Source organism: Pseudonocardia humida (genome assembly GCF_023898865.1).
GTDB lineage: Bacteria > Actinomycetota > Actinomycetes > Mycobacteriales > Pseudonocardiaceae > Pseudonocardia > Pseudonocardia humida.
The window spans coordinates 1-48250 of sequence record NZ_JAGSOV010000047.1 but is presented as its reverse complement, the minus strand read 5'-3'; the positions used below and the strand labels follow the sequence as shown (position 1 = coordinate 48250).

At 73.0% G+C, this 48250-nt stretch carries 43 protein-coding genes and 1 tRNA gene; 26 read left to right on the top strand and 18 right to left on the bottom strand.

Features of this window, described 5'->3' with window-relative positions; all coding sequences use genetic code 11:
• Window positions 1–67 precede the first annotated feature (67 nt).
• Window positions 68–709, top strand: coding sequence for a hypothetical protein (locus tag KDL28_RS23070; protein WP_252441562.1), 642 nt, complete (start codon window positions 68–70; stop codon window positions 707–709).
• 39 nt (window positions 710–748) lie between these two features.
• Here KDL28_RS23070 and KDL28_RS23065 read toward each other — a convergent pair whose 3' ends face one another.
• Window positions 749–2671, bottom strand: a complete 1923-nt coding sequence (locus KDL28_RS23065; protein WP_252441561.1) for a glycosyltransferase — start codon at window positions 2669–2671, stop codon at window positions 749–751.
• Between the two features lie 123 nt (window positions 2672–2794).
• A complete protein-coding gene (locus KDL28_RS23060) occupies window positions 2795–5827 on the bottom strand; it encodes an arabinosyltransferase domain-containing protein (protein ID WP_252441560.1) in 3033 nt (1010 codons plus the stop codon).
• Between the two features lie 204 nt (window positions 5828–6031).
• Here KDL28_RS23060 and KDL28_RS23055 point away from each other — a divergent pair, with 204 nt between their 5' ends.
• Together KDL28_RS23055 and KDL28_RS23050 are read left to right on the top strand one after the other, a co-directional pair.
• Window positions 6032–6568 (top strand): helix-turn-helix domain-containing protein, encoded by a 537-nt coding sequence (locus tag KDL28_RS23055; protein WP_252441559.1) that lies wholly within the window; start codon window positions 6032–6034, stop codon window positions 6566–6568.
• A 1-nt stretch (window position 6569) separates the two neighbouring features.
• Window positions 6570–7394: an alpha/beta fold hydrolase gene (locus KDL28_RS23050; RefSeq protein ID WP_252441558.1), complete on the top strand. Its 825-nt coding sequence runs from the start codon at window positions 6570–6572 to the stop codon at window positions 7392–7394.
• Here the strand turns inward: KDL28_RS23050 and KDL28_RS23045 are convergent.
• Window positions 7375–11043 carry an arabinosyltransferase domain-containing protein gene (locus tag KDL28_RS23045; RefSeq protein ID WP_252441557.1) on the bottom strand — a complete coding sequence of 1223 codons (3669 nt, stop codon included), beginning with the start codon at window positions 11041–11043 and terminating at the stop codon, window positions 7375–7377. The genes KDL28_RS23050 and KDL28_RS23045 overlap by 20 nt on opposite strands.
• 14 nt (window positions 11044–11057) lie before the next feature.
• Window positions 11058–12314: an amidase gene (locus KDL28_RS23040; RefSeq protein WP_252441556.1), complete on the bottom strand. Its 1257-nt coding sequence runs from the start codon at window positions 12312–12314 to the stop codon at window positions 11058–11060.
• A 98-nt stretch (window positions 12315–12412) separates the two neighbouring features.
• Between KDL28_RS23040 and KDL28_RS23035 the strand changes: the two genes are divergently transcribed.
• The 4 genes from KDL28_RS23035 to KDL28_RS23020 all read left to right on the top strand — a co-directional run bounded on the left by KDL28_RS23035 (window position 12413) and on the right by KDL28_RS23020 (window position 16423).
• Window positions 12413–13129, top strand: coding sequence for a class I SAM-dependent methyltransferase (locus tag KDL28_RS23035; RefSeq protein ID WP_252441555.1), 717 nt, complete (start codon window positions 12413–12415; stop codon window positions 13127–13129).
• 189 nt (window positions 13130–13318) lie between these two features.
• Entirely contained in the window at window positions 13319–14542 is a 1224-nt protein-coding gene (locus KDL28_RS23030) for a lipopolysaccharide biosynthesis protein (RefSeq protein ID WP_252441554.1), read from the top strand.
• Window positions 14532–15686 carry a glycosyltransferase family 4 protein gene (locus KDL28_RS23025; RefSeq protein WP_252441553.1) on the top strand — a complete coding sequence of 385 codons (1155 nt, stop codon included), beginning with the start codon at window positions 14532–14534 and terminating at the stop codon, window positions 15684–15686. The genes KDL28_RS23030 and KDL28_RS23025 overlap by 11 nt, the downstream gene beginning before the upstream one ends.
• A complete protein-coding gene (locus KDL28_RS23020) occupies window positions 15683–16423 on the top strand; it encodes a class I SAM-dependent methyltransferase (RefSeq protein WP_252441552.1) in 741 nt (246 codons plus the stop codon). Before KDL28_RS23025 ends, KDL28_RS23020 begins: the two co-directional genes overlap by 4 nt.
• Here the strand turns inward: KDL28_RS23020 and KDL28_RS23015 are convergent.
• Window positions 16420–16620 carry a hypothetical protein gene (locus tag KDL28_RS23015; protein WP_252441551.1) on the bottom strand — a complete coding sequence of 67 codons (201 nt, stop codon included), beginning with the start codon at window positions 16618–16620 and terminating at the stop codon, window positions 16420–16422. The two genes, KDL28_RS23020 and KDL28_RS23015, sit on opposite strands and share 4 nt — an antisense overlap.
• Here KDL28_RS23015 and KDL28_RS23010 point away from each other — a divergent pair.
• The 4 genes from KDL28_RS23010 to KDL28_RS22995 all read left to right on the top strand — a co-directional run bounded on the left by KDL28_RS23010 (window position 16610) and on the right by KDL28_RS22995 (window position 21441).
• Window positions 16610–18238: an arabinofuranosyltransferase AftB family protein gene (locus tag KDL28_RS23010; RefSeq protein ID WP_252441550.1), complete on the top strand. Its 1629-nt coding sequence runs from the start codon at window positions 16610–16612 to the stop codon at window positions 18236–18238. The two genes, KDL28_RS23015 and KDL28_RS23010, sit on opposite strands and share 11 nt — an antisense overlap.
• Before the next feature lie 70 nt (window positions 18239–18308).
• Window positions 18309–19166 (top strand): ATP-grasp domain-containing protein, encoded by an 858-nt coding sequence (locus KDL28_RS23005; RefSeq protein WP_252441549.1) that lies wholly within the window; start codon window positions 18309–18311, stop codon window positions 19164–19166.
• Between the two features lie 24 nt (window positions 19167–19190).
• Window positions 19191–19844, top strand: a complete 654-nt coding sequence (locus KDL28_RS23000) for a nitroreductase family protein (RefSeq protein WP_252441548.1) — start codon at window positions 19191–19193, stop codon at window positions 19842–19844.
• 160 nt (window positions 19845–20004) lie between these two features.
• Complete coding sequence (locus KDL28_RS22995; protein WP_252441547.1) at window positions 20005–21441, top strand: acyltransferase family protein; 1437 nt, start codon at window positions 20005–20007, stop codon at window positions 21439–21441.
• Window positions 21442–21584: 143 nt separating this feature from the next.
• On the opposite strand, the gene dprE2 is transcribed toward KDL28_RS22995, so the two are convergent.
• Together dprE2 and dprE1 are read right to left on the bottom strand one after the other, a co-directional pair.
• Window positions 21585–22340 carry a decaprenylphospho-beta-D-erythro-pentofuranosid-2-ulose 2-reductase gene (dprE2, locus tag KDL28_RS22990; protein WP_252441546.1) on the bottom strand — a complete coding sequence of 252 codons (756 nt, stop codon included), beginning with the start codon at window positions 22338–22340 and terminating at the stop codon, window positions 21585–21587.
• A gap of 29 nt (window positions 22341–22369) precedes the next feature.
• Complete coding sequence (gene dprE1, locus KDL28_RS22985) at window positions 22370–23728, bottom strand: decaprenylphosphoryl-beta-D-ribose oxidase (protein WP_252441545.1); 1359 nt, start codon at window positions 23726–23728, stop codon at window positions 22370–22372.
• Window positions 23729–23799: 71 nt separating this feature from the next.
• Here dprE1 and KDL28_RS22980 point away from each other — a divergent pair, with 71 nt between their 5' ends.
• Both KDL28_RS22980 and KDL28_RS22975 read left to right on the top strand, forming a co-directional pair.
• The gene (locus tag KDL28_RS22980) at window positions 23800–24222 is read left to right on the top strand and encodes an uL11 family ribosomal protein (protein ID WP_252441544.1); all 423 of its coding nucleotides are present in this window, start codon (window positions 23800–23802) and stop codon (window positions 24220–24222) included.
• A 121-nt stretch (window positions 24223–24343) separates the two neighbouring features.
• Window positions 24344–24943 carry a DUF1707 SHOCT-like domain-containing protein gene (locus KDL28_RS22975; protein WP_252441543.1) on the top strand — a complete coding sequence of 200 codons (600 nt, stop codon included), beginning with the start codon at window positions 24344–24346 and terminating at the stop codon, window positions 24941–24943.
• Window positions 24944–24980: 37 nt separating this feature from the next.
• Here the strand turns inward: KDL28_RS22975 and KDL28_RS22970 are convergent, their stop codons facing one another.
• Window positions 24981–26657, bottom strand: coding sequence for a DUF885 domain-containing protein (locus tag KDL28_RS22970; protein WP_252441542.1), 1677 nt, complete (start codon window positions 26655–26657; stop codon window positions 24981–24983).
• A gap of 178 nt (window positions 26658–26835) precedes the next feature.
• Here KDL28_RS22970 and KDL28_RS22965 point away from each other — a divergent pair, with 178 nt between their 5' ends.
• From KDL28_RS22965 to KDL28_RS22945, 5 genes are all read left to right on the top strand, one after another.
• The gene (locus tag KDL28_RS22965) at window positions 26836–27219 is read left to right on the top strand and encodes a GtrA family protein (RefSeq protein ID WP_252441565.1); all 384 of its coding nucleotides are present in this window, start codon (window positions 26836–26838) and stop codon (window positions 27217–27219) included.
• 149 nt (window positions 27220–27368) lie between these two features.
• Window positions 27369–28013 (top strand): ABC transporter permease, encoded by a 645-nt coding sequence (locus tag KDL28_RS22960; RefSeq protein WP_252441541.1) that lies wholly within the window; start codon window positions 27369–27371, stop codon window positions 28011–28013.
• Window positions 28010–29221 (top strand): betaine/proline/choline family ABC transporter ATP-binding protein, encoded by a 1212-nt coding sequence (locus tag KDL28_RS22955; protein ID WP_252441540.1) that lies wholly within the window; start codon window positions 28010–28012, stop codon window positions 29219–29221. Before KDL28_RS22960 ends, KDL28_RS22955 begins: the two co-directional genes overlap by 4 nt.
• Window positions 29218–29982, top strand: coding sequence for an ABC transporter permease (locus KDL28_RS22950; protein ID WP_252441539.1), 765 nt, complete (start codon window positions 29218–29220; stop codon window positions 29980–29982). The genes KDL28_RS22955 and KDL28_RS22950 overlap by 4 nt, the downstream gene beginning before the upstream one ends.
• Before the next feature lie 26 nt (window positions 29983–30008).
• Window positions 30009–30992, top strand: coding sequence for a glycine betaine ABC transporter substrate-binding protein (locus KDL28_RS22945; protein ID WP_252441538.1), 984 nt, complete (start codon window positions 30009–30011; stop codon window positions 30990–30992).
• 86 nt (window positions 30993–31078) lie between these two features.
• Here KDL28_RS22945 and glfT1 read toward each other — a convergent pair whose 3' ends face one another.
• The 3 genes from glfT1 to wzm all read right to left on the bottom strand — a co-directional run bounded on the left by glfT1 (window position 31079) and on the right by wzm (window position 33718).
• Window positions 31079–32002: a galactofuranosyltransferase GlfT1 gene (glfT1, locus tag KDL28_RS22940; RefSeq protein WP_252441537.1), complete on the bottom strand. Its 924-nt coding sequence runs from the start codon at window positions 32000–32002 to the stop codon at window positions 31079–31081.
• A 70-nt stretch (window positions 32003–32072) separates the two neighbouring features.
• Window positions 32073–32837, bottom strand: a complete 765-nt coding sequence (gene wzt, locus KDL28_RS22935; RefSeq protein ID WP_252441536.1) for a galactan export ABC transporter ATP-binding subunit Wzt/RfbE — start codon at window positions 32835–32837, stop codon at window positions 32073–32075.
• Window positions 32838–32854: 17 nt separating this feature from the next.
• A complete protein-coding gene (gene wzm / locus KDL28_RS22930) occupies window positions 32855–33718 on the bottom strand; it encodes a galactan export ABC transporter permease subunit Wzm/RfbD (RefSeq protein ID WP_256502491.1) in 864 nt (287 codons plus the stop codon).
• A 209-nt stretch (window positions 33719–33927) separates the two neighbouring features.
• Here wzm and KDL28_RS22925 point away from each other — a divergent pair, with 209 nt between their 5' ends.
• Window positions 33928–35694, top strand: coding sequence for a bifunctional metallophosphatase/5'-nucleotidase (locus tag KDL28_RS22925; RefSeq protein WP_252441534.1), 1767 nt, complete (start codon window positions 33928–33930; stop codon window positions 35692–35694).
• 332 nt (window positions 35695–36026) lie between these two features.
• Here KDL28_RS22925 and KDL28_RS22920 read toward each other — a convergent pair whose 3' ends face one another.
• Both KDL28_RS22920 and KDL28_RS22915 read right to left on the bottom strand, forming a co-directional pair.
• Window positions 36027–36590: a bacterial proteasome activator family protein gene (locus tag KDL28_RS22920; RefSeq protein WP_252441533.1), complete on the bottom strand. Its 564-nt coding sequence runs from the start codon at window positions 36588–36590 to the stop codon at window positions 36027–36029.
• 114 nt (window positions 36591–36704) lie between these two features.
• Entirely contained in the window at window positions 36705–37688 is a 984-nt protein-coding gene (locus tag KDL28_RS22915) for an NAD(P)H-quinone oxidoreductase (protein ID WP_252441532.1), read from the bottom strand.
• A 181-nt stretch (window positions 37689–37869) separates the two neighbouring features.
• Here KDL28_RS22915 and KDL28_RS22910 point away from each other — a divergent pair, with 181 nt between their 5' ends.
• From KDL28_RS22910 to KDL28_RS22900, 3 genes are all read left to right on the top strand, one after another.
• Window positions 37870–38415, top strand: coding sequence for an NfeD C-terminal domain-containing protein (locus KDL28_RS22910; protein ID WP_252441531.1), 546 nt, complete (start codon window positions 37870–37872; stop codon window positions 38413–38415).
• Between the two features lie 42 nt (window positions 38416–38457).
• Window positions 38458–39966: a flotillin family protein gene (locus tag KDL28_RS22905; protein WP_252441530.1), complete on the top strand. Its 1509-nt coding sequence runs from the start codon at window positions 38458–38460 to the stop codon at window positions 39964–39966.
• Between the two features lie 129 nt (window positions 39967–40095).
• Window positions 40096–40740 carry a GNAT family N-acetyltransferase gene (locus KDL28_RS22900; RefSeq protein WP_252441529.1) on the top strand — a complete coding sequence of 215 codons (645 nt, stop codon included), beginning with the start codon at window positions 40096–40098 and terminating at the stop codon, window positions 40738–40740.
• A gap of 5 nt (window positions 40741–40745) precedes the next feature.
• Here the strand turns inward: KDL28_RS22900 and ypfJ are convergent, their stop codons facing one another.
• Window positions 40746–41687: a KPN_02809 family neutral zinc metallopeptidase gene (gene ypfJ, locus KDL28_RS22895; protein WP_252441528.1), complete on the bottom strand. Its 942-nt coding sequence runs from the start codon at window positions 41685–41687 to the stop codon at window positions 40746–40748.
• Window positions 41688–42164: 477 nt separating this feature from the next.
• On the opposite strand from ypfJ, the gene KDL28_RS22890 reads away from it, so the two are divergent.
• Window positions 42165–42249, top strand: a tRNA-Ser gene (locus KDL28_RS22890).
• 1575 nt (window positions 42250–43824) lie between these two features.
• Here KDL28_RS22890 and KDL28_RS22885 read toward each other — a convergent pair.
• On the bottom strand, window positions 43825–44694 hold the full coding sequence (locus KDL28_RS22885; RefSeq protein ID WP_256502486.1) for a helix-turn-helix domain-containing protein: 870 nt from the start codon (window positions 44692–44694) through the stop codon (window positions 43825–43827).
• Window positions 44695–45453: 759 nt separating this feature from the next.
• On the opposite strand from KDL28_RS22885, the gene KDL28_RS22880 reads away from it, so the two are divergent.
• A complete protein-coding gene (locus KDL28_RS22880; protein ID WP_308216046.1) occupies window positions 45454–45678 on the top strand; it encodes a DUF397 domain-containing protein in 225 nt (74 codons plus the stop codon).
• A gap of 191 nt (window positions 45679–45869) precedes the next feature.
• Here KDL28_RS22880 and KDL28_RS41640 read toward each other — a convergent pair whose 3' ends face one another.
• Window positions 45870–46172: a tyrosine-type recombinase/integrase gene (locus KDL28_RS41640; RefSeq protein ID WP_252441527.1), complete on the bottom strand. Its 303-nt coding sequence runs from the start codon at window positions 46170–46172 to the stop codon at window positions 45870–45872.
• Window positions 46173–46231: 59 nt separating this feature from the next.
• Here KDL28_RS41640 and KDL28_RS41635 point away from each other — a divergent pair, with 59 nt between their 5' ends.
• Entirely contained in the window at window positions 46232–46702 is a 471-nt protein-coding gene (locus KDL28_RS41635; protein WP_252441526.1) for a hypothetical protein, read from the top strand.
• 419 nt (window positions 46703–47121) lie between these two features.
• Here KDL28_RS41635 and KDL28_RS22860 read toward each other — a convergent pair whose 3' ends face one another.
• Window positions 47122–47358 carry a helix-turn-helix domain-containing protein gene (locus tag KDL28_RS22860; protein ID WP_252441525.1) on the bottom strand — a complete coding sequence of 79 codons (237 nt, stop codon included), beginning with the start codon at window positions 47356–47358 and terminating at the stop codon, window positions 47122–47124.
• Between the two features lie 63 nt (window positions 47359–47421).
• Here KDL28_RS22860 and KDL28_RS22855 point away from each other — a divergent pair, with 63 nt between their 5' ends.
• Entirely contained in the window at window positions 47422–47799 is a 378-nt protein-coding gene (locus KDL28_RS22855; protein WP_252441524.1) for a hypothetical protein, read from the top strand.
• A 13-nt stretch (window positions 47800–47812) separates the two neighbouring features.
• Here the strand turns inward: KDL28_RS22855 and KDL28_RS22850 are convergent, their stop codons facing one another.
• Window positions 47813–48001, bottom strand: coding sequence for a hypothetical protein (locus KDL28_RS22850; protein WP_252441523.1), 189 nt, complete (start codon window positions 47999–48001; stop codon window positions 47813–47815).
• Window positions 48002–48250: the final 249 nt, after the last annotated feature.

Below are 48250 nucleotides of genomic sequence, written 5' to 3'. Positions count from 1 at the left end.
GGGGTGGGTGCGGGGGGCCCCGGTACCGCACGTACAACCCCCCCCCCCACACCGGCAGGGTGGCCTGATGACCTCCGACTGGGCCGCCTGGCACGCCCACTACGACGATCCCGACAGCTCGTTGTCCCAGCGGCTGGCCGAGGTGCGCAGGCAGATCGCGGTCGCGCTCGATCGGGCGGCCCCGGGGCCGATCTCCCTGCTGTCGCTGTGCGCGGGCGACGGCCGGGACGTGCTGCCGGTGCTGGCCGCCCACCGGCGCGGCCCGGACGTGCACGGCCGCCTGGTCGAACTCGATCCCGCGCTGTCCGCGGCGGCCCGCGCGGCGGCCCCACCGTCGGTCGAGGTCGTACGGGGCGACGCCGGCACCACCGCCGCGGCGGCCGGTGCGGCACCGGCCGACCTGCTGCTGCTCTGCGGGATCTTCGGCAACATCCCGGACGACGACATCGCCCGCACGGTCGCCGCGGTCCCGGCGCTGCTCGCTCCCGGCGGCACGGTGATCTGGACGCGCGGCACGTCCGCCCCGGACATCACGCCGCGGCTGCGCGGCTGGTTCGCCGACGCCGGGGTGGTGGAGACCGCGTTCGTCACCGGGACCCGCACCGGCCGGCCGGTGCGAGTCGGCGGGTGGTCGGTCGGTGCCGGCGTCCTGCGCGGCCCGGCGGCGCCCTTCGTCCCCGACCGACGCCTGTTCGCCTTCGTGTCGTGAGCGGGGATCCGCGACGGGCGCGGACCGCCGCTCACGACCTCACTCGTCGACGCCGTAGAGGCGGGCCCAGTTGGCCCGGCTGGTGAGCCGGCCCATCTCGGCGCGGTAGGCCTGGGCGGCCGCGGGACCCTCGGCGAGGAAGCGGCGGAACACCCGGGCCCCCTCCCGGGCCAGGCCGAGCGCGGTCTCGCGGTCGCGCGTGCGCACCCGGAAGCCCTGCTCGGACATGTCGGTGACGATGGCGCGCTCGAACGTCGACACGTGCCACCAGTGGGCGTCGCCCGCCGGGACGAAGCCCGTCGGGCGGACCGCCTTGCCCAGCGCCAGGTAGGCGGCCCGCTTGAGCCAGGTGAGCCGCTCGCTGCCGGGCTCGTTCGCGGCCAGCACGACGGTGGCCTCGCGGAAGTCCGGCGCGTACTCGGGCAGCTCCGACATCGGGTGCATCACGGTCTCGGCGTAGGCGGCGCGCACCTTGCGGATCTCCGCGGCCGCCGCGGCCGACCCGTCACGCAGCGCGTCGGGCCCCAGCAGGAAGTCCTCGACGGCCTTGATCAGCGTCGCGGCCAGGCCGTAGTTCATCGCCACCAGGTACTGGGCCAGCAGCTGCCCGAGCCGGCGCAGGATCCGCCGGGTCGAGAACCCGGTGTGCAGCGCGGCGGTGATCAGGCCGTTGCGCATGTTGAAGTACCGGTGCCACTCGTCCCAGTCCTTCCAGCCGAAGTCGGCGTGCCAGACGCCGGCGCCGGGCAGGGCGACCGTGGGGATCCCGTGCGCACGGGCCCGGTAGCCGTACTCGATGTCGTCCCACTGGAAGAACAGCGGCAGCGGGTAGCCGATGCGGGCGACGACCTCGGCCGGGATCAGGCACGACCACCAGCCGTTGTACTCGGTGTCGACCCGGCGCTCCTGGTTGGTCGGCAGCATCCGCTCGTCCAGCCCGAGCAGGTACGCCTCCTTGAGCGCGCCCGGCATCGGCATGCCCACCGTGAGCAGCTCGGGGTCGGCGTACTCGGCGGAGATGTGCAGGTGCGCCGGGTGCAGCAGGTTGAGCATCTGGCCGCCGACGATCATCGGCTGGGCGGTGCTCGCGGCGAAGCCGGTCAACCGGACCAGGATCTCCGGCTCCAGCAGCACGTCGTCGTCCATCAGCAGCACGTCGCGGTGCTCGGAGCGCTCACCGGCGGTGGCGTCGAACAGGCCGCGGGTGAAACCGCCCGCCCCGCCCAGGTTGGGCTGGCGCACGTAGCGCAGCCGCTCGCCCAGCGCCGCCGACACCTCGGCGAAGCGCGGGCGGGACTCCAGGGGGTCGCTGCCCTGGTCGACGACCTGGACGGTGCCGATGCGCGAGAGCGCGTCCGGGTCGTCGGCCATGGCCTGCAGCGTGTTCAGGCAGTCGTCGACCCGGTTGAACGTGCAGATGACCAGGTCGGTGCGCGGCACCGGGCGCCCGGTGGCGACGGTCCACCGCACGTCGGATGCGGTGAGCTCGCCCTCCTCGGTGCTCAGCTCGATCCACATGCCGCCGCCGTCGATGAAGCGGTCGATCGGGGCGACCAGCCGCACGGTCGTGCGCTCGCCGTCGATGTCGCGCGCCGCGGCGATCCGCCACACCTTGTTGGTGTCCGAGGCCATCAGCCGGATGCGCCCGGTGCCGCTGAGCACCGCGGTGACCTCCACCTCGGGCACCGTCGTCCAGCGGTGCCAGTAGGTGGCGTGGAAGCGCCCGAAGTAGGTGTTCGTGCTGACCCTGGTGCCCGGCGTCAGGTGCACCCGCTCGCGCTCGCGGCGCGCGATGCCCTGCTCGACCACCGAGTACAGGTCCTCGGGGACCGTGGGCATCGGACCGAAGAACAACCCGCGCTGCACCACCAGCCGCGTCGGTGACCCGGCGGCGGCGACCTCCGGGTGCGGTTCCGCCGCCGAGGACGGGCTGTCCGACGTGGTCTCCGGTGTGCGCAGCATGCGGGGCGACATCCTCCGGTCGGTGGTGTGGGCGTCGCGAGCATTGTGCGGGCTGCGCGAACCGGGCCCGGGGCCGGGGTGCGGCGGTCGAGGCCCGGCGCGTGAGGCGGTGGGGACAGCTGATCAGCCGACCGGGTCGAGCCCCGGCACCCGGGCGTGCCCGTCGCGGTGCCAGCCGCTCACGGTGCGCTCGGTGACGGTCGGGCGCGGCGTCGACAGCTGCTCGATCGGCGTCCACCGGTACACCTGCACGGCGTCGCGCAGCGGGGCGCCGGCCAGGTAGGTCGCCATCCGCTGCTCGGTCACCAGCAGCCGCGGCGCGGCGAACGGGCCGCCGAAGCCGGGCGAGTAGGTGATCCCGGCCGCCGGGTCGGCCGCGGGTGGGCCGACCCGCCACTGCGGCAGCTCCGCCGTGCCGTCGGGCAGCGCGGCCGGCCGCACGCACGGGAACAGGAAGGCCACCGGCCAGTCCAGGACGGCCGGGACGCCGGCGGGCAGCAGGTCGGTCATCGGGGTGAGCCGGGGGACCCGGGGCAGCGACACGACCGCCGGGGTGCGCGGGCCCGCGGTGGGCGCGTCGACCACCAGCCGGACGGCGTCGGCGCCGGGCGGGGCGAGCTCGCGGTGGTCGCGCGGCTCGGCGTCGTCGATGGCGACGCCGCGCCGCTCGACCGCGTCGCCGGTCCGGAACTCCAGGGACAGGCCGTCGCCGGGGCGCGTGGTGCCCGACGTGGTGACCACGACCGGGAGCCGCCCGTCGCGCTGCTGCGGGTCGAGGGTGAACCAGGCCGAGGTCATCCGGCCGGCGACCGTCGTCCCCGGCACGAGCGCGCCGCCGACGTCCACCGGCAGCGTCCGCGGGGCGGGCACGGCGCCGTCCTCGGTGGGCAGCAGCCCGGCCGCGGGGTCGGTCTCCACCGACAGCACCCGCTGCAGGCCGCACGGCTCGCCGCGGACGGTGGCCAGCGCGTCGGAGGCGAGGGTGTAGCTGTCGCGGTGGCCCGCGGCGATCCGGGCGAAGCTGCCGACCTGCAGCGCGAGCACCCCGACCAGGACCAGGACGACGAGCGGCACCGGCCCCGGCGCCCACCGCCCCACGGCGTCCGGGTCGGGCCGATCACGACCGGCCGGGGCGGAGCGCCGCCACGCCGACCGGGCCAGCAGCACCGCGACCAGCAGCCCACCGGCCACCGCCGCGATCGTGGCCAGCGGGACGTCCGCGACCTGCGGCGGGAGGGTGCTGAACGTCGGGGTGAACCAGTCGCCGGCGAACGGCCAGAGGTTGTAGCCGGCCAGCACCAGCGAGCACACGGCGGTGGCCGCGGCGAGCCCTCCGGCCAGGGCGGTGACCCTCGGCCGGACCAGTCGCGCCGACCACGCCGCCGCACCCAGCACCAGCACGGCGGTGCCGTAGCCCGCGACGTCGCCGAAGTGCTGGGTCCACTTCGTCGGGCTGAGCGCCATCACGGCCAGCATCACCAGGAACCCGGCGGCCAGCCTGCCGGCCGGCCCGGCCGCGATCCCGGTGCCCCGGCGGCGCAGCGCCCCCAGCACGCCGACCGCGGCCAGCAGCGTGACCAGCACGGCCGCCCGGCGCCCGATCGAGCCCTGGAACGACGCCGGCTCCAGCAGCGTCGAGTACCGCTCGTACTCCTCGTACCACTCCAGGCCGCCGCCGATGACCGTGCGCACCCGGGTGGCCTCCAGCATCCCGGCCAGGCTCTGGTCGGACACCATCAGCAGCACCGCCGAGGCCGGCGCGGCCACCAGCACGACCAGCAACGGCCATGGCCGCAGGTCCGCGACACGGGCCCGCAGCACCCGCAGCACCGGCACGGCCGCCACCAGGAACGGCACGAACGCCATCAGCCCGCCGGGCGTGACCGCGGTGGTCGCCCCGGCGACGACCAACCCGACGGCCAGCGCCAGCAGCTTGCGCGTGGCGACCGCGCGCTCGACCGCCAGGAACACCCCCAGCGCCCCGACGGCCACCCACGGCTCCGGGCGCAGCCCGACGTTCAGCGGCACCCACCAGCTCAGCAGGCCCAGCGCCGCGGCCCACGGCACCCAGCGGCGGGCGGCGAACCGGCCCAGCCGCGGCAGCACCAGCCGCGACAGCAGCGCCCAGCACAGCAGCCCGAGCAGCACCGACGGCAGCCGCATCCACGCCGTCGACGGCGAGATCAGCGACCAGCCGTGGTAGAGGTCGTAGAACCAGCTGAACGGCGCCTCGGGGGCGTTGAGCCAGCGGTAGACGTTGCCGACGAAGCCGTTGTCGCCGCGCCCGCGCACGATCCCGGCGATGTAGCCGTCGTCCACGGTGATCGCCCCGACCACCCACCAGACGCCCAGCACCGCGGTGACGACCAGGTCGGTCGGCCGCGGGAGCCACCAGCGCCGGGGCAGCAGCCGCACCCGCGGCGTCACCGCCCGGTCGGCGGCGCGCACGGCCACCAGCATCCCGAGCAGCGCCAGCACCGCCACGACCGCCAGCGCCGCCTTGACCGGGGAGATCGTGGTCTGGAACCGGGTGTCGGCGGTGAGCCGCAGCGCGACGCCCTCGGGCAGGTCGCTGAAGGCGCCGGCCACGTCAGGGCGGACGTCGCCGCCGCGGGTGAGCGCGGGCTCGCCGTCGACCAGCACGGCGGTGCGGGTGGGGTCGGAGACGACGCTCAGCGCGCACTCCCCGGCAGGCAGCGCCACCTCGCCCAGCTCGACGCCCGCGCTGCTGACGCGCAGCCCGCCGCCCGCGGCCGGCCCCGTCGGCGGCCGGGCCGGTTCGGACCCCGGCACCGGACCGGTGCCGGTGAGCCGCAGGCCCTGAAGCGGCTCGGCCGCCGGGCCGGGGGTGAGCGGCACGGTCGAGAGCACCGCGCCGTCACCCGCTCCCCGCACCGCTGAGCAGCTCGTGTCGACGGCCAGCTCGACCGGCTGGTAGGGCATCAGCGGGATCGCGGCCGGCCCGTCGCCCGCCGACCACGCGTAGACCACCTCGGGCTGCTGCACCGGCGCGAGCGGGAACGCCACCGACGCCAACGCGGCGACCAGCCCGAGGACGAGCACCAGCCGCCGGGCCCCGCGGGCGGGGCCGCCTGCGGGCGGGACGGACCGGTCGTCCGGCTCGGGACGGGTCGCCGAGCTGGCGGGCGAGAGCACCGCGCCACCCTAAGCGGGCTGGAGCGGGGTCGATCCGCCCCCTCAGCCCTCCTCGCAGAGGCAGTGGGTCCTCGCAGAGGCGGTGGGGTCCTCGCAGAGGCAGTGGGGTCCTCGCAGATGCTGTGCCCCCTGCGACGACACCCCTGGCGCTGCGAGGACCCGGAACCCTGGCTGTACTCCCAAATTTGGGAGTACAGTGGTCTCATGTCTGGGAGTACTTGGGTGGACCTGATGCTGCACCCGGTCCGGCTGCGCATCGTCGGCGAGTTCTCCGGCCGCGAGCGCAGCCCGGGCCAGCTCGCGGCCGCACTGCCCGACGTCCCGCACAGCTCGCTCTACCGCCACATCGCCCAGCTCGTCGGTGGCGGCGTGCTCGAGGTCGTCGCCGAGCGCCCGACCGGGGGGCCCGCCGAGCGGGTGTACCGGGTCGCGGCCGGGGCCGACCGGCTGCCCGCCGAGCACCTCGACGGCCTGTCCGCCGACGAGCAGCGGCGGTACTTCTCCGTCTTCGTCGCGTCCCTGCTCGACAGCCTGAGCGCCTACGCGGCCTCCCCGGGGGCCCGGCCCAGCGCCGACGGGCTGTCCTACAACCGCGCCGTCGTGCACCTGTCCGACGAGGAGCGCGCCCAGTTCAGCGCGCGGCTGGCCGAGGTCGTGGGCGACATGCTCGCCCTCGCCCCCGCCGCGCACCGGCGCCCCTTCCACATCGCGTCCAGCGTTATCCCCGGCCCGAGGAGCTGACATGTCCCTGCACACCACCGAGTCCGGCGACCCGGCGGCGCCCACCGTCGTCCTGCTGCACGGGCTGGGCGTCACCAGCTGGATGTGGGACGACGTCGCGGCCCGGCTGGCCGACCGGTTCCACTGCGTCGCGGTCGACCTCCCGCGGCAGGGGGAGAGCCACGCCGTGCCGTGGGAGTCGATGGCCGGCACCGCCGACCTGGTCGCCGACGTCATCGCCCGGGTCGCGCCCGACGGCCGCGCCGACGTCGTCGGGCTGTCGCAGGGCGGGTACGTGGCGCTCGCGCTGCTGGCCCGGCACCCGGGCGCCGTGCGGTCCGCCGTGGTCAGCGGGGTGGCGACGCGCCGGCTGGTGCGCCCCCGGCTGCAGGGGGCCGTCGTGCGCGCCGCCGTGGTGCTGCTGCGCAGCCGGCTGGTTGCGCGCATCGGCGGTGCGCTGATGGGCCTGCACGGGCCGGAGCGCGCCGCCTACGTCGAGGGCGTGGCCCGGCTGTCCCCGACGACGATCGAGCGCATCTACCGGGAGTTGCTCGACCACCGCCTGCCGGACGGGCTCGACGCGGTGGCCGACCGCCTGCTCGCGGTAGCGGGCGACCGGGAGGCCGGGGCCATCCGGCGCAGCCTGACCGACCTGGCCGCGGCCGGGGCCACGGCGGCCCGGGTCCCGCGGGCGGCGCACGCCTGGGTGGCCCAGCACCCCGAGCTGTTCGCCCGGACGGTCGCCGACTGGGTCGGGCACCGGAGGGTCCCCGCGGAGCTGGAGCCCGTGCCGGCGGTGCGCTCCGCCGCCGGTCCGGACGCGGCCCTCAAGAGCCCTCGGGGCTGAGGTCCGGGATGGCCGCCGACCCGCCCGGGGTCTCCCGGGCCGTGCGCGTCACCGTGTACGCCCGCGGCGCGAGCGGCGTGGCGAAGGTGTACACCTCGATGCGCGGGTCGGTGCCGGGCACCACGGCCAGCTGCTGCACCGACTGCGTCCGCGGGACCTGGGCGAACGCGCCTCCACGTGAGCTCTGCCACGCCCCGTCGCCGAATCCGCTGAGCGCCTCGTCGCCCCAGAGCACGGCGTGCTCCGGCGACTCGGTGATGCCGTCGACCATCGCCGGCTGCGTCACGCACGGGTAGTTGAAGGCGATCGGCCAGGCCAGCGCCACCGGGGAACCGGACGGGATGTACTCGTCGAGCACCTTCGCCCGCGACAGCGCCGGAGCGGAGAAGCCCACCCAGCCGTGGACGCCGCCGGTGCCGTCCACCGCGGCCAGCCGGACCAGCTCGGCGCCCGGCGGCGGGGTCAGCACGAACGTCCGCCATGACGGGTCGCGGGCGGTGTCGGTCAGCTCCTGGCCCGGCCCGTCCTCGACCTCGACGGGGGCGACGGTGGCGCCGTCCGCGCGGGCGTAGAACGCGGTCAGCGAGTTCCCGTCCGCCAGCGTGCCCGCGGCCAGCACGGTGACCGCGCTGTCCGGGGTCGGCGTCGGCGGCAGCGCGTACCAGCCGGTGCTCATCTGCCCGGTGTTGCGTTCGAAGGCGAGCCCGTCGCGGCCCAGCATGCTGCCCCACACCTGGGCGGCGCCCGGCCCCTGCGGCGCGTTGCCCACGTAGTAGCCGCTGTCGGACAGGAAGTACTCGGTGTAGGCCGGGTTCTCCGGGGTCACCGGGGTCGGCTGCGGGGGCGCCGGAGCGCGCCCGGGGGCCCGGGGGGCGGGCGGGGCCGCGGTCGTGGTGGGGCTCTGCGGGGTGGTCGGGGCGGGCGGCGGGGACGCCGCGGCCAGCGGGACCGCGGTGGTCGGGTCGTAGACGCGCACCACGCCGGCCGCGCCGCAGCCGGTCCCGGTGGGATCGGCCCAGCTGCGCGCCCACACCGAGTCGACGGGCACGTCCTCCATCGCGGCCTGGGCGAACGTGGCCACGGTGAACCACGTGGTCCCGGCCAGCGACAGCACGACGACCACCGGCACGGCGCGCAGCCACGCCGACCGGAAGCCGTGCCCCGCCCGCCTGCCGATCCCCCACCCGACGACGGCGACCACCGCGACCACCAGCACCCACAGTGCCGGGGAGTCCAGCGCGATGCCCAGCGCCGTGGACGGGTCGTCCGACCACTGCGCGCCGTCCAACCGGGAGTAGGGCCACCGGTTGGGGCCGTGCCAGGCCAGCGCGATCGCCACCGCGAACGACGTCGTCGCGGCGGCGAGCACGCCGAGCGGCGGCCGGGCGTCGCCGAGCACCCGCAGGGTCAGCGGGACCGCGGTGACCAGCAGCAGGGCCAGGAACACCGGGCCGAACCCGGCCAGCGCGCCGAAGTGGTGGCTCCACTTCGACGGGGTGAGCCAGAGCGAGGCGAAGGCCAGCGCGGTCGTCGATGCGGCGAACCACAGCGCGGTCGGCACGGCGACCCCGCGCACCCGGGCCGCGACGGCCAGCACCGCGAACCAGACCAGCGCCACCAGGCAGACCAGGATCGCCGACCGCTTGGCGAAGTTGCCCATCGGGTTGGCGGTCAGCAGGAAGCCGTAGCGCTGGATCTCGCTCGTCCAGCCCTCCTGCGACTGGATCGACAGGAAGATCGCCTGCCCGCGCAGGAAGTCGCGCAGCGCGCCGTCGGCGAACGCGGTGGCCATCGCGATCATCCCGCCGGACGCGACGGCGAAGGCGCGCAGCGCGGTGCCGAGGTGGTCGCCTGCCACCCGCACGACCGGCCACAGCAGCGGGAGCCCGGCGACCAGCGGGGCGAACAGGGTGAACCCGGTGGGGTGCGTGGTGAACCCGACACCGGCCACGAGGAACGCCAGCCAGGCGAGCCCGAGCCGGTTGCGCCGCCCGGCGGCGAGCACGGCCAGCAGGGTCCACGACCCGGTCAGCGCCACCACCGTCTCCGGGCGCACCCCCATGTCCTGGGGCACCCACCAGACCAGGAACGTGATCGCGAGCAGCGCGTGCGCCAGCACCCGCACCCACCGCCGGTCCGGCGCCCACTCGTGCATCGCCGCCACCGTGAAGCGGCGCAGCGCGTAGAAGGTGAGCACGCCGAACACCAGCGCCGGGATCCGCTGCAGCACCACGGCGTCCCCGACCAGCTGCTGCCACCAGCCCAGTGCCTGGTAGAACCAGGTGAACGGGGTGAAGCTCTGGTCGTAGAGCTGGAAGTAGTTGCCGACGTCCCCGGTGAGCGCGGCGTTGCGGGCCATCGCCGCGTAGTAGCCGTCGTCGTCGGTGGCCGGCGCGATGAACATCCACAGCACCAGCACCGCCGGTACCAGCAGGTCGACCAGTCGCGGCCGGCCCGGCCGCCAGATCGCCGGCACCCGGGGGGTCCGCCGGTCGAGCAGGACCAGCAGCAGCGCGGTGAGCAGCAGCGCGGCCAGCAGCCCGAGCACCAGCGCCTGCTTGGCCGGGGTGGCGGTGCCGGTGAACTCGTCGTCCACCCGCAGCGCGACCGCCAGGCCACCGGCGGGCACCTCGGTCAGCGAGGTGGCCAGCACCTCGACGTCGGGCAGCTGCCGGGCGTCGCGGCGCAGCAGCTCGGCGCCGTCGCGGGCGACCACCAGCCGGGCGTTGTCCGGCCCGGCCAGCGCGCTGAGGTCGGGCGCAGCCGGATCGGTCGGGTCGGGCAGCTCGCCCTGGTAGACCGGCAGGCCCCGGCTCTGCCCGGTGATCCGGTACTCGCACGGCCCGGGGGCCAGCGGCTCGTCGAGCAGCAGCTCGTCCAGGGCCGCGACCCGCAGCCTGCCGTCCCGCGCGGTGACGATGAGCCCGGTGGTGCCGGCGACCGGCGAGTCCGGGGCCGCGGTCGAGACGACCACCCCGCCGCGCTCCTGGGCGAGGGAGGCGGCCTCGCAGCTGAACCGGATGTCCATGACCAGCGGCCGGTGCGCGGCCAGCTGCAGCAGCGTCGACTCCGGCCGGGTCGGCTCCTGCGGCCAGGTCACCGTCGGCTGGTTCACCGAGACCGGCGCGAACGGCAGCAGCGCACCGCACACCACGGCGACCAGCCCGGTCAGCGCGGCCAGGAACACGAGGACCCTGTGGCGCCGGACCGGAGTGGGAGCCACCTGCGGCTCGGCGGGTCCGGGCCGCTCCGGTTCCGGTTCCGGCGCGGCGGCGTCGGGCGCGGTCTGGTCCGGCGCGGTCTGGTCCGGTTCGGCGACGTCGGGCTCGGCGACGTCGGGCTCGGCGAGGTCGGGCTCGGCGAGGTCGGGCTTGGCGACGTCGGGCTCGGCGACGTCGGGCTCGGCGAGGTCGGGCTTGGCGACGTCGGGCTTGGCGACGTCCGGCTCGGCGACCTCCGGCACGTCGGCGTCCGGCTCGGTCTGGCCCGGCTCGTCGACGTCCCGCTCGGACCGGTCCGGTCCGGTGGGGTCCGGCGCGGTGGGGTCCGGCTCGCTCCGGTCCCGCTCGGTCCGGTCCGGCTCGGCGACGCCCGGCTTGACCTGGCCCGGAACGGCTCCGCCCGGCGCGGCGTCGGACACGTCAGTCACGGTCGCCGATGGTGTCAGCCGGTACCGCCGGTCGGCGAAGTGGCCCCGCGCTCGATGATCCGTCCGGCGGCGAGGACCACGTGGTCCTCCCACGGCCGCCCGACCAGCTGGACGGCGAGCGGCAGCCCGGCGGCGTCGGCGCCCACCGGCAGCGCGAGAGCCGGGGAGCCGGACAGGCTCGCCGGCAGCGTGCAGACGAACGCCTCCAGGTCGTCGGGCTCGTCGTGGGGCGGCGCCGTCCGCAGCGCCACCGGCATGACCAGCACGTCGACCCCGGCCATCGCGCGCAGGGCGCGGGTCCGGAAGCGGTCCCAGTCCCACAGCTGGCGCTGCACGTCGGCGCCGGTCAGCCCGGGCCGGCCGGTGGCCCGCGCCCAGTAGCCGCGGGTGATCTCCCATGCGTCGGGCAGCCAGTCCAGCGGCCACGGCACCCGCCGCGCGCCGGCCGCCTCCAGCGTGGCTGCGGCCCGCTCCACCGCGGCCAGCACCTCCGGGGCCGGTCGCCACGCCGCTGAGCCACCGGCCACCGCGACCCGCAGCCCGTCGGGTCGAACGGCGGCCGACCCGGCCAGCGGGACCGGCGGCACCCCGGCGTCGACGCCGTCCGGCCCGGAGATCACCGACAGCGCCAGCTCGAGGGTCGCGACGTCCGCGGCCAGCGGCCCGACCTGGGTGCGGCCGTCGCTCAGCGCGCCGATCCGCGGGAAGTGCCCGGTGCCCGGCACCCGCCCGGTGGTCGGTTTGAGCCCGCACGCCCCGGCCCACGCGGCCGGCAGCCGGATGCTGCCGCCGGAGTCGCTGCCCAGCCCGAGCGGCGAGGCGCCGGCCGCGACGGCGGCGGCCTCGCCGCTGCTGGACCCGCCGACGGTGCGCGCCGGGTCGAGCGGGTGACGCACCCGCCCCCACGGCCGGGTCTTGGCGACCACCACCGCCCCGGCCGCGCGCAGCCGGGCGACCGCGGTGGCGTCGACGCCGGGGTGCCGGTCGGTCCGCCCGGTCAGGCCCGCGCACGGGAAGCCCTCGACGTCGATCCAGTCCTTCACGGTGACCGGCAGCCCGTGCAGCGGTCCGACCGGCCCGGCCGCGGCGAAGGCGCGGTCGAGCCGGGCGGCGTCGGTCAGCGCCCGCTCGTCGGCGAAGGAGGCCACGGCCCCGGTGCCGGCGTGCACCCGGTGCAGCGCGTCCAGCCGCTCGGCGACCGCCTCCGCGGCCGGCACGGCCCCGCTCGCCAACCGGCCCAGCAGCTCGGCCACCTGCGGTTCCGCCGTCACCGGTGCAGCCTGGCCGCGCCTCCGTCGCCAGGCCAGCGGTTTGGCGCCCGGCCGGTACCTGCGGCGTGGAGGCCTGGCTCGACCGTTAGGGTGCACCGGTGAGCAACTCGCTGACCGGTGTGGTGCAGCGGTGGACCCACCTGGGCGACACCGACCCGATGTGGGCCGCGCTCACCGACGCCGGCCGCGGCCGCCGGTGGGACGCCGCGGAGTTCCTGCGCACCGGCCGCCGGGAGATCGAGGCGTTGCTGGCCCTGCTCGGCAGGCGCGGGATCGCCCCGAAGACCGGTACCGCGCTGGACTTCGGCTGCGGTCCGGGCCGGCTCACCGCGGGTCTGGCCGCCGCCGGGTTCAGCCGGGCCATCGGCGTCGACGCCTCCCCGACGATGCTGGCCAAGGCGCGCGAGATCGTCGACGACGAGCGCTGCGAGTTCGTCCACGACGACGGCACCGAGCTGGCCACCGTCGCCGACGACAGCGTCGACCTCGTCTACTCCTGCCGAGTGCTCCAGCACATGCCCCCCGAGCTGTCGCACGGCTACATCCGGCACTTCCTGCGGGTGGCCGCCCCCGGCGGGGTGGTGGCCTTCCAGCTGCCGGTCGAGCCGACCGGGGTGATCGGTGGCGCCATGCGGGCGCTGCCCGTCCCGGTGCTGGACCGGCTGCGGGCCGGCATGCAGATGCACGGCACCGCACCGGCCGCGGTCACCCGGCTGGTCGCCGACGCGGGCGGGGTCACCGTCTCGGTCGAGGAGGACGCCTCCGCGGGCCCGCGCTGGCGCAGCCACCTGTACGTCGTCCGCGCCGAGAAGTAGCCCGTCCGGGTACCGACCCGGACGCGGCACGCGGCTCGCGCGGCCGGGCCGGATCGGTCGACACCGCCGCTGCACTGCATAATCGGCGGGTTCCCGGCGCCCCTCGTGCCGCGTCCGATGGAGGTCGGAGTCCTGACTAGCACCCCCGGTTCGCACACGCGATCGCTCGGGCTGGTCGGCCTCGGGATCGTGGCGTCCGGGCTGCTCGTCAACGTCTACCTGGCGATCGTCGCGCGGAACCTGTCGGCCGCCGAGTACGCCTACTTCGGCGCTTTCTGGTCGCTCGCCCAGGTCGCCGGCTTCGGCATGTTCCTGTCCATCGAGCAGGAGACGGCCCGGATGCTGCAGACGCCGGGCCGTCCGCTCGGCGTGCTGAAGGCCACCCTGTTCACCGCGGCGACCATGGCGGTCGGGCAGCTGGCCGTCGTGGCGCTGGCCTGGCCGCTGCTGTCGGCGACCTTCGGCGGGCACTCCGTCGTGGTCGTCGCGTTCGGGGTGCTGTGCCTGGTCTCGGCGGGCCAGTTCGTGGTGCGCGGGGCGCTGATCGGCATGGACCGGATGGGCCGGCACGCGTTCATCATGTTCGTCGACTCGCTGCTGCGGGTGCTGCTGGCCGCGCTGGTCGCCGGGCTGGTCGCCGAACCGGGCAGCGGCGGGTTCGCCTGGACCCTGACCGCGGCCATCGGGCTGTCGCACGCCCCGCAGCTGGTCTCGCTGCTGCGCAGGCGCACCCGGGCCACCACCGAGCCCGACCCGGCCGCGGGCTGGCGGACCCCGCGCCAGGTGTGGTCGGCGGTCGCCCCGTTGCTGCTGGGCTCGGTGTGCGCGCAGCTCCTGCTCAACGGCATCCCGGTGATCGCGCCGGTGCTGGCCCGCGATGCGGCCGAGGCGACGGCGGCCGGGCAGCTGCTGGCCGCGTTCACCCTCAGCCGGATCCCGCTGTTCCTCGTGGTGCCGCTGCAGAGCGCGCTGCTGCCGGTGCTCACCACCGCCCTGCACAGCGGCGACCGGGCCGCGCTGGTGCGGATCGTGCGGCTGCTCGCGCTGGGCCTGCTCGTGCTCGCCGCGGTCGCGGCCGCGGTCGGCTGGCTGTGCGGTCCGTGGCTGGTCGGGCTCATCTTCGGCCCGCAGTACGTGATCGGCGGCATGCACGTGGCCCTGCTCGCCGTCGGTGTGGCGGCCTATATCGTGCTGGTCCTGATCACCCAGGTGCTGGTGGCGTCCGTTCGGCACCGCCTCGTCGCCTGGAGCTGGCTGTCCGGGCTGCTCACCGCCGCGCTCGTGCTCGCACTCGTCCCGGACCTGCTGCTGCGCGCCGAGCTGGCCTTCCTGCTCGGGTCGGTGGTGGGCTGGCTGGTCGGTACCGCGCTGGTCCTGAGCGAACGAGAGCGAGTGTTGCAGAGTGTCGGCTGACTCCGCCCCCGATCACGGCCGGGACGACCTCGTCATCGCGTTGACCTACTACGACCCCTACGTGTCCGGGCTGACCAACATGGCGCGCGGCCTCGCCGAGGGCATGGCCGCGCGCGGTCGCCGCGTCACCGTCGTGACCAACCGCTTCGACTCCTCGCTCCCGCGCCGCGAGGAGATCAACGGGGTGCGCGTGCTGCGCGCGCCGGTGATCGCCCGGCTCGGCCGCGGGGTGATCAGCCCGCAGTTCGTGCGGCTGGCCAGGGCCACGATCGCCCGGGCGAAGGTCGGCGCGCTGCAGCTGCCGATGCTGGAGGCCGGGGCGATCGCCGCGGGGATGCGCACGCCGATCGTGTCGACCTACCACTGCGACGTGACGCTGCCCCCCGGGCTCGTCAACGCCGCCCAGCGGGTGGTCGTCGACGCCTCCAACCGCTACGCCATGCACAACTCCGCGATCGTGGCTGTGACCAGCGAGGACTACGCCCGCAACAGCCGGATGTGGTCGGCCATCGAGCCGGGCATGGCGATCGTCGCGCCGCCCTGCCCGCCCCCGCCGCCCGGCCTGCCGTCCTACCGGGAGACCGACGGGCTGCACGTCGGGTTCCTCGGCCGGATCGTGCGTGAGAAGGGCCTGGAGTACCTGGTCCGCGGGTTCCGGGCGCTGCCCGACCCGGACGCCCGGCTGCTCATCGGCGGCGACTTCACCCACGTGGCCGGGGGCAGCGTCGTCCAGCAGGTCCGCGCGGCCATCGGCGACGACCCGCGCGTGCGGCTGATGGGCTTCGTGCCCGAGGAGCGCATCGGCGACTTCTACGCCTCGCTCGACGTGTTCACCCTGCCCTCGGTCAACGCGTTCGAGGCGTTCGGCATCGTGCAGGCCGTGGCCATGCTGGCCGGGGTCCCGGTGCTGTCCAGCGACATCCCCGGCGTGCGCCAGCCGGTCGCGCAGACCGGCTTCGGCACCGTCGTCCCCCCGGCAGACCCGGCCGCGATCACCCGCGCCCTGCGCGGCCTGCATGCCGACCCGCCCGACCGCGAGGCCGGCCGCAAGGCCGCCCACCAGGCGTTCTCGGTATCCTCCGTGCTGGACGCCTACGAGGTGCTGCTGGACAAGGCGGCCCACCAGCGAAAGGCGCGCCGATGACCACGTCGGGGTTCGAGTTCGAGGCCGCCCGGGGCGGGCCCGACCATTACGACGAGTCCTACTACGAGGGCAACGGCCAGGCGGGTGACCGGCCCGCGCTGCGCTGGTACGTCCGGATGGTCCGCAGCTACATCGGCGCCGGCCCCTACCTGGACTTCGGCTGCGGCACCGGCCACCTGCTGCGCAGGCTGGCGATGCACGGCTCGGCGTCCGGGTTCGAGATCTCGCCGTACTCGGCGGGGCTGTCCCGCCGGACCGCTCCCGGCTCCCCGGTGCACACCGAGCTCGACGACATCCCCAGCGGCGTCTTCCGCGGCCTGACCGCGATCCACGTGCTCGAGCACCTCGACGACGCCACCGCCACCGGCGTGCTGGCCTGCTGGCGGCGCATCCTGGTGCCCGGCGGGCGGGCGCTGGTCGTCATGCCCGACCCGGCGGGGCGGGCCCGCCGGCTGGCCGGCCCGGGCTGGACCGGCTACCAGGACCCGACCCACATCAACCTCAAACCGCACGCCGAGTGGCGGGCGTTCATCGAGGCCCGCGGCTTCCGGGTGCTGCGCGAGGGCAGCGACGGGCTGTGGAACGTGCCCTACGGCAAGCTCCCCAAGCTGCTCGACGCCCTCGTGCACGCGGTGCCCTCGCTCACCCAGTTCCTCGCCGGACGGCTGTTCCTGCGCCCCGGCTCCGGCGAGTCGTCGGTCTTCGTGATCGAGCGCGTCGACCCGGACCCGATCTAGGGGCCCGCCATCAGCACCGCCACCGACCCGGTCCCCGCCGGCTCCGGGCCGCGGGCCGCGGGCGAACGCCCCACCCGGCTGCCGATCCCGCGCTCCCCGTGGGACCGGTTCGTCATCGGCATCACGCTGGCCGGGTTCGCGGTACTGATCGGGAACCGGCGCTGGGTCAGCGACGACGGGCTGATCGTGCTGCGCACGGTGCGCAACCTGCTCGCCGGCGACGGCCCGGTCTACAACGCGGGCGAGCGCGTCGAGGCCAACACCTCCACCCTGTGGACCGGCCTGCTGGCGCTGCCCGGCCTGGTGCCCGGGGTGTCGCTGAACTGGGCGGCCGTCGTGCTCGGCCTGGTGCTGTCGGTGCTTGGCCTGGGCCTGGGCATGGACGGCGCGCGCAGGCTGGCCGGCGGGCGGCGCCGGATCGTGCCGCTGGGCGCGCTGGTCGTGGTGGCGCTGCCGCCGTTCTGGGACTTCGGCACCTCCGGCCTGGAGACCGGCCTGATCGTCGGCTGGCTCGGGCTGACCTGGTGGCTGCTGGTGCGCAGGCTGGAGGCGCTGCGCCGGGCGAGCGACGACGGCGCCGGGAACGGATCCGCGCCCACCGGCCGGGCGTGGCCGGCGGCCGTGGTGCTCGGGCTGGCCCCGCTCGTCCGCCCCGACCTGGCGCTGTTCGGGCTGCTCGCGGCGGTCGTGCTGGTGCTGCTGGAGCGGCGCCGCGGGCTGCCCCGGCTGGTCGGGCTGGCCGCCGCCGCGGCCGCGGTCCCGCTGGCCTACGAGGTCTTCCGGGCCGGCTACTACGGGCTCCTGGTGCCCTCCACCGCGCTGGCCAAGGAGGCCGGCGACCCGCGGTGGGAGCAGGGCCTGCTCTACCTCGACGACCTCACCGCCACCTACCGGCTGTGGGTGCCGCTGGCCGCGCTGCTGGTCGCCGCGGTGCTGCTGGTCGTGCGCCGCCCCGACGGCGACCCGCGGCTGCGGGTGGCCACGGCCGCGGTGGCCGTCGCCCCGGTGCTGGCCGGCCTGCTGCTCGCCGTCTACGTGATCCGCGTCGGCGGCGACTTCATGCACGGCCGCATGCTGCTGCCCGCGTTGTTCTCGCTGGTCCTGCCGGTGCTCGTGGTGCCGCTGATCTGGCGGACCGTGCTGCCGGTCGCGGTGGTCGGGGCGTGGGCGTTCGTCTGCGTGCTCGGCCTGCGCCCGGCCTACGAGGACCTGGGCCCCGGCGGGATCGCCAACGAGCGCCTCTACTACGTGCGGCTGGTCGACGCCCTCTACCCGGTGGCCGCCGAGGACTTCCGCACCCACCCGATGGTCCCCGAGGGGGTGGCGGCGCTGGAGGCCACCGCGCAGCCCTCGCTCGCCCTGGCCGCGCCCCGTCCGGACGGCGAGCTGGAGTGGCGGCTGCTGCCCGCGCCCCCCGGCGCCCCCGACTCCATCGCCTGGCTCAACCTGGGCGTCGCCGGCGAGCTGGCCCCGCTCGACGTGCGCGTCCACGACGGCGTCGGCCTGGTCAACCCGCTCGCCGCGCACGCCACCGGCCTGCCCGACGGCCGCATCGGCCACGATAAGGACCTCCCGCCCGCCTGGTACGTCGCCGACGCCGGCGTCGTCGACGACGGCGGGTTCGCCCCGCCCGACCAGCTCGCCGCCGCCCGCGCCGCGCTGGCCTGCCCGGCCACCGCCGAGGTGCTCGACTCGGTGCGCGCCCCGCTGACCGCCGAGCGGTTCTGGCAGAACCTCACCGGGGCCTGGGAGCGCACCTCCTACCGCTACGACCGCGACCCCACCGTCGCCGCCACCTGCGCCCCGGCGGAGTAGCGGCGTCCGGCGCGAAGCCTTACCCCCGGAGGGCAGCCCGCACCCCGGTCCGGACGCTAGCGTCCCCGGCGTGATCGACTCACTGGCTTGGGTGACCACCCGCGACGCCCGCGGCCGCGACGACGACGAGCCGCTCGCGCTGGGCGCGCTGGCCGGCACCGGGGCGCGCGTGGAGGTCGTGGACTGGGACGACCCGGACGTCGACTGGGCGGCCTTCGACCGCGTGGTCCTGCGCTCCACGTGGGACTACCCGCAGCGCCTCGACGGGTTCCTGGACTGGCTGCGCCGCGTCGACGCCGTCACCGACGTGCGCAACCCCGTCGCCGTCGTGCGCTGGAACCTCGACAAGCACTACCTGGCCGAGCTGGCCGCCGCCGGCGTACCCACCATCCCGACGACGTTCGTCGAGGCCGGCGGGCCGGTGCGGCTCGACGGGGGCGACGTCGTGGTCAAGCCGGCCGTCGGGGCCGGCAGCCGCGACGTCGGCGCCTACCGGGCGGACCAGGCCGACCTGGCCCGCGAGCACGTCGAGCGGCTGTCCGGGCGCGGCGAGTCCGTCCTGGTGCAGCCCAGGGTGGCCTCGGTCGAGGCGGAGGGGGAGTGGGGGCTGCTGTTCTTCGGCGGGCGCTACAGCCACGCCGCCAACAAGCGCATCACCCTGGCCCCGGCCGGCGCGGTCGACGAGCTCTTCGTCGCCGAGGAGCTGTCCGCCCACGAGGCCGACCCGGACCAGGTCGCCGTCGCGCGGGCCGCGGTCGACGTGGTGGCCGCCCGCTTCGGCACCCCGGCCTACGCCCGCGTCGACCTCGTCCGCGACGACGACGGCGGGCACCGCGTGCTGGAGGTGGAGCTGGTGGAGCCCTCGCTCTTCCTGCCGCAGGCCGACGCGGGGGCACCGGGGCGGCTGGCCGCGGCCCTGGTCTCCTGATCCACTCCGTGAGAGGTTCGACGGATGACCGGAAACGTCCTGCCGCTCGGCCCCGACGAGCTGCTCACCACCACCCGTTCGGTGCGCAAGCGCCTCGACTTCGACCGGCCGGTCCCCCTGGAGCTGGTCAAGGAGGCGATCGAGGTCTCCCTGCAGGCGCCGACGGGCAGCAACACCCAGGGCTGGCACTGGATCGTCGTCACCGATGCCGGGCTGCGCGCCCAGATCGGTGAGTACTACCGGCGCTCGTTCGACGCGTACCGCAACTCCCCGGCCTCGGCGGCCCGCATCGCGACGCTGAGCCAGGAGCGGCAGGTCGTGCAGGCCAGGGTCGGCGACTCGGCGTCCTACCTCGCCGACCGCATGGGCGAGGTGCCCGTGCACGTCCTGGCGTGCATCACCGCGGGCGAGGACCTGCCGGCCGGCAACCAGGCCGGGCTGTGGGGGTCGCTGCTGCCCGCGGCCTGGAGCTTCCAGCTGGCGGCCAGGGCGCGCGGGCTGGGCAGCGCGTGGACCACCCTGCACCTGGCCTACGAGAAGGAGATCTCCGAGCTGCTCGGCATCCCGCCGAAGGTGCGCCAGGGCGTGCTGCTGCCCACCGCCTACTACACCGGTGAGACGTTCAAGCCCGCCCCGCGCGAGCCCCTGGAGAAGGTCCTGCACGTCGACCGCTGGTAGGGCCCGAGGTAGCGGTCCGTCGCCGACGGGCGACGGACCGACGGGCCCCGCCGCTTCCGATCGGGTGACCCCGATCGACCGGCAGTGATGCGGTGCGGCATACCGGTACGTTCGGTCCAGCAGGCGCACCGCCGAACAGTCCTTGCTCGTTGCGCCGTTCGTGAGAGCAGCAGGTCAGGACACCGGAACCACGACGGCGGGGAACGCGCGCGGCGAGCTGCGCGGACTGACCGGGCTGCGCATCGTCGCGGCCGCGTGGGTGGTGCTGTTCCACTTCCACTTCACCCCGCTGCCCGGCGTCGCCGAGGTCGTCGCGGTGCTCGGCCCGCTGGTCACCGCGGGCGCGCTCGGCGTCGACCTGTTCTTCGTGCTGAGCGGCTTCGTGATCGCCTACACCTACCTGGACAAGCTCGGGCCGTGGCTGCGCGCCGGGGCGACCCTGCGGTTCGTCTGGGCCAGGGCCAGCCGCATGTGGCCGCTGTACGCGCTGGTGTTCCACGTGTTCGGCATCTGGCTGGTGGCCCGGCTGGCCTTCGGCGGGGACAGCGAGATCGCCTTCCAGAGCGTCCAGCCGCAGGTCGACGTCGGGGAGTGGGTCGAGCAGCTGCTCATGGCCCAGATGTGGACCAGCCAGTACCTCGACGGCGCCTCCTGGGTCGGCTCGACCTGGTCGATCAGCGCCGAGTGGCTGGCCTACCTGCTGTTCCCGGTGGCCGCGCTGGGCTTCTTCCGGATGCGCAACCTGCCCGTCGCGGTGCTGGCCGCGGCCACCCTGCTGATGATGGCCCCGCTGGGCGGCGCCTACCTGCTGCTGGGCACCCCGTACTACCCGTGGAGCTGGCTGACCCGCATCCTCTGCGGCTTCGGCGCCGGGGTGCTCACCTACCTGACCGTGCGCAGGCTGCGCTCCACCGAGCCCACCCGCCGCGCGGCGTCCGCGCTGGCCGTCGCGGTGCCGGTGGTGCTCGCCGGCGGGCTGCTGCTGGGCGACCGGATCGCCCCCGGCCGCGGCGGCGTGGTGATCGTGCTGTTCCCGCTGCTGGTCGCGGCGGTGGCGGTGGCCGACCGCGGCCCGGCGATGGTGCTGTCGACGCGCTGGGCCGTGCACGGTGGGCACCTGTCCTACGCGCTGTACCTGGTGCACATCCCGATGCTGGAGCTGTACTGGCTGGCCCTGCGCCGCTTCGGCTGGCTCGCCCCCGACACCGCCCTGGCCCACGTCGTGGGGGTGGCGGTGGTGCTGGCCACGGTCCCGGTGGCGGCGCTGGCCTTCCGGCTGGTCGAGGAACCCGCCCGGCGGCGGATGCGGGCGATGCTGCCCGCCGCGCCCCCCGCGGGCGGCGGCCGCCTGGGCACGCAGCCGACCCTGGCCCCCATCGACGTCCCGGCCACCGAGCGGCCCTCCGTCGACCAGGTGGGGCGGCACGCCTCCGGCCGCGAGGTCGCCGAGCGCGACCTGCTGGTGTCGATGGCCCCGCGCCACGCCGCCGGCCCCGGCCGGCGCCCGACCCTGGTCAGCGCCCTGATCGCGGCCCGCAACCAGCGCCCGGCCCCGGGCCGGATCGCCCTGGACGGCTACCGCAGCAGCCGCCTGTAGACCGGCGCCTGACCCCGACGCGACCTCGGGGGCACGCGCGGCCCGGGTTCAGGAAGGCCACCTTCAGGTCCGCACAGGGCAGGAAGGTGGCCTTCCTGAACTTCGGGGCCGCCGGACGGGCGAGCGCGGTGGCACCGAGCGGCTCAGATGGGGAGGCGGCGGAAGACCGGGCGGGGGATGTGGCGCAGGACGCTCATCACCAGCCGCAGCGGCGCCGGTGCCCAGACCAGCTCCTTGCGGTTGCGCACCGCGTCCACCACGATCTGGGCCACGGCCTCGGGGGTCGTGGACAGCGGGGCGGGCTTGTGGCCCTCGGTCATCTTCGTGTGCACGAACCCGGGCCGCACGATCGTGACGACCACGCCGTGCGGGCGCAGGGCCTCGGTCAGGCCCGTGTAGAACGCGTCCAGCCCGGCCTTGGTGGAGCCGTAGACGAAGTTCGACCGGCGGGCGCGCTCGCCTGCCACCGACGACAGCGCCACGATCGAGCCGTAGCCCTGCTCCTTCATCCGCTCGCCGAGCTCCACCCCGACCGACACGGCCGCGGTGTAGTTGACCTGGGCCAGCTGCACGGCGGTCGCCGAGTCGGTCCAGGCCTTCTCGTTGTCGCCGAGCAACCCGAACGCCACCACCGCGACGTCGACGTCGCCGCCTGCCCACGCCTTGCGCAGGACGTCGCCGTGGGTGTCGGGGGCGGTGGCGTCGAACTCGATCGTCTCGACCGCGCAGCCGCGCTCCTCCAGCCGGGACTTGGCGGCGTCGAGGCGCTCGGACGGGCGGCCGGCGAGCACGACGCGCACCGGGCGGTCGGTGGCGAAGGCCTCGACCACCGCCAGCCCGATCTCGGAGGTGCCGCCGAGCAGCAGCACGCTCTGCGGGTTGCCGAGGGCGTCGATCATGGTGGAGTGCTCCGCTCGTGGGGTGGGACTCAGGCCAGCTCGAGGCGGCGGGACATGTCGGAGGCGAAGACCCGGTTCGGGTCGACCGCGTCGCGGACCTTGCGCCACTCGTCGAACCGGGGGTAGCCGCGGCGGAAGGTCTCCGCGTCGGCCCGGGACTCCTTGGCCAGGTAGAGCCGGCCGCCCGCGCCCAGCACCAGCTCGTCGAGCTCGTTGCAGAAGCGGTCGAGCCCGCGGACCACCGGGAAGTCGACGGTGATCGTCCAGCCGGGCACCGGGAACGACAGCGGCGCCGCGTTGCCCTCGCCGAACCGCTTGAGCACGTTGAGCCCGGAGGCGTGCGGCGAGTGCGCGATCTTCTCCACGACCCGGCGGAACGTCGGCTCCTCGCCGAAGGGCACCACGAACTGGTACTGCAGGAACCCGCGCGAGCCGTAGACCCGGTTCCAGTCGCCGAAGAGGTCGAGGACCTGGTAGAAGGTCGAGATGTTCTGCACCGAGCCGCGCTGGTGCTTGGGGGCCTTGCGGTACCAGAGCTCGCTGAACGCGCGCAGCGTGTAGCGGTTGGCCAGGCCGTTGGGGAAGACGTCCGGGACGGTCAGCAGCTGCGGGGCGTCGAACTTCAGCGGCTCGCCGCGCAGCTTGGCCGGCAGCTGGTCGACGGTGGCCAGCGAGCCGCGGGTGAGCACCGCGCGGCCCAGGGCCGCCCCGGTGGTCGTGGTGTCGAACCAGGCCGCGGAGTAGCCGTAGGTGTCGTCGGAGCCGTCGGTGAGCAGCGCCATCAGCTCGTCGAGGTCGGCGGTGCGGTCGGTGTCGACCACGAAGTACGCCGACTCGGTGCGGTGCAGCTGCACCGTGGCCCGCACGACGACGCCGGTCAGCCCCATTCCGCCGACGGTGGCCCAGAACAGCTCGGACTCCGGGCCGTCCGGGGTGAGCTCGCGGACCGCGCCGTCGGCGGTGACCAGCCGCATCGACCGGACGTGGTTGCCGAAGCTGCCCTTGGTGTGGTGGTTCTTGCCGTGCACGTCGGCGCCGATGGCGCCGCCGATGGTGACCTGGCGGGTGCCGGGCAGCACCGGCACCCACAGCCCGTGCGGCAGCGCGGCGCGCATGAGGGTGTCGAGGCTGACCCCGGCGTCGACGTCGGCGATCCCGGTGTCGGGGTCGATCGAGTGCACGGCGGCCAGGTCGGTCATGTCGAGCACGAGGCCGCCGGCGTTCTGCGCGGGGTCGCCGTAGGAGCGGCCCAGACCGCGGGCGATCAGCCCGCGCGGCCCGGCCGCGGCGACGGCCGCGGCCACGTCCTCGACGGTGCGCGGCCGGCGCACGGTGGCCACGGTGGGCGCGGTGCGACCCCAGCCGCGCAGGCTCGTCGTCTCAGGCATCGGGCCAAGGCTACTCGCGCGCGGTAATTCCCCTGGACCCTCCACCCGGTGCCGGCCGCAGGGTCGGGACCATGCCGCCGAAGAGACCCATCCACCAGGTGACGCTGCAGCTCACGGCCGGTGCGGCCGCGGTGACCGAGCTGGGGAAGATGCTCGGCCAGACCGGGGTGAACCTGGTCGGGATCAAGCGCCACTACGACGAGCTGACCGCCGCCCGGCGCGGCGACGTCGTGCCCGCCCGCATCACCGTGTTCGACGACCGCTCGTTCGCCCTGGAGCTGCGCACCCCACCGACCTCGTTCCTGATCCGGCGGGCGCTCGGCGGCCCCGGATCGGCCCGCCCGGCCCACGCCCCCGCGGGCACGCTGACCGCCGCCCAGCTGCGCGAGGTCGCCGAGCGCAAGCTGCCCGACCTGAACACCGACGACATCGAGAAGGCCATGCGCATCGTCGCCGGCACCGCCCGCTCCATGGGCGTGCTCGTCGAGGCGTGAGCACCGAGCGGGACGCCACGGCTGTTCGACCACGCCCGGACAGCCGGGGCGTCCCGCCGGGTGCGCAAATCCACCACGCACCGCAGGGGCGGGGGTGGCGCCCCGCACTATTGTCGGGGAGGTGACAGTGCAGCCCCCGGACCCGGCGCAACCGCCCGGCATCCGGATCTCCGACGCCGACCGCGAGCGCGCCGCCGAGCGGCTGCACCAGGCCCTGGCCGAAGGGCGGATCACCGTCCAGGAGCTGGAGGAGCGGCTCTCGGCGGTCTACGCGGCCAAGTACGAGGCCGACCTGGTCCCGCCGCTGATCGACCTGCCGGGCGGGCAGATCGCCGTGCGGCCCGCCGCCGCGGTGCCCGCGGCGAACACCGAGCCGGTCGTGCTGCGCTCGGGCATGTCCACCATCAAGCGCACGGGGGCCTGGTCGGTTCCGCCGAAGTTGCGGGTGCAGAACGGCATGGGCTCGGTCGTGCTCGACTTCGTCGAGGCCGACAACCCGCACCCGGTCGTGGAGATCGAGCTGGAGCTGGGCGCCGGCTCGGCGAAGCTGATCGTCCCGGACGAGGCCACCGCCAACGTCGACGGCGTCATGGCCGCGATGGGGTCGGTGCGCAGCAAGCTGCCCTCCGCGCCGCGGCCCGGCGTCCCGCACTTCATCGTCACCGGCCGGGCCAGCATGGGTTCGGTGACGGTGCGCAAGCGGTTCCGGTGGGGCGGCTGAGCCGCCCCACCGCCGTGCTCCGCGGCTCCGCCGCGCCCTACAGCTTCGCCAGCTCGTCGGTCAGGTCGTCCAGGCCCAGGCTGCCCAGCGACAGCGCCGCCGCGTGCCACGCCTTGAGGTCGAAGTCGGCGCCCCGGGCGGCGCGCGCCGCGTCGCGGCCGGCCAGCCAGGCCCGCTCCCCGAGCTTGTAGCTGATCGCCTGCCCCGGCCAGCCGAGGTAGCGCACGATCTCGCTGTCCAGGAACGCCGGGGGCCGGCCGCAGTGGGCGCCGACGAACTCGCGGGCGACCTGCGGGGTCCAGGTCTCACCGGCGTGCAGCGGCGAGTCCGCCGGCACCCGCAGCTCGAGGTGCATGCCGATGTCGATGACGACCCGGACCGCGCGCATCTGCTGGGCGTCCAGGTAGCCGATGCGGGCGCCGGGCACGGTGAGGTAGCCCAGCTCGTCCATCAGCCGCTCGGCGTAGAGCGCCCAGCCCTCGACGTTGCCCGACGTGGACCCGATGGAGGTCTGGAACGTCGAGAGCTGGTCGGCCAGGTGGGTCCACTGGCCCAGCTGCAGGTGGTGGCCCGGGACGCCCTCGTGGTACCAGGTGCTGACCAGCCCCCACAGCGGGAACCGGGTCTCGCCCAGCGTGGGCAGCCAGGTCCGGCCCGGGCGGGAGAAGCCCAGCGAGGGGCGGGTGTAGTACGGGGCGGCCGCGCTGCCCGCCGGGGCGATCATCGCCTCCACGTGGCGGACCGGCACCGGGATGTCGAAGTGGGTGCCCTCCAGGTCGGCGATGGCGGTGTCCATCATCTCCTGCAGCCAGGCCCGCACCTCCTCGACGCCCTCCACCGCCGGGCCGTTCTCGTCGAGGTGGCGCATCGCGGTGAGGGGGTCGGCCCCGGGCAGCACGGCCTCGGCCTCCCGGCGGATCTCCGCGTCGATCCGGCGGTGCTCGTCCCACGCCCAGGCGTAGGCCTCCGCGAGGTCCAGGTCGGCGCCGGTGCTCGCGCGGGCGCCGAGCCGGTAGCGCTCCGCGCCGACGGCGTCGGGCGTGCCCTGCGCCGCAGGCAGGTACGTCGTGGCCAGGTACTCGCGCAGCTCCGCCGCGGCCGCCTGCGCGGTGGTGGCGGCGTCGGTCAGCTCCGAGCGCAGCGCGGTCGGGATGTCGTCCGGCGCGCCGTCCGCGAAGGTGGGGAACCAGGCGCTCGCCGCCCACTCGTCCAACTGCTCGACGACGGTCTCGACCTGGCGCGGCGCGGCGTGCAGGCCGCGCCGCGAACCCTCGGTCAGCGACGCGATGTAGCCGGCGTAGGCCTCCGGGACCCGGGCCATCCGGCGAGCGACCACCGCCCAGTCGTCGGCGGTGGCCGTCGGCATCAGCGTGAACAGATGGCGGACCTGCTGGTGCGGGCTGAAGATGTTGCGCACCGCCCGCAGGTGCTCGCCGGACTCGCCGACCGCCAGCTGCGCCTCCAGCCGCTCGCGCAGCAGCCGGGCGCAGCGCCGGTCGTCGTCGTCGGCCACGGTCGCCGAGCCCAGCCGGTCGAGCACGTCGCGGGCCAGCGCGTCCTCGGCGGCCTGGCCGTCGGGGGAGAGGTCGGGGACGCGGTCGTCGCCGGGATGGGTGCCCAGCGTCGTGGCGACCATGGGGTCCAGGTCGGCGAGGCGGCGGACGTAGTCGTCGGCGAGGGTGCGCACGCCGATCTGCTCCGTGGGGGTGGTCACGGCCCGATCGTGCCCGACCGCGCCCACCGCCGCCGCCCCCTCCCCGTCCCCTCCCCGCCCCTCCCGCCCCGCTCCGCCGCCCTTCCAACTCCGGCCGGGGGGTGGGGGCGGCGCCGCGGTCGGGGCCGTCGATACCCTCGTGGGCGTGACCGCGACCGAGCCGGAGGCGCCCGCCCGGATGGGCCTGGTGGCGCAGCTGACGCGGTTCGTCGCGATCGGCGCGCTCTCGGCCCTGGTCGACTTCGGCGCCTACCACCTGCTGCTGTCCGCGGGCACCTGGGTGCACGGCGCCAAGGCGATCAGCTTCATCCTCGGCACGACCACGGCTTACCTGCTCAACCGCCGGTTCACGTTCTCGGCCAGCGAGGGCGGCCGGGCCCGGTTCGCCGGCTTCGTGCTGCTCTACGGCACCACGTTCGCGATCAACATCGGGATGAACGCGCTGATGCTCGCCGTGCTGCCGGCGATGGACTTCAAGATCAGCCTGGCCTGGGTGATCGCCCAGGGCACGGCGACCGCCATCAACTTCGTGATGCTGCGCACGGTGGTCTTCCGCGCCTGACCGGCCTGGTCAGGACTATCGCGACGACACCGCGGCGGTCGCCCGGTCGGCTGGCAACCGCCGATCGAGACCCGCCAGTTATTGCTGACGGTCGCGCAGCGTGCCACCCTCCTGGCCAGTCGCAGTCGATCAGGGGGTGTCGGGGGCGCGTGAACTTCGTCGACTACCTGGGTAACCGCTGGGACAACCTGCTCGAGCTGGGCGTCGAGCACGCGCTGGTCACGGCGCTGGCCGTGGCCATCGCCACCGTCATCGGGGTGGGGCTGGGGCTGCTCACCTACGACCGCCCCCGGCTGCGCCAGCTGGTCATCGCCACCTGCTCGGTCTTCCTGACGATCCCGTCGCTGGCCCTGTTCGGCCTGTTCATCAGCTGGCTGGGGCTGGGCACCACGCCGGTGGTCACCGCGCTGGTCATGTACTCGCTGCTGCCGATCGTGGCCAACACGATCGTCGGCCTGCGCGGGGTCGACCCGGCGGTCGTGGAGTCCGCGCAGGGCATGGGGATGAGCCGGGTGCAGCGGCTGTTCCGCATCGAGCTCCCGCTGGCCTGGCCGGTCATCCTCACCGGGATGCGGGTCTCCACGCTGCTTGCGCTGGGCATCGTGGCCATCGGCGCCTACATCCTGGGCCCCGGCCTGGGCAACGACATCTTCGCCGGGCTGTCGCGGATCAGCAGCCCGAACGCGCTCAACCTGGTGCTCGGCGGCACGCTCGGCGTGATCGTGCTGGCGATCCTGTTCGACCTGCTGTTCGTGCTGCTCAACCGGCTGACGACATCGAGGGGGGTCCGATGACTGGTCTGGGGGGCCGGACCAAGATCCGGCTCGACGAGCTCACCAAGCGGTTCCCCGGCCAGGCGCAGCCTGCCGTGCAGGGGCTCTCGATGGAGATCCCCGAGGGCGAGATCGTGATCTTCGTGGGGCCCTCGGGCTGCGGCAAGACGACCACCATGAAGATGATCAACCGGTTGATCGAGCCGACGTCCGGCCGGATCTTCCTCGACGACGAGGACGTCACCCGGGCCGACCCGGACCAGCTCCGCAGGCGCATCGGCTACGTCATCCAGCAGATCGGGCTGTTCCCGCACCAGACGATCGCGCAGAACATCGCCACGGTGCCCAAGCTGCTGGGCTGGGACCGCAGGCGCATCGCCGACCGGGTCGACGAGCTGATCGGGCTCGTCGGGATGGACCCCGCCGAGTACCGCGACCGCTTCCCCAAGCAGCTCTCCGGCGGGCAGCGCCAGCGGATCGGGGTGGCCAGGGCGATGAGCGCCGACCCCGACGTGATGCTGATGGACGAGCCGTTCGGCGCGATCGACCCGATCACCCGCGACCGCCTGCAGAACGAGTTCCTGCGGCTGCAGGCCGAGATCAAGAAGACCATCGTCTTCGTCACGCACGACATCGACGAGGCCATCAAGATGGGCGACCGGATCGCCATCCTGCGCGAAGGCTCGCAGATCGCCCAGTTCGACACCCCGGAACGGATCCTGGTCGACCCGGCCGACGAGTTCGTCGCCGACTTCATCGGCCGCGGCGCCTCGCTCAAGCGGCTGAGCCTGAGCCGCGTGCGCGACATCGCGCTGGGCGACTGGCCGACCGTCACCGCGGGCACCGACCTCGCCCAGGCCCGGCGGCTGCTCACCGAGTCCGACAAGGGCTCGCTGCTGCTGCTCGACGCGCAGGGCGTGCCGCGCGGCTGGATCACCGGCGACCACCTGCGCGCCGCCACCGGACCGATCGCCGCGGGCGACGGCCTGCCGCCGGCCATCGTCCGCCCGGGCGCCACGCTCAGCGACACCCTCAACGAGATGCTCACCGCCCGCTACAGCACCGCCGTCGTGCTGGACGACGACGGCCGCTACTCCGGCGTCGTGGAGATCGACACGATCAACGAGGCCATCCGCGGCATGCAGACCGCCGAGCGCGAGCGGTTGCGCGGGCAGGCCCTCGTCGACTCCCCGTTCGACGAGGCCGACCCGGTGGAGCCCGCGCGATGACGATCGCGGTCGAGCAGCTCGACGTCGGCCTGCCGCGGCGCCGGTCGCTGGCGGGCTGGCTCGTCACGCCCGCCGTGCTGGCCGCGGTGCTGCTCGGGCTGTGGGCCTACGTCGCGTCCACCGAGCTGGACAGCATCGAGGAGCGCAGGGTCAACCTGCCCTTCATCGTGCAGGCGGCGGGCGAGCACATCTCGCTGACCCTGGTGTCCACGCTGTTCGTGCTGGTCATCGCGGTGCCGGTGGGGATCGCGCTGACCCGCCCCGCGCTGCGGCGGATCACCCCGGCCGCGGTCGCGGTGTTCAACATCGGCCAGTCGGTCCCGTCGATCGGCGTGCTGGTGCTGCTGGCGATCGGCTGGGGGATCGGCTTCTGGCCCGCGGTGGTGGCGCTGGTCGCGTACTCGGCGCTGCCGGTGCTGCGCAACACCATGATCGGGCTGCAGCAGGTCGACGAGGCCGTCATCGAGTCCGGTCGCGGCATGGGGATGAGCAAGGGGCAGGTGCTGCGGCGCATCGAGCTGCCGCTGGCCGTCCCGGTGATCCTCACCGGCCTGCGCACCGCGCTCGTGGTGAACGTCGGCACCGCGACGCTCGCCGCGCTGGTCGACGCGGGCGGCTTCGGCGGGATCATCATCACCGGCCTGGTGCAGAACCGGCAGCTCGTGACGATCGTCGGCAGCGTGCTCACCGCCGTGCTGGCGCTGCTCATCGACTACCTCGGCCGTGTCGCCGAGGAGGTGCTCCGGCCGAAGGGGCTGTAGGCGCCGGAACGAGGAAGGGGAGTTCCATGCACCTGAGGACCCGAACAGCGCGATGGGCCGCGGTGCTGGCCGCGGCCGCGCTCGCCGTCACCGCGTGCGGTGGCGGTGGCAGCGGCGGTCAGGTCGGCGGCGGGGGAGGCGGGGGCTCGCTGGGCGCGGTGGGGCTCGACGGGGCCTCGTTCACCGTCGGCTCCAAGGAGTTCACCGAGCAGATCATCCTGGGCGAGATCGCCGTGCAGGCGCTGGAGGCCGCGGGCGCCGACGTGGCGCCGCTGGCCACCATCACCGGCTCCACCAACGTCCGCACCGCGCTGACGTCGGGCCAGCTCGACATGTACTGGGAGTACACGGGCACCGGCTGGTCGACCCACCAGAAGAAGGAGGTGGCCGACGCCCCGCGCGACGAGAAGGAGCTCTACGAGGCGGTCAAGCAGGCCGACGCGGCCAACGGCATCGCCTGGCTCGACCCGGCCCCGCTGAACAACGCCTACGCGCTGGCGATCAGCAAGGCCAAGAGCGACGAGCTGGGCATCACCACGATGTCCCAGATGGCCGAGCTGATCAACTCCAACCCCGCGCAGGGCAAGATCTGCGCGGCCGCCGAGTTCATCACCCGCGACGACGGCCTGCCCGGCGTCGCGAGGACCTACGGCTTCACCCTGGCGCCCGACGGCGTCGCCGAGCTGGAGCTCTCGCTGATCCCGCCGGAGACGGCGAAGGCGCAGACGTGCACGTTCGGCGAGGTCACCGTGACCGACGGCGCGGTCTCGGCGAACGACCTGGTGGTGCTGGAGGACGACAAGAGCACCTTCGTCGACTACAACCTGGCGATGACCGTGCGCCAGGAGGTGCTCGACGCCAACCCGAAGCTGGCCGACGTGTTCAACCCGATCGCGACCAAGCTGACCTCCGACGTCATGCGCGGCCTGAACGAGCGCGTCGACGTCCAGGGCGAGCTCCCCGACGAGGTCGCGGAGCAGTGGCTCACGGAGAACGGCTTCACCGGCTGACCCCTCCGCCCCCGTCCCGTCGAGAACGAACTTGTCGCCGTTCGGACCGGCCCAAGACGACGACGACTTCGTTCTCGACGGGAGGATCAGGCCCGGTGGAAGCGCTCCGCCTTGCCCTGGCGGAGCAGCCGCAGCCACTGCGCGAACTGGCGCGGGCTGCGCTTGGTGATCAGGAAGTACCAGGCGAACCGCGGGTACTCCAGCATCCCGACCTTGCGCATGCCCGGCTGCGAGACCAGGTAGCCGCGGTTGCGGTAGGTGTAGTACCGCTTGACCGGGTCGTCGGGGTCGCGGGCGTGCAACCGCCCGCGCAGCATCGGCTTGTCGTCCTCGTTGCCCGTCGGGTGCAGGTAGGCGGCCTGCAGCGCGGTGCCGAACGCCAGCCCGGAGCGCACCAGCCTGCGGTGCATCTCCACCTCGTCGCCGCGGACGAACAGCCGCAGGTCGGGTACGCCGACGACGTCGAACGTGGCGGCCCGGAACAGCGCCCCGTTGAACAGCGCGGCGATCTGCGGGAGCAGGACGTCGTCGGCGCCGTGCTCGGTGTCGGCGCGCAGGGCCGCGCGGGAGCGGTGCCAGGTGAGCCCGCGGCGCACCGGGAAGGCGAGGCGGTCGGGGTCGTCCTTGTCGGCCACCATCGGCGACACCGCGGCCAGTTCGCGCCGGTCGGCCACGTCGACCAGCGTGGCGAGCACGGTGTCGTCGGCGGCGTGGCCGTCGTCGTCGCCGAGCCAGATCCAGTCGGCGCCCATGGCCAGCGCGTGCAGGATGCCCAGCGCGAACCCACCCGCGCCGCCGAGGTTGTTCCACGACGGGATCCAGGTGGCCGGCAGGCCGCAGGACTCCACCACCTCGCGCGCGGGATCGTCGGGACCGTTGTCCACGACGATCAGGTGCGCGATGGGGTGGGTCTGCTTGGCCAGCGCGGCCAGCGAGTCGACCAGCATGTCCGGTCGGTGGCGGGTGACCACCACGGCGACGACCGACCCGGGAGGCAGCGATGAACTCATCGCGTTCCCTCGCTGCGCTCGGTCAGCGCTTCGTGCACCGACAACACAGCGACATCGCTCGCAAGCTCGCTCACCGGGCGTCGATCTCGGCCAGCACGTCTCTCCCCTTGTAGTGGGCCAGTACATCGCGCAACGGACCGTGCTCGCGGATGGTTCCGCGGTCCATCCAGATCGCGGTGTCGCACAGGTCGGCCAGGAACTCGTCGGAGTGCGAGGCGAAGACCAGGATGCCGGAGCGCTCCACCAGCTCGTGCAGCCGGTTGCGGGCCTTGGCCAGGAACTCCGCGTCGACCGCCCCGATGCCCTCGTCGAGCAGCAGGATCTCCGGGTCGATGCTGGTGACGACGCCGAGCGCGAGCCGCACGCGCATGCCCGTCGAGTAGGTGCGCAGCGGCATCGACAGGTAGTCGCCCAGCTCGGTGAACGCCGCGATGTCGTCGACCTTGGCTTCCATCTGCTTGCGGGTCATGCCCAGGAACAGCCCGCGGATCAGGATGTTCTCCAGCCCGGAGATCTCCGGGTCCATCCCGACGGCGAGGTCGAAGACGGGGGCGACCTTGCCGACGACCCTGGCCCGGCCGCGGATGGGCTCGTAGATGCCCGACATCAGCCGCAGCAGGGTGGACTTGCCGGCGCCGTTGTGGCCGACCAGCGCCACCCGCTCGCCCTTGCGCAGCGAGACGTTGATGTCGCGCAGGGCCTCGATGACCGGGACCTTCGAGTCGGTGCCGATGGCCCCGCCCGCCCGGCCGAGCACGGCCTTCTTCAGGGAGCGGGTCTTGGCGTCGAAGACGGGGAAGTCGACGTCGGCGCCTTCGATGTCGATGCTGACCATGGTCGTCTCAGCCGTCCTCAGACCCAGTACGCGACGCGGGAGCGGTAGTTGCGCATGCAGACCAGTGCGGCCGCGCAGCCCACCACGGTGATGGCACCGACGACGTACCAGTGGTGCCAGGCGATCGGGAGCCCGAGCAGCGGCTGGCGGATGATCTCCACGTAGTGCAGCACCGGGTTGATCTCGACGTAGGTCGCCAGCGGGTTCGACCGGAACCGCTCGTAGGACCAGACGATCGGGGTCATGAAGAACAGCAGCTGGGTGAGGCTGGCGATGATCGGCGGGATGTCGCGGAAGCGGGTGGCGATGATGCCCGACAGCACCGCGATCCACGCCCCGTTGAGCACCAGCACGACGAACGCCGGGATCGCCAGCAGCACCGTCCAGCTCAGCGGCTGCGGGAAGACGATCATCAGGATGCCCCAGATGACCAGGTTGTGCAGGAAGAACAGGGTCTGCCGCCAGACCAGCCGGTAGACGTGCAGGCTCAGCGGCGCCGGCAGGAACCGGATCAGCCCCTCGTTGGCGATGAAGACCTCGCTGCCCTCGAGGATGCAGCCGCTGACGAAGTTCCAGATCAGCAGTCCGGTGGCCACGTAGGGCAGGAACGTCGTGATGTCCTCGCCGAACAGGGCGCCGTAGAGGATGCCCATCGCGGTGGCGATGACGCCCATGCTGATGCTGATCCACAGCGGGCCCAGCACCGATCGGCGGTAGCGCTGCTTGATGTCCTGCCAGCCCAGGTAGCCCCACAGCGGGCGCTGCTTCCAGCCCTGACCGAGGTCGTTGAAGGCCCGCCGCCAGCTGCGCGGACCGGCCGCGTCGACGAGTGCCGCGCGCTCGGACGTCGAGTCCTGCGCCCGGTCGTCACCGGCGGTCATCGTCTGCGCCACCGGGCGAGGGTACCTGCGTGAGCCGAGGGCCCCGTGGGCGGTGTTGGGTGACCGTTCGGCGGCGGTTCGACGCTGCGTGGGGCCGATGCGGGCCGGTCTCGGGATACTGCTGGTCCCGACACGCTTCGTGAGGAGACCACTCCGTGCCCCATCCCTCCGTGCGCCGCGGCGCCCTGGGTGCCGCCACCGCTGTCACCGTGAGTGTGGCAGCGGTGCTGGCGGCGTCCCCGGCGGCGGCCGCGATCCCGGACGCTCCCCCGGACCAGCCCTTCACCCTGACGATCCTGCACAACAACGACGGCGAATCGCAGCTGCTCGGCGCGCCGGCCGACCCGAACTTCGGCGGCATCGCCCGGTTCGTGGCGCTGGCGAGGTCGCTGCAGGCCGCGGCCACCGCCGCCCCCGACAGCGGCGTCGTGACGCTGTCCTCCGGCGACAACTACCTGGCCGGCCCGCAGTTCGCGGCCAGCCAGGAGAAGGGCGTGCCCTTCTACGACTCCATCGGCCTGGACGCCGTCGGCTACGACGCGCTGGCCATCGGCAACCACGAGTTCGACTTCGGCCCCGACACCCTGGCCGACTTCATCTCCGGCTTCGACTCCGGCGTGCCGTTCCTGTCCAGCAACCTCGACGTCTCCGCCGAGCCGCGGTTGGCCGAGCTGGCCGAGCAGGGCCGGATCGCGCCCAGCACCGTCATCGAGGAGGCGGGGCAGCGCATCGGCGTCGTCGGGGCGACCACGCCGGCGCTGGCCTCGATCTCCAGCCCGCGCGACGTCGTCGTCGGGCAGGACGTGCTCGGCTCGGTGCAGAAGGCCGTCGACGAGCTCACCGCCGACGGCGTCGACAAGGTCGTGCTGATCTCGCACCTGCAGAGCGTCGGCGAGGACCGCCAGCTCATCGCCCAGCTGCGCGACGTCGACGTGGCCATCGCGGGCGGCGGCGACGAGCTGCTGGCCAACCCGGGCGACCCGCTGGTCCCCGGCGACGCCGTGTCGGTCGACCCGGCCACCGGCCAGCCGTTCGGCTACCCGATCCAGGTGGCCGACGCCACCGGGCGGGTCGTCCCGGTGGTCACCACCGCCGGCGACTACAAGTACATCGGTCGGCTCACCGTCACCTTCGACGGCAGCGGCACCGTGACCGGCGTCGACCCCGGCTCGGGCCCGGTGCGGGTGTCCGGAGTCGAGGCCGACGCGATCGCCCCCGACCCCGCCGTGCAGGCCGAGGTGGCCGACCCGGTGACCGCGTACACCGCCGAGCTGGCCGCCACCGTCCTCGCGCAGAGCGAGGTCGCCCTGGAGGGCCGCCGCGAGCCCGGCGTGCGCACCCAGGAGACCAACCTCGGCAACCTGCTCGCCGACGCGCTGCTCGACGCAGGCCAGGACGGCGCCGAGGAGTTCGGCGTGACCGCGCCGCAGGTGGCGCTGCAGAACGGCGGCGGCATCCGGAACAACTCGCTGATCCCGGCGGGCCCGGTGACCGAGCTGGACACCTTCTCGATAGCGCCGTTCGCCAACTTCGTGGCCGTCGTGCCGGACGTGCCGCGCGCGCAGTTCAAGGAGCTGCTGGAGAACGCGGTCTCCCAGATCCCGGTGGCCGACGGCCGGTTCGCCCAGGTCGCCGGGTTCCGGTTCACCTACGACCCGGCCGGGGCCGCCCAGGTGACCGCGGAGGACGGCACGGTGACCACGCCGGGCGCCCGGGTGAGCGAGGTCGTGCTGGACGACGGCACGCCGATCGTCACCGCCGGCGCGGTGGTCGACGGGCCGGGCATCTCGGTCGCGACGAACGACTTCTCCGCCCGCGGCGGCGACGTCTACCCGTTCCGCGGCCTGCCCTTCACCTCGGTCGGGGTGAGCTACCAGCAGGCGCTGGCCGGCTACATCGCCGACGACCTCGGCGGCGCCATCACCGCCGCCGCCTACCCGGAGGCCGGCTCCGGCCGCATCACCGCCACCGGCTGACCCGACCCCCGCCCAGAGTTCAGGAAAGCCACGATGCTGCCCGCAGAGGGCAGCATCGTGGCTTTCCTGACTGTGGAGCCTGCCCAGCGCGCCGCTCGCCCGGTTGAGGCGGGACGAAAGCCGCTCTCGTGCCGTGAGGCGCAACGAGAGTCACGCTCGTGTCACTCTCGTCCTCGTCCCACCGAGCGAGCGGCGCGCTCGAGCAACGCGCTCGGGCCGGCGCGCCGTTCACCCGCTCCCGTCGCGCACGGTGGCGGGCAAGCGAGCGGCTCGCCACTCAGCCGGAGGCTGCCCTCGCAGCGGATCTGCCTGCTGCGAGGGCAGGCCGGTGACTACAGGTACTGCCCGGTGCCGCGGCCGGGGATCTCGGTGCCCGGCTGGGGCGTCGCGCCCGGGGGCAGCCCGCGGCGCATCTGCTCCAGCTGCGCCCGCGCCGCCATCTGCTGGGCGAACAGCGCGGTCTGGATGCCGTGGAACAGCCCCTCCAGCCAGCCGACCAGCTGGGCCTGGGCGATCCGCAGCTCGGCGTCGGAGGGGATGGTGTCGTTGGTGAACGGCAGGCTGAGTCGCTCCAGCTCCTCGCGCAGCTCCGGGGCCAGGCCGTCCTCGAGCTCCTTGATGGAGTTCTCGTGGATCTCCTTGAGCCGCGCGCGGGAGGCCTCGTCCAGCGGAGCGGCCCGCACCTCCTCCAGCAGCTGCTTGATCATCGTGCCGATCCGCATGACCTTGGCGGGTTGCTCGACCATCGTCCCGACGCCCTCCTCGCCGTCGCCGTTCTCACCCGACTGCGGCACATGGGCCATGCCCACCGGTCGCCCGTCCGGCCCGACCACCAGCACCTGCTGCTGCTCGCCGTTCTCGGCCGCGCCACCCGCACTGCCCTGTTCCGGTCCCATGCTCTCCACGTTCCCCACTCGGCCCCGCCCTATAGCGGTGCTCCGTCGCGATCTCGGACTCGACCCGCGTTCTGGCCGCCCACCGTAGCGGGATCGGCGCGCCGCGGTCGGCGGCTACCTGACCAGCAGCAGCTTGCCCACCACGCCGCCCCCGTCGAGCAGCGCGTGGGCCTTGCCCGCCTCGGCCAGCGGCACGGTGGCGTGCACGACCGGTCGCACCTTCCCGGCGGCGATCAGCGGCCACACCTCGCGGGCGGTGCCGGCCACCACCTCGGCCTTGCCGTTCGGGCCGTCCAGCGGGCGCCCGCGCAGGCCCATCGCCGTGATGCCGGCCCGCTTGGCCAGCAGCGCGCCCAGGTTCAGCTCGCCCTTCGCCCCGCCCTGCATCCCGATGACCATGAGACGCCCGTCCATCGCCAGCGCCGAGACGTTCGCGGCCAGGCCCTTGGCGCCCATGTTGTCCAGGATGACGTCGGCGCCGTGGCCGTCGGTCTGCTCCTTGAGCTGCGCGGTGACGTCGTCGTGGTAGTCGATGACGATGTCGGCGCCCAGGTCGCGGCAGCGCTGCATCCGCTCGGGGTTCCCGGCCGTCGCCGCGACGCGCGCCCCCAGCGCCTTCGCCACCTGGATCGCGTGGGTGCCGATGCCGCTGGTGCCGCCGTGCACGAGGAACGTCTCACCCGCGGAGAGCCGGGCGTGGCGCACCACGTTCGACCACACGGTGCAGGCGACCTCGGGCAGGCTCCCCGCCGTCGAGACGTCGACCCCGTCCGGGACGGGCAGCACCTGCCCGGCAGGCACCACGACCTTCTCCGCGTAGCCGCCGCCGGCCAGCAGGGCGCACACCTCCTGCCCGACGGCCCAGCCGGTGACGCCCTCGCCGAGCGCCTCGATGCGCCCGGAGCACTCCAGGCCGATGATCGTCGACGCCCCCGGCGGCGGCGGGTAGTTGCCCTGGCGCTGCAGCAGATCGGCGCGGTTGACCGCGCTCGCCACGACGTCGATGAGCACCTCGCCCGGTCCCGGCTCGGGGTCGGGCACCTCCGTCCACTCCAGGACCTCGGGGCCGCCCGGCTCGCGCGCAGTGATCGCATGCATGACCGCGACGCTAGTACGCCCGCTGGTCGGCGGCCGCCCGCACGGCGGCGCGGACCTCGGCTTCCGCGCCGCGCAACGGTTTCCCGACGATTGCCGGAACGGGGCCTGAAGCGGGACTGAAGCGCGGTGCCGTACTGATAGCGTCATCGGTACGGCGCCGGTTCGGGGGTGGTTCGTCGTGATGACGGGGACGGTGGTCTTCCTCGTCGTCGGCGGAATCGGCGTCGTCATTCTCGCGCTCGGTCTGCTCGGCAGCCAGCTCGCCGGAATCTTCAGCGCCGAGTTCGACGGCACGGTCACCACCGAGGCGGTCGCCGGCTTCCTCGGGGTGTTCGGGTTCGGCGCCGCTGTCACCAGCATCCTGGTCGGCGCGGACAGCCCCGGCGCGTTGGCGCTGTCGGGCGGGGTCGGGGTGGCCGCCGCGATCCCGGCGGCGTTCCTGATCGCCCGGCTGTCCCGCGCGGCCCGCGACATGGCCACCGACGACACCCCGCAGCGGTCGGACCTGATCGGCACGAACGGCGTCGTGATCAGCCCGATCCCGGCCGGGGGCTACGGCGAGGTGCGCCTGCGGCTCGGCGGCCACCACCTCAAGCTCAACGCCCGCGCGGACGCGCCGATGGCCATCGGCACGCCCGTACTGGTCATCGAGGCGCCGAGCGACACCAGCGTCGTCGTCATCGACGCGCCGGGCGCGCAATTCCCGATCACCGGTCTGCACCCGTGACCGATTGACCCGAATTCCATCCACGTCGAAGGGGGAAACGACATGGAACTGCTCATCCCGGTCGGTGGCGCGGTGCTGCTGGTCTTCCTGCTGGTGCTGTTCGTGCTGTCGCGCATCAAGGTGGCGCGGTCGAACGAGGCGTTCATCGTCACCGGCCGCAAGGGCCGCACGACCCAGGGTGTCGACGGCACCAGCTCCACCGACCTGTCCGGCCAGAAGGTCGTCATGGGCGCCTCGGTGTTCGTGCTGCCGGTGGTGCAGAAGCTGCAGGTGCTCGACCTGTCCAGCCGGCGCATCCACGTCGAGATCCAGGGCGCGGTCAGCAAGCAGGGCATCCGGACCAACCTGCACGGCGTGGCCATCGTCAAGATCGGTGGCACCGCGGAGGCCATCCGCGCGGCGGCGCAGCGCTTCCTGCACCAGCAGAAGGAGATCGAGGGCTTCACCCGCGAGGTGCTCGCCGGTGCGCTGCGCTCGATCGTCGGCAGGCTCACCGTCGAGGAGATCATCCGCGACCGGGCCGCGTTCGCCTCGGCGGTCGCCGAGGAGGCCGAGCACTCGATGACCAACCAGGGCCTGGTGCTGGACACCTTCCAGCTCCAGGACATCACCGCCGACGGCAGCTACCTGCAGGACCTGGGCCGTCCGGAGGCCGCCCGGGTCGTCAAGGACGCCATGATCGCCGAGGCCAAGGCCCGCCAGGCAGGCGAGCAGGAGCGGTTGATCGCCGAGGAGGCCATCGCCGAGGCCAACCGCAACCTCTCGCTCAAGCAGGCGTCCATCCAGGCCGAGATCGACGCGGCGAAGGCCCGGTCGGCCGCCGCCGGCCCGCTCGCCCAGGCCGAGCGCGACCAGGCCATCCTCTCCGAGCAGCAGAAGGTGGCCGACCGCAACGCCGAGCTGAAGGAGCGCCAGCTCAACACCGAGGTCCGCAAGCCGGCCGACGCCGCCCGCTACAAGGTCGAGCAGGAGGCCGAGGCGGCCCGCAACGCCGCCGTGTTCGCCGCCGACGCGCAGCGCCAGGCCACCATCGCCGCCGCGCAGGCCCGCGCCGAGCAGGACCGCCTGCTGGGCGAGGGCGAGCAGCAGCGCCGCACCAGCGTCGCCGACGCCGTCGAGCGCGAGGGCGCGGCCGAGGCCGCCGCGCTGCTGGCCCGCGGCCAGGCCGACGCCGAGGCCCGCAGGCTCAAGGCGGAGGCGTTCGCCCGCTACGGCGAGGCCGCGGTGCTCGACCTGCTGGTCCAGGTGCTGCCGCAGGTGGTCGAGGCGGCCAGCAAGCCGCTGGGCGAGATCGACAAGATGACCGTCATCTCCACCGACGGTGCCAGCTCGCTGACCAAGTCGGTGGCCACCAACGTGGCGCAGAGCCTGCAGCTGGGCAGCGACCTCACCGGCGTCGACCTCGCCGGCCTGCTCGGCAGGCTCGGTGGCATCACGACGGCCCCCGTCGACGCGGCACCCGCCGTCCCGGCGGGCGAGTCGGTCCGCCCGTCGCCGAAGCCGTCCAAGTCGGTGTCCAACGGTGGTCCGGTGGAGTCCGCCGCCGAGTGACGGGCCGGGGTTCAGGAAAGCCACGATGCCGCCCTCTGCGGGCAGCATCGTGGTTTTCCTGAACTCGGGAGACCGGACGAGCGGCAACCCGATGGCCGCGGCCGCCGCGCTCGGGCAGGCTGCGGCGGCATGGACCACCCGGACCCCTGGCCCCTGCGCGACCTGGTGCTGCGCACCCCGCGCCTGGAGCTGCGCCCCGACGACGACGACGGGCTGCGCGAGCTGGTCGAGGTGGCCCACGCCGGCGTGCACGACCCGGCGGTCATGCCGTTCCTGGAGCCCTGGACCGACGCCGACCCGCGCTACCTGGGGCGGGGGATCCTGCAGTACCACTGGGCGCAGCGCGCGCAGGTCGACCCGCGGGCCTGGGGCCTGCACTTCCTGGTCCGCCACGAGGGCAGGGTGCTGGGCGTCCAGTCGCTGACCGGACGCGACTTCCCGGCGCTGCGCACGGTCGGCACCGGTTCCTGGCTCGGCCGGACCCACCAGGGCGGCGGGTTCGGCACCGAGATGCGGGCGGCCGTGCTCGGGTTCGCGTTCGACCACCTCGGCGCCGTCGAGGCCGTGTCCGGGGCCTTCGCCGACAACGCCGCGTCGCTGCGGGTGTCGGAGAAGCTGGGCTACCGGCGCAACGGCACCTGCCGCCACGCGCGGCGTGGTGAGCCGGCGACGGAGGTCCTGCTGCGCCTGGAGCCAGCCGACTTCGTCCGGCCGGACTGGACGCTGCGGGTCGAGGGCCTCGACGCCTGCCGGGGGCTGCTCGGCGCCGGGTGAGACGGTCAGCCCAGGTCGACCCCGCGGGCGAAGGTGTCGCACTGCGACGGGTCGCCGCTCTGGTAGCCGGTGGTGTACCACTTCTCCCGCTGCGCCGAGCTGCCGTGGGTGAACTGGCTCTCGTCGACCCGGCCGCCGCCGAGGTTGGACTGGATGAAGTCGTCGCCGATCCGCTCCGCGGTGTCCAGCGCGGCCGCGACGTCCTCCCGGGTGACCTCGGTGATCAGCGGCCGGCCCGACTGCGTCGGCACCGTGGTGGCGTGGTTGGCCCAGACGCCGGCGTAGCAGTCGGCCTGCAGCTCCAGGCGCACCGAGCCCGACGTCGGGCCGCTCTCGCCGCCCTGCACCCGCGAGGAGGTGCCGAGCAGGTTCTGGATGTGGTGGCCGTACTCGTGGGCGATGACGTAGGCCCGCGAGAACGGGCCGCCCTGCGCGCCGAACCGCGTCTCCAGCTCCTCGAAGAAGGTCAGGTCGATGTAGACCTCGGAGTCGGCCGGGCAGTAGAAGGGCCCGGAGGCGGAGGTGGCGCTGCCGCAGCCGCCGGTCGTGACGCCCCCGCTGAAGAAGTTGGTGCGCGGCGGGGCGTAGGTCTGCCCGGACGCGGCGAACGCGTCGGTCCAGTAGCCGTCGAGGGAGTTGACGACGGCCACGACCTCGCAGTCGAGCTGGGTGTTGGCCTGCTCGCCGGTGCGGCACGCCGAGGCCGCCGCCGAGGTGTCGGTCTGCTGGCCCTGCTCGAGCCCGCCCAGCCCGGGGATGCCGCCCGGCACGCTGAACCCGCCGCCGCCACCCCCACCGAGCTGCGAGAGGAGGAAGTAGACGATCAGCCCGACGACGCCGAGACCACCGCCGCCGAGCGCGACCCGACCGCCGACCCCGCCCCCACCGCTGCCCCGGAGATCGTCGATATTCGACGTGTCCAGGTCGGCGCCCTCGTCGAACCGCATGCTGCCTCCCTCGCTCGGCGAGATCCCACCACACCGGACCCCGCCCGGCGCGCTGCGCCATGGTCACGACGAGTTCACCTTTCCCTGTCCGGGTGGTTTCCATGCCGCGCCGACGCCCGACCGTGACCGGCGCGCTCCCGCCTGCCCTCCTCCGCCGCGTCCTGATGGCCGCCGGTCGTCGCCGCCGAAGCGCGAACCCGCCGGTGGGCCGGGAACGCCCGGAAGTGGCCCGCGTGTCGCACCGACATCCGCGACGTCAAGACCACCCCGGCCGAGCACTCCGCCAAGCACGCCGAGCACACGGCGCGGTTCGACTCGGTCGACAGTCGGCTCCGGTCGTTGACCCAGCTCGTCGGGCAGGTCCTGGAGCGGCTGCCCGAACAGCCCGGCGACGCCACCTCCTGAGCGTCGCGGTGGCGCTCGCCCGCTCCGGACAGTCCGTACGCAGCCCCGGAACGGAGGGGTACCGTGCACGGCGGAAGCGTGGCAGAGCGGCCGAATGCACTCGCCTTGAAAGCGAGAGTCCCGCAAGGGTCCGGGGGTTCGAATCCCTCCGCTTCCGCTGCCTGACCAGTGGGTTCCTCTGGTCAATGGGCCGGGCGACCTCACCTGGCTGCCAGCGGGGTCTCAGTTTGGGTCTCAGTGAGGTCGTGGCCCGAGGGTATCCCGTGGGCGATGATCTCAACTCGACCCGCAGTGGCTCTCAACGACCCGAGTGCTGTGCGGCATCCCGTCGACCTGGCGCAGCCCGACCACGCGAGGTTCCGGGGTGCAGCCCCCGATGGCACCTGACCCGAACTCGATCAGCTCTGCGCCCCGGAACGCCACGTGGTAGCCCTCCGGGAGGTCGACGGGATGCCGCACAGCGCCGCCCACCCTGCCGACGTGACCCGCACCGTCGTCCGGCCACCCCGGAGACCTACCCGCCCGGCGAGGGCGCTAAATGCCCTGGGTCCATCGAGGCGGACGGGTATACTCGGCGAAGAGGGTAGCACCTCGCCGATTCAGACATAGATTAAGCTGTAGATTGCTCCTAAGTATTGGATGATATGATTATGGGACGTAGTCGAGAAGGTCGATGTCACGTTTGTGGGCGGACCGATACTCTCACCTTCGAGCACCTTCCACCAAGGTCGTCAGGGAACTCGAATCGCCGTCGCGGTATCGATATGATGGCCGCACTTGAAGCTCCCATTGGCGAATTCCCGTCGTCTGGCTGGAAGGATATGCAGCGTGGCGTCGGGATGCATGCAACGTGCCGAGGCTGTAACTCGTTCGGTGGTCGAGCATATGTACCTGCATACTCTGAACTTGTTCATGGGGTAGTGGGCGGGCTAGTAGAGTGGGAGCGCAACTCCTTCGCTGGCGGTCCACCTCCGCCGCGCATGCGGCTAGCTGCCGAGGACGTGCGTCCGGGAGCTGTGATTCGCCAAGCCCTGTTCATGCTGCTTGTCGCCAGTGGATCGGCCGGACTGGGTGACCGGTATCCAGTGTTGCGGAGCTTCGTCATCGATCAGCGCGTTGGCACGCTGCCGTCGAATATTCGCGTTTACCTCACACTGGTGGCGAGTAGTCGAATTCGAATCAACTCCACCCAAGTTCGAGTCGACATGAAGACGGGGTCATCTGTTGCCACAGTAGAGGTCGCCGGTTCGCCGTTCGCATGGCTACTGGAGATCGGGCCCGACAGTAATAGCGAGTCGCAGAATGTCTCGAGCTGGACTCAGTTTGCACCTAGCCACGTAGACCGCATCCAAGTTGATACAGTTCTCGGTAGCGTCGTAAACCCGTTCGCTGGAGATTATAGGCATATTTGGCAAATCCAAGCGGACGCAGGCTGACACGGCGACTCTTTCTCAGTCGCGCGCCCGCGCAGGGACCGGCCAAGGTTGCACGACCTGCGTAGCGCTTGCGCCTACGGCGCCCACAGGGCGTGCCGTGGAAGTTCGAGGACCCCCTGACGCAGCCTTTGTTCGGCTGCGGCCCTTTGTCCGGTCGCGGCGCGGATCCGAGCACAAGAAGTCACTTGGGCGCAATCAAAGAAATGTAGGCCTGACTGGTTCGCAGTTATCTCCCTATGGTCGCAACCCTTTTGTTGTCACCGAGTGAGGATGACTTCCGGCGATACTACACGGATTCAATCGAAACGATTCCTTGCTACAGCTGTAATCTGGCTGACGAAGTCTTCGGGAGGCGACGCAAGCTCTTGCAGCATCCCGAATCGTTCGGCATATCTCGCGATTTCGTTCTTCTCGTCACGCCAGACGCTGTCTCTATCAGCGCTCTCCAGGTAAACGAGGTCTGGTACCTCAGGGTCACGGAACTCCAACACGGTAAATGCGTCGCCCATGCCGCGAAATAGTCCGGCAGAAAACGGAAGGAAGCGTAGCGTGATATTTGGATGGTCGGCGAGAACCTTGAGACGCTCAATCTGCGACTTAATAATCCCCGACCCCCTGCCTACCGGGCGGCTGATCGTCGCCTCACCAAGAATAAAGTCGAGCTTGGGGCAGTCGATCCTCTCAAGCATCTCCTGGCGCTGAAGTCGAGCCATCAAGAGTTTCTCAATCCTCCTCCCTTCGTTTCCGAGCGACGCAAGTAACTCGCGCGCGTAATCTTCAGTTTGCAGCAAGCCAGGTACGACGGATGGTTCATACTTCTGAATGAGGCGTGCCGCCCGCTCGTTCTCAAACACATTCAGGGCGGCACTCGTGTAGACGTCGCGGTACTGCTCCCATTCCCCGGGCCGTCGAGCTGCCTTGGCGTACTCTACAACCTCGGATATGCGCTCGTCTTCGAAGCCGTACTCTTTCAGAAGAACTCGGACGTCCGAGGGTTGTGGGGGTGCACCGGTCTCGATCCTGATCATCTTGCTCAGTGACCACAGAACGCGGTCGGCTGCTTGCTTCTGCGTCAATCCGACACTTTCGCGCGCATCGCGCAGGATGTTGCGAACTCTGCGTCGGTTTACTTCCGGCGGGCCGCCACCTTCCGCATCAGTCGACAACCCCTGGCACCCCCTTCAGTTCGGTCCCGGCAGTCGCGTTCGCGGAGCTGGTGAACCGGGTCGTCACCCGGGCGATCCGGTTGAGAGTCTAGGCAGACATCGGTTCCGCTGTCAGCGTTGACCGCAACAGGATGACAGGTCGAGGTTGTCGCTTGGTCGATGGTTAACTACGTTCATGTCGAGGTGCTCGTGCTCATGCTCGGGCCGGTCAGCCTGACATGTGTCAGACTCAAGCTTGTCATCCGGTGCCCACTCCGGCATGCTAGATGGCACTAGCAGCCCTCCCAGGCAGCTGGACGAGACGGGCCGAGCTGCCGCCAGGTTCGTCGATCGACTAGGCCGTCTCCCGTACCGGGGGCGGCCTAGTCGTGGTTGACCTAGATCCGGGTTCGGCGCGATACTGCGGTGGTTCGGGCGATGCGTGTGCGGCAACGCGCAGCGCCTGGATGCGTCGGCCGGGTAGCTGGCCGAGGGCAACCTTGTTCCGCCTGGGAGGAAGCAGTGATGGTTGTGATCTCTCTTCGATCATTGGTGAGCTGGGTATTCTGGACCGGCGTTCTGGTGATCATCCTCGTGCTACTCATCGTCGCCGGACCCGCTGCGTGGGGAGGCATCCACTGAGTGGACCTTTGAGGCCCCGCTCGTCGAGCCGCCAGGCCACCAGTGGACTCGGGCTCGGCGAGCGGCTCTCTGTCGGGGGAGCAGGATCGTCTTGAATCGTATTCGGACAGCGGGACCAGAAATCCTCCCCATTAGACAATGACGCAGAAAGGTTCTTCTTTGAGGCTTATTCCTGAGATGGAATGGCGCAAGAGTCGATTCAGTCAGGAAGGCGACTGTGTAGAATGGCGGTTCCCTCCCAATGTTGTTGAGCTTCGCAACTCTCGTGATCCGGAAGGCTCGAAGCTAATATTTACACACAGTGAATGGCGAGCATTTCTTGCCGGAGTTAATGCTGGCGACGCCATGCTGCCCGAAGAATAAGGCTCCTCTGCGGCACCGGGTGCACAATTTCCTTCCAGCGCTCCTCCGAACTGCTCCCCGCTCGTACCTCGGTTGATCCGAGGAGCCCGGCCTTTCACCGGCATCCGCGCCAGCATCGCAACCGATCAACGACCGACGGCTGCACCCGCGCTGTTGCTGCCGGTGCCCGGGCAGCCCGCGGCCGGGTTGACTCAAGTTCCAGGAGTCTGGTCCGCGTCCTCAACCACCCAGAGCAACGCTCCGACTCGGTCAGCAATGTCGCCGGTGACCACTTCGGTGATGTGCTGGTACCGCGCCGCCATCGACGTGCTCGACCAACCCATGACGCCCATGGCCGCCCGCTCCGGGACGCCCAGGATGAGCAGCACGGTCGCGGCGGTGTGGCGGGCGTCGTGCAGCCGCATCGACCGGACGCCGGCTGCCTGGAGCAGGTCTTTCCAGCGTTTGAGGTCTGTCCGGGTGTTGAGCGGCCGGCCAAGCTGGTCGGTGAACACCCACCCGCCGTCCTGCCAGAGCTGGCCGGCGTGGGCGCGTTCGGACTCTGTTGCTTGAAGTGTTTCCGCAGCAGTCCCACGACCGGCTCGGGGATGCCGATGACCCGACGGCCGGCACGGGACTTCGTGTCGGCGGTGACAGCGCGGGTGTTCACCCGCTGCGGGCAGTGCCCGGCCGCGGAGTGGCCGCAGTCGCCCGTGCAGCCGTGCCGGTAGCTCGGTCGCTGGAGCGCCCGTCGGACGGCGAGGCGGCCGCTGTCGAGCTGGATGTCCGCCCACTTCAACCCGAGCGTCTCCCCCTGCCGCAGACCGAGAGCGAGGGCAACGGCCCAGCGGGCGTGAAGTCGGGACTTGGCCGCCGCGGTCAGAACCTTCTGCAGCTCTTCCAGCGTCATCGGCTCGATCTCGACTTCGTCCAGCCGGGGCGCCTTCGCGATCCTGGCGGGGTTCCGGTGCAGGTGGTTCCGTCGGACCGCTTCGTTCAGCGCCGTCCGCACCGTGCGGTGCGCCTGGTGCGCCGTACCGGGTGAGCTGCCGTTGGCGACCATCCGGGCGTAGAGTGTCTCCAGGTGCTCGGGCTGGAGCCGGTCGATCCGGTGGGCCCCGACGCCCGGAATCAGGTGCTTGAAGACGGCGAACCGGTAGCCGTCCAGTGTGGTCGGGCGGACTCCGTGCGGTGCGATGTTCTCCACCCAGTGGGTCAGCCATTTCTCGACGCTCCAGGGCCGGCCCGGCCGGCGGATGTTGCCGCCGTCCCGCTCGCGTTCGAGCCGGCGGACTGCCTCGATGACCTCGGCCTGGGTTGCCCGCTTGACGTGCCGTCGATCCGGCTTGCCGTTGGCCAACAGCCCGACGGTGACCCGGCCGTGCCATTTGCCGTCGTAATCGCTGAGGTAGATCGAGCTGGCGCCGTTCGGTGCCCGGCCGCCCTTCGGCCCCGATCGGCGCGTCATGACGTGCGCCGCCGTCGGTCCTGCTGCTGGGGAATCTGCTCGGCCGTGAGCCGCTCAATGAACGATTCGAGCGCGCTGGAGGGAATCCGTCGGAGTCGGCCGACGCGAATGGACGCGATCTCGCCGGCCTTGATGAGGGCATACATCCGCGTCCGGCTGATCGAGAGACGGCCGGCGGCGTCCTCGACGGAGAGCAGAATCCGGCTGTCCGGTACGTCTGTGCCGATGAACATCGACCCTCCCTCGGTCCGGTCGGATGTGGTTTTCTGTCGGCTGCTCGTGCGACTCTGACCGGCGTGGCCGTAACGGAGTACGACGTCACACGCATCCCTGGCGGGAACCTCCGGGTCTCCCGGTCGGAGTTCGCCGCGGTGTGGGCCGCGGCTGAGCACCGGGATGCCAGCGGGGTCGACTGGTACGCCGGCGGTGTCGTCGACACCTGCCGGTGGCTCGCCGGCCGGTCGGTCCGGCGGCCGGCGACGGGTCGCACCGGGATCGCCTACGAAGAGCGCATCGAGGACGAGTCCGTGGCTGCGGAGAGCCTGGCCGTGCGCCGGCCCGACCTCGTGGGGCTGCAGCCCGGTTGGTGCGAGGGGGTTCGGGCGACGCTGCGGTGGGCGTGGCGCCGGGATGGTGGGCCGCCGGTCAGCGCGGTCGGCGGCCCGTCGGAGTGACTCCGGTACCGGATCAGTAGCCATCGCCGTAGTCCTGCCCGTCGTCGCGCTGGCCCGCGTGGTCCTGGGCGTGCCAGTCGTTGAGTTCCTGGCTCCGGTGCTGCTCGGCCTCGCGCGTGTCCTCGACGGCGCGGGCGGTCATCTCGGCGAGGACCCGGCGGGCATGGGCCACGTGGGCGTCGGTCTCCTGGAAGGTCGGCACCCGGACGAGGTCCTCGTCCTCGGGTGCGGGTGCCTCGGCGGCGATCTCGCGCAGGTCTGCCGGTGCGACCCCGATCAGCCGTCGGGTGTCGGCGCTGGCGTCCTCTTCGGCGTCGAGCGCGGCTAGTACTCCAGCCGTAGGTCGTGATCTTGCTGGCGTGGCGGTCCCGGACGTGAGGCGGCCACCGCGTGATCCTCGTCCGTTGTGTCGACATCAGATGATCACGCGATGGCCGTGGGCCACAGCGTA

Coding starts and splice junctions, on each gene's coding strand:
- KDL28_RS23070 (WP_252441562.1), top strand. CDS start 68: ATGACCTCCGACTGGGCCGCCTGGCACGCCCACTACGACGATCCCGAC.
- KDL28_RS23065 (WP_252441561.1), bottom strand. CDS start 2,671: ATGCTGCGCACACCGGAGACCACGTCGGACAGCCCGTCCTCGGCGGCG.
- KDL28_RS23055 (WP_252441559.1), top strand. CDS start 6,032: ATGTCTGGGAGTACTTGGGTGGACCTGATGCTGCACCCGGTCCGGCTG.
- KDL28_RS23050 (WP_252441558.1), top strand. CDS start 6,570: ATGTCCCTGCACACCACCGAGTCCGGCGACCCGGCGGCGCCCACCGTC.
- KDL28_RS23020 (WP_252441552.1), top strand. CDS start 15,683: ATGACCACGTCGGGGTTCGAGTTCGAGGCCGCCCGGGGCGGGCCCGAC.
- KDL28_RS23000 (WP_252441548.1), top strand. CDS start 19,191: ATGACCGGAAACGTCCTGCCGCTCGGCCCCGACGAGCTGCTCACCACC.
- dprE2 (WP_252441546.1), bottom strand. CDS start 22,340: ATGATCGACGCCCTCGGCAACCCGCAGAGCGTGCTGCTGCTCGGCGGC.
- dprE1 (WP_252441545.1), bottom strand. CDS start 23,728: ATGCCTGAGACGACGAGCCTGCGCGGCTGGGGTCGCACCGCGCCCACC.
- KDL28_RS22980 (WP_252441544.1), top strand. CDS start 23,800: ATGCCGCCGAAGAGACCCATCCACCAGGTGACGCTGCAGCTCACGGCC.
- KDL28_RS22965 (WP_252441565.1), top strand. CDS start 26,836: ATGGGCCTGGTGGCGCAGCTGACGCGGTTCGTCGCGATCGGCGCGCTC.
- KDL28_RS22955 (WP_252441540.1), top strand. CDS start 28,010: ATGACTGGTCTGGGGGGCCGGACCAAGATCCGGCTCGACGAGCTCACC.
- KDL28_RS22950 (WP_252441539.1), top strand. CDS start 29,218: ATGACGATCGCGGTCGAGCAGCTCGACGTCGGCCTGCCGCGGCGCCGG.
- KDL28_RS22945 (WP_252441538.1), top strand. CDS start 30,009: ATGCACCTGAGGACCCGAACAGCGCGATGGGCCGCGGTGCTGGCCGCG.
- glfT1 (WP_252441537.1), bottom strand. CDS start 32,002: ATGAGTTCATCGCTGCCTCCCGGGTCGGTCGTCGCCGTGGTGGTCACC.
- wzt (WP_252441536.1), bottom strand. CDS start 32,837: ATGGTCAGCATCGACATCGAAGGCGCCGACGTCGACTTCCCCGTCTTC.
- wzm (WP_256502491.1), bottom strand. CDS start 33,718: ATGACCGCCGGTGACGACCGGGCGCAGGACTCGACGTCCGAGCGCGCG.
- KDL28_RS22920 (WP_252441533.1), bottom strand. CDS start 36,590: ATGGGACCGGAACAGGGCAGTGCGGGTGGCGCGGCCGAGAACGGCGAG.
- KDL28_RS22915 (WP_252441532.1), bottom strand. CDS start 37,688: ATGCATGCGATCACTGCGCGCGAGCCGGGCGGCCCCGAGGTCCTGGAG.
- KDL28_RS22910 (WP_252441531.1), top strand. CDS start 37,870: ATGACGGGGACGGTGGTCTTCCTCGTCGTCGGCGGAATCGGCGTCGTC.
- KDL28_RS22905 (WP_252441530.1), top strand. CDS start 38,458: ATGGAACTGCTCATCCCGGTCGGTGGCGCGGTGCTGCTGGTCTTCCTG.
- KDL28_RS22900 (WP_252441529.1), top strand. CDS start 40,096: ATGGACCACCCGGACCCCTGGCCCCTGCGCGACCTGGTGCTGCGCACC.
- ypfJ (WP_252441528.1), bottom strand. CDS start 41,687: ATGCGGTTCGACGAGGGCGCCGACCTGGACACGTCGAATATCGACGAT.
- KDL28_RS22880 (WP_308216046.1), top strand. CDS start 45,454: ATGACGCAGAAAGGTTCTTCTTTGAGGCTTATTCCTGAGATGGAATGG.
- KDL28_RS22860 (WP_252441525.1), bottom strand. CDS start 47,358: ATGTTCATCGGCACAGACGTACCGGACAGCCGGATTCTGCTCTCCGTC.